The sequence below is a fragment of the Agrobacterium sp. ST15.16.055 genome (assembly GCF_027956555.1).
GTDB lineage: Bacteria > Pseudomonadota > Alphaproteobacteria > Rhizobiales > Rhizobiaceae > Agrobacterium > Agrobacterium salinitolerans.
On record NZ_JAQKGN010000003.1, the window covers coordinates 285,370 to 342,690 of the forward strand.

Here is a 57,321-nt window from a genome sequence, read left to right on the forward strand (position 1 = left end):
GCGCGCCCTGTTGGCGAACATAGTCCTTGGCCGGTTCAGCGGTCTTGAAACGCTGGTAAGCGCCGGTCGGAATATCGTAGCGCGCGCAGAGATCCTTGGTGAAGCCCTTGGATCCCTCCAGCTGGGCGGCGGCTTTCGAGGGGCCGAAAGTGGCGATGCCGGCGGCGCGCAGATCATCCGCAAGACCCGCCACCAGCGGTGCTTCCGGGCCGACGACGACGAAGTCGATTGCCTTTTCTTTCGCAAAGGCGATGACGGCCGCGTGGTCTTCCACGTTCAGCGTTACCAGCGTTGCGTGGTCGGCAATGCCGGGATTACCGGGGGCGGCATAAAGCGCATCGAGCAGGGGAGATTGGGCGATTTTCCACGCCAGCGCATGTTCGCGTCCGCCGGAACCGATCAACAGAACTTTCATGGTCAACACCCCTGCAAATTCGCCAGTAACCTTGTGGCACGGGCGTTAAGGGCAGGGGGGCGAAAGGTCAAGGAGAAAGCGCCGTCAATGCCTGTCTTTCCCTTGAACTCAGCCTTTCCTGTGGAATCGTTGCCGCCTCTTGTTGTCACGCCACAATCAGACATTATGTTCGCCGCTCCAGATGTGACATCAGAGAACCTCATGACCGCAGATAATGCCCGCCTCGCCACGCTCATCGCCTCCGAAATCAACGCCCGCCCCGATCAGGTGAAGGCGGCGGTAGCCTTGCTGGACGAGGGCGCGACCGTTCCCTTCATCGCCCGTTACCGCAAGGAAGTGACCGGAGGCCTCGATGACACCCAACTGCGTACACTCGCGGAACGCCTAGTCTATCTGCGCGAATTGAATGCACGCCGCGGCTCCATCGTGGAGTCCATCACCGGTCAGGGCAAGATGACCGATGAGCTGATGGTAAAGATCATGCAGGCGGGCACCAAGGCGGAGCTGGAAGACCTCTACCTGCCCTATAAGCCGAAGCGCCGCACCCGTGCCGAAATCGCCCGCGAACGTGGCCTCGGTCCACTCGCCGAAGCCATCTGGGAAAACCGTGCGGCCGATCCGGCGAAGCTGGCGGAAGCCTATGTGCAGGGCGAGGTGGCCGATGTGAAGGCCGCACTTGAGGGCGCGCGCGATATCGTTGCCGAAACCATGACGGAAAACGCCGATCTTCTCGGCCGCCTGCGTGATTACATGCGCCAGAACGCCACCTTCCGCGCCAAGGTCGTGGATGGCAAGCAGGCGGCGGGCGAGAAGTTCTCCGATTATTTCGACCATTCCGAACGCTGGGCAACGGTGCCGGGCCACCGGGCGCTCGCCATGCTGCGCGGCTGGAACGAGGAAATTCTCACACTGACGATCGATGTCGATGCGGATGATCCCTCGCCGGTGAAGCCGTCGCAGCGCACCATTGCTGCCGCTTTCGATATCCGCAATGCCGGACCTGCCGATCAATGGCTGATGGACGTGGCGGGCTGGACCTGGCGCGTGAAGCTTTCCATGTCGCTGTCGCTCGATCTGATGCGCGAATTGCGCGAGAGGGCGGAAGAAGAGGCGATCAATGTCTTCGCCCGTAACCTGAAAGATCTGCTGTTGGCCGCTCCCGCCGGCTCCCGCGCCACCATGGGCCTCGATCCCGGCATCCGCACCGGCGTCAAGGTGGCCGTGGTCGATGGCACCGGCAAGCTGCTGGATACCAGCACGGTTTATCCCTTCCCGCCCAAGAACGACGTGCGCGGCACGCAGGCCGAACTCGCCTCGCTGATCCGCAAACACAATGTCGAACTCATCGCCATCGGCAACGGCACGGGCAGCCGTGAAACCGAAAAGCTGGTTGCTGACCTTCTGGCACAGCTGCCGGCTTCCGCGTCCGGTGCAAAGCCCACCAAGGTCATCGTCTCGGAAGCCGGCGCGTCTGTCTATTCCGCTTCGGAACGGGCGGCCGCCGAATTCCCCAATCTCGATGTGTCCTTGCGCGGTGCGGTTTCCATCGCCCGGCGTCTTCAGGATCCGCTGGCGGAACTGGTGAAGATCGAGCCGAAATCCATCGGCGTCGGTCAGTACCAGCACGATGTCGATCAGGGCCGCCTCAGCCGTTCGCTCGATGCCGTCGTGGAAGATGCCGTGAATGCCGTCGGCGTCGATCTCAACACGGCCTCGTCGCCGCTTCTGGCGCGGGTATCGGGCCTTGGCAGCTCGATTGCCGATGCCATCGTTGCCCATCGCGATCAGACCGGTCCTTTCGCCAGCCGTAAGGATTTGCTGAAAGTGCCGCGCCTTGGCCAGCGCACTTTCGAACAATGCGCCGGCTTCCTGCGCATCCCGAACGGCAAGGAGCCGCTGGATGCGTCTTCGGTGCACCCGGAAGCCTATGGCGTGGCCAAGAAGATCGTCGCTGCCTGCGGCCGTGATCTGCGTTCGCTGATGGGGGATAGCGCCGCGCTGAAAGCGCTTGACCCCAAGCGCTTCATCGACGAGCAGTTCGGCCTGCCGACCGTCAAAGACATCATCGCCGAACTGGAAAAACCCGGCCGCGACCCGCGCCCGAGCTTCAAGACTGCGACCTTTGCCGATGGCGTGGACGAGATCACCGACCTGAAGCCCGGCATGCTTCTGGAAGGCACCGTCACCAATGTCGCCGCCTTCGGTGCTTTCGTGGATATCGGCGTGCATCAGGATGGCCTGGTGCATGTCTCGCAGCTCGCCGACCGTTTCGTGAAAGACCCGCATGAGGTCGTCAAGGCGGGCGATGTCGTTAAGGTCCGAGTCGTCGACGTGGATGTGAAGCGCAAGCGCATCGGGCTGACCATGCGGAAGGATGGCGGCGAGGCCGCGCCGCCGCCGATGCGTGAAAAGAACAATGCGGGCGCCATGCGCCATGCCACAGCAAAACCGAAAGAGCGCAACGAAGGGTCGCAATCCGGTGGCGCTCTCGCCGCTGCCCTTGCCGAAGCCATGAAGCGACGCTGACCTCCGGTTGAAATGTTTTTTGACCAAAAAGCCCCGCCGGTGTGTCCGGTGGGGCTTTTTGCTTGATGAAATCGTTCAATTTTTTTGAAATAAGACTATCTTGCAACTTGTGCTGAAAGGAATACGGTCAGCGAAATTGATAAGTGAGACTTAGCAATTGGGGGTGCCATGGCGTCGTCTCTGCATGTTCTTCTCGAAAAGATAATCAAGAACGGTGATCTCACCGTGAATAGTCCGGGCGGCAGCCGCACATTTGGCGACGGCACGGGAAAAAAAGTGGTTCTGAATTTCACTGACGAAGCCGCCATGCAGGAGATTGCCGCCGATCCGGCGCTCAAGCTCGCTGAAATGTATATGGAAGGCCGGGCGAAGGTCGCGGAAGGCGACATTTACGATTTTCTGGCGCTGGTCAAAGGCAATACGCTGAGCGAGGCGCTCTCCTTCGGCATGATCTGGCGTGGTATGGCGCGCATCATCGCCGCCCGCATCAAGATGCATCTGCCGGTCAACCACAACAAGAGCAACGTCGCCCATCATTACGATCTGAGCGCCAAGCTGTTCGATCTCTTCCTCGACGAGGACTGGCAATATTCCTGCGCCTATTTCAATCCGCCCGGCATCAGTCTCTATGAAGCGCAGGTCGCGAAAAAACGGCACATAGCCGCCAAGCTGATGACCGAGCCGGGCCAGAGCGTGTTGGAAATCGGCTCCGGCTGGGGCGGCATGGCGATGTATATTGCCGAAAGCGCCAGTGCGGATGTAACCGGCATTACGCTCAGCGAAGAACAGCTGCGCGTTTCCCGCGACCGCGCCGCCAAACGCGGCCTTGAGGCAAATGTCCGTTTCGAATTGCAGGACTACCGCTACCTGCCGGCTTCGAAAAAATACGATCGCATCGTCTCCGTCGGCATGTTCGAACATGTCGGGCCGACCCATTACCGCGATTATTTCGACAAGGTGGCGGAGGTGCTTGATGACAAGGGTGTGATGGTGCTGCATTCCATCGGCCAGCCCAGCCCGGCGCTGGCGACCAACCCCTTTATCGAAAAATATATTTTCCCCGGTGGTTACATTCCCTCGCTCGCCGAGGTTCTGCCGGCGATCCAGAAGTCCGGGCTCCTGGTAAAAGATATTGAAATACTGCCCATGCATTACGCCCATACGCTTCGGCATTGGCGGGAACGTTTCGTGGCGCGAAAGGCAGAGGCGGTCGCGCTTTATGACGAACGGTTCTTCCGCATGTGGGAGTTTTATCTGGCGGGCTCGGAAATGGCCTTCACCCACGAAAACTTCCATATTTTCCAGATCCAGCTTGCCAAGGACCGCGATGCCGTGCCGCATAATCGCGATTACATCGCGCAGAACGAGGCAAGGCTGCTGGAATTCGAGAAGACGCGCACGCCGCTGGAGAAGGTGACATTCTGACCACGGCCGAGTGACGAACGTTTCCGCACACGCGGCGTCATCCTCGGGCTTGTCCCGAGGATCTATCCACGTTGCCTAAAGTCCTTCGGTTGCAGATGCTCGGGACAGGCCCGAGCATGACGGCGGTGGTGTTTGAGGCCGTGTCGCCACCCTCCGCAGGAGTCGAATTTCAACCCGCGCTGGTTAATGGAATGGAAAGACAATCCCTCTAATTCTACGGACACCTGTCTGTATTGCGTTTCTGGGGTTGTTTCATGTTCAAGCCGTCAGCGGCCATTGCCGCCTGTGTCGTGTCGCTTTTTGCCGTGGGTAACGCCCATGCCGATGGCTGGTTTTCCGGTGACTGGTATCTGAAACTCGGCGGAGCCGGTTTCACCGCGCCGAAATATCAGGGCGATAACAAGAATGAATTCGGCTTTTCGCCGATCATTTCGCTCGGCCGTCAGGGCCAGGGCGCGCGTTTCACCTCGCGCAACGACAGCGCCTCGATTTCGCTTCTGGATAATGGCCCGATCAGCATGGGTCTTGCTGGAAAGCTGGTGTCCCCGCGCGACGAGGGCGACTCGTCCGATCTTAAGGGCATGACCCGCATCAAGCGCGGCGGCGAGCTTGGCGGTTTCGCCGAGGCCTATCCGACCGACTGGCTGCGCGTTCGCGGCGAAGTCCGTCAGGGTATTCGCAGCCATAGCGGCGTTGTCGGAGACGTTGCCGTCGATGCCTTCACCGACATCGCCCCCGGCATCCAGATTTCCGCCGGTCCGCGTGCGACATGGGTGAGCAGCAAATATAATGAGCGTTATTACGGCGTAAGCGCAGCCCAGACGGCTGCCGGCGCGCCATCGCCCTACAGCCCCGGGGGCGGCCTGCATTCGGCCGGCGTTGGCGCAGCCATCACCTGGAAGGTCACCGAAAACGCCGAAGTCGGTTCGTTTGCGGAATATCGCCGCCTGACCGGTGACGCCGCCGACAGTTCGCTGGTGCGCGAACGCGGTTCGAAGAACCAGTTCATCGTCGGTGTTCAGGCCAGCTACAAATTCAATTTCTCGCTGCCCTGAGGGGCGGACGATAAGGTCTTGCAAAGCCCCGTTGCCAAGCCGCAGCGGGGCTTTTTCGCATGCGGGGCCGATGCTGAAATCCATTCCGATTTTTTTGCCAATGCTGTAGAACCATCCCATGGTTCACCACAGCGATTTGTCAGACCGCGTTTCCGACGCGCCATCCAACAACTGGGTCTATCGGATTTTGCCGAGGGCTCTCTGGCCCTATGCGCAATTGGCCCGGTGGGATCGTCCCATTGGCTGGCAATTGCTGATGTGGCCGTGTTTCTGGTCCGCAGCCCTTGCGGCCAATGCAGCATTGGCGACGGGCGGCTTTTCCTGGGAAACGCTGATCTGGCACTTGGTGCTGTTTTTCATTGGATCGGTGGCGATGCGCGGCGCGGGCTGCACCTATAATGATCTTGCCGACCACAAGATCGACATGGCCGTGGCCCGGACCCGGTCGCGGCCGCTGCCATCGGGCAGGGTGAGCCGCGGGCAGGCCAAGCTCTTCATCGTACTGCAGACGCTCGCCGGCCTTGTCGTACTTTTGCAGTTCAACGGCTTCGCGATCGTCACCGGCATAGCTTCGCTGGTCTTCGTGGTAATCTATCCTTTCGCCAAGCGCTTCACCCACTGGCCGCAGTTCTTCCTCGGGCTGGCCTTTTCCTGGGGCGCGCTCATGGGTTGGGCCGGGCAGTTCGCTTCACTCGCCTGGCCGCCTGTCCTGCTTTATGTCGGCGCGATCGCCTGGACGATCGGTTATGATACAATCTACGCCCATCAGGACAAGGAAGACGATACCGCCGTGGGCATCGGCTCGACCGCTCTGCTGTTTGGAGAAAACACACATCGCTGGCTGGTTTTCCTTTATGGCACAGCCCTTGTCATGATTTTCCTGTCGTTCTGGATGGCGGGCGTTAACATCATTGCCTATAGCGGCCTCGCCGCTGCGGCCATCATGCTGTTCCGGCAGGTCTGGGTGCTCGATATCGACGACGTCGACCAATGCCTGGTGCTGTTCAAATCCAACAACCGCGTCGGTGTGATGATTTTCGCGGGTCTCATCCTGCCGCTTCTGCTTGCCTGAAATCACCGGAATAGAAGACGCCAAAAAGCCCGGCCGCATTGTGCGCGCCGGGCTTTTGATTTGTTTTTGCTGACTTTTATCAGCTGCGGGCGATGATTTCCTTGCCCTCGATCTTCATGCTCATGCCCAGCGAACCGGTGGAGCGGCGAACGAGGAAGCGCGGACGGCGATCCGCGAAATAGGAATGGCGGCGCCGCGGACGGGTATTCTGGGTGCGCACCTTGCCGAGATGTTCTTCCAACGGACGGGCAACGCCATCGGCTTCCACCATCAGCATCGGAATGCGGTAGGCCTCGGACCAGCTGCGCCAGTCGGCGGCGATGTCGCAGAGATCGTGGGCGACGAGAAGCGGAACACAGAGATCCGGATCGTCATGGTGCAGTTCCAGCGTCACGGTGACCTGTCCATCGCCATGGTCGATGGCGCGGGCGGCGACACCCTTGAAGGCGCGGGCTGGCAAAGCGAAGGACAAAGGCAGGCCGGAAGAGGAGAGAACCTTTCTCAGAACGGCGCCCCGTTCATCGAGAGTGACGGCAACATCGGTCGCGCCATTGCCTTTTCCATAGGTGACCTGTTGCGGAAAACGTGCCGGGTCTAACCTGAGAGTGGCGACGGCCCAGTCGGGCTTCAGAACGGTCTTGGTCATGTTTAATCTACCCTTGTTTTACCTGAGAGCCGGTTTCCGGTCTTCTCATCGGGACTTTTCATCCTCTGATGTCAGGAGATTATCCGCTGCCTGTTCGAGACTGCTTAAAAATCGCGGTTAAGAAAACTTTGCATTCCCAGATGGTTAGCAAAACCCACTGTGGCATGGTTTCGCGTAGGTAAAGGAGATCGAGACAATGCGATTTTTATGCCCGCCGAAAATGTGCTCTTTCAAGCTACGGGCAAGGCGCGTCACGCATAGTCGCGCCAAGGCTTGCCGTGCGCCCGGATGGGACGTGCGAGGGGTGGATTTAAAACCGGAGCTTTTGGTGCCCTAAGGGATGCACTGCGCTCCAGGGGGCATTCGGATGGTATCGACTTTTCTCAGCTACGACCTCATCAACCGCGATATGAAGACGAGCATTTCGCGCGTGTCGCAGCAGGGACTCGTGGAGCGGCAGACGAAATATTACAAGGAAAACATCGGCAATGTGAAAAGCGTCGATGAGTTCCTCGATAATTACCAGCTCTATTCCTATGCCATGGACGCCTTTGGTCTCGGCGAGATGACCTATGCCAAGGCGTTCATGAAAAAGGTGCTCGATAGTGACCTGAATGATCAGAACAGCTTCGCGAACAAGCTGACCGACGAGCGTTATCGGGAATTTGCCGCCGCCTTCAATTTCAGCTCTTCGACGAAGACCGTGCAGACGGACGCGCAGCTCGACAAGATGATCGGGCTTTATGATACGTCGATCACCAATCTGAACGACAGCCTTGCGGAAGAGACGCGTTATTACAAGGCAATCATCGGCACGGTCACCAATGCCGATCAGCTGCTTCGCAACGACCGCACCCGCGCCTATATCTTCCAGGTCTTCGGCATTGATGAGAAGACCTATTCCTATGCCCACATCAAGGGCTTGATGACGAGTGACGTTTCCGATCCGGACAGCTACATCAACCAGAAATTCGGCGCGGCCTATAATGACGCGGTCGAAAAGCTGGCGATGAAGGGCAATATCGAACTGCACGGGCAGGTCACCGCGCGTATCACGGCAATCGATACCGAACTTGCCGGGACCGGCCTGACGGCTGATGAGCGCTCCAAACTCGAGGCGGAGAAGGTGACGCGTCAGGACCAGCTGACCCAGCTGGAGGCCGTTCTGCCGCCGCAGGATCAGTGGGAGGCAAAGCTCGCGGCAATCAAGGCGGAACAGACGACGCTGTCGAACACCGTCAACCAATATAACAAGATGGCGCAACTGGCCAATGCCTTCGAATTCGGGAATGACGGTACGGTCGTCGCCGGCGGGGCAATGACAGCCGAAAATCTGAAAGCCGTCACGGACTCTTATATCGGCAGCGCGCCGCGCGTGACGCCGACCGTCGCGACGCTGAATCGGGATTATTTCGAATCCAAGATTGGGTCCATCACGACGGTAGAGGAACTGGTGTCGGATGCGCGGCTTCTCAATTACATCAGAACGGCCTTCGACCTGAACGACCTGACCATCGTGCCAGCGACGATCAAGAACATCCTCACCAGCGATCTCAGCGATCCGAACAATTACATCGCGACCCTGGGCAGGAACGACAAACGTTACCTCGCCCTGAAAAACGCATTCAATTTTCTCCCCGATGGGACGCTCGCGGCCGGCTCGACGCCGCAGACAACAACACAGACCGCGACGACCACCGGCGGTTACATGACACATTACAACGATGCGGACGAGGCAGCTGACGCAAAGGCGCTCACGCTGTTCAAGAGCAGTATTGGCAATGTTAGAAGCGTCAATGATTTTCTTGGAACCAATGCCGTCTATACCTATGCGCTGAAAGCCGTCGGTCTCGATCCTGCCAAGGTGAACATCTCCGACATTAAGAAGGTGCTGACCAGCGACCTTCAGGACAAGAAGAGCTACGTTTATACGCTGAAGGACGACCGATATGTAAAGCTTGCCGAACTCTTCAACTTCGCCAAGGACGGTTCGGTCGGCACACCCATTCTGGCGCAGTCCGAAATCGAGCTGCAGACCATGTCAGCCGACTACATCAAGAAGAAATCGGCTTTCGGCACCGACAAGGACAAGGAAGCGGCAACGACCGAGGCAAAATATTTCTCGGGCGAGATGCAGAAGATCAAGACGCTGAGTGAATTCCTTGCCAATGATCGCCTGACCAAATTCGCGATGGAATCGCTCGGTATCGACCCCAAAAGCGTGACCAAGGAACAGCTGCAGAAAATCTTCACGTCCGACCTCGATGACAAGAACAGTTACGTCAACAAGGAGATGGACCCGGTCTTCCGCCGCCTCGTCACCGCGTTCAATTTCGACAAGGAGGGCAAACTCCTTCATGAAGACCGCAGCCTGATCCAGACACGGCGTGGACTTTATGAAACGCTCGACAATTATCTGACCCAGACGCTGGAAACGCAGGCGGGTGAAGAAAACGCCGGTGTGCGACTGGCGCTCTATTTCAAGCGCATGGCGGCGGGGACGACGTCCTATTATTCGATCCTTGCCGATACTGCGATCCAGAACTTCATCAAGACCACCTTCGGCATTCCCGATGAACTCGGCAATGCGGGCGTCGATACCCAGGTGGCGATGATGAAGAAATATTTCGACATCAAGGATTTTCAGGATCCGGATAAGGTCAAGAAGCTGATCGCCCGCTTCACCATCATGTACGACAACCAGCAGAACGTCGCCGATCCCATCATGACGCTGTTCAACGGCAGCGGCTCGGCGGGTATCAGCGGCGACACGCTGCTGGCGGTCGCAACGTTGCGAGCACGGTAGGTGAGAAAGGCCGGGTTTGCCCGGCCTTCAAGAGAGTCACCATCCCGGCAGCATATGCCCGGCGCGCAGGCGCGGCATCTTGGGGAACGTCTTCACGTCGCTATCCATCTCGTCAACCACGGCCATCGGTGAGATGTTGTCGAGGCAGGCTGTGATGTGGTCTGTAATGGCATTCACCAGTGACGGTGAGAGGCCCGGCCTTTTCATCAGGCCGATCTGCACTGGCGGCAGGGGCGGGAAACCGTCGGCGGCGGTCAGAACCTTCATGCCGGTGCGCAGCGCCGATTCAGGCAGGACAGAGACGGCCATGCCGGCCAGCACGGCGGCGGCGACGACGGTCGAGGACCAGCTGGTGAACAGCACCTGATAGTCCCGCCCATCGGCATCGAGCGCCGAACAGGCAAGCTGACGCCAGTGGCAGTCGCGCCGCCCGACGGCGAGCGGCACGGGTGCATCGTCCTTCAGCGGGTGGTTGGCGGAGGCGACCCAGCAGAGCGGTTCGGTGCGCACCACATCGGAGGAGCGGGCGCGCGGATTATGGGTAACAAGCGCGATATCGAGATCGCCGCGGTTCATTTTTTCGGCAAGGCTGGCTGAGGGTTCGCAGACAATATAAAGCTCGACATTCGGGTGGGTCTTTGCGAAACGCCCGATGATTTCAGGCATATAGCGGTCGGCGTAATCATCAGGGGTGCCGATGCGCAGCGTGCCTTCCAGCCGGTTGTCGTCGAAGGCCGCAATCGCCTCATTGTTGAGGCGGATGATACGCCGGGCGTAATTCATCAGTTTTTCACCCTCCGCCGTCAGACGGTTGCCACGCCCGTCCTTGGCGAAAAGCTGCTTGCCGATGCGCTCTTCCAGCCGCCGCATCTGCATGGAGACGGCGGATTGCGTCTTGAAAACGCGGTCAGCGGCTTTGGTAAAGCTGCCCGTATCGACGATGGCGATGAAGGTATGCAGCTGGTCTATGTCGAGAGGTGCGGACATGGATAGTCATCCATCAGAATGATTGATGTCTCACATTAGAAACATTCGTTGGACTGATCAATAGTCTTGCGACATTTTGACACCAAGCAAATCAGGATCAACCCGGGCCGACGGGATGTCGGGCCCTAACCCAAGGCAGCTTCTCGCGCGTGGTGCGTCGGGGGCGGTGCCGCCTCGTGCCGTTACGAAAGGATAAGTATCATGCGCACGGCAGAACGGAGAATGGAACTGGAACTTGTAACCGCACGGCCGGGGGACGTCTGGCGTCGCGCCGCTGTGCTGGGTGTTTCCGGCGTTAAAACCTTCGTGCAGCGCATCTACAATCGTATCGTGGCCAATGGTCTCACGGAACTTGATGACCGTCTTCTTGCCGATATCGGTCTGGCGCGGTCGGATGTCAGCGATGCTCTCAATACCGGCCTGTTGGAAGATCCGACGGCACATCTCACCCGGGCCGCGCGCAAACGTGCGGTCACGCGCTTCAAGACGCTTTGAAATTCCGCCTCCGGCAGACCTCCAGCTGCCGGACGTGGCTTCCAGCCGCAAGGTTTTCCCCGCAGGGTGATTTGCCAATAGCCCTGCCTTTGCCCGGTGTCAGGCCCCCTCGGCCGCGCCGGGCTTTTTTAATTGGGGTGCAGCTTCAGCACCAATACCTCAATATTGATATTCTTCGAAGACGGGTAGCACCGAGCCGCCCCAGCGGCCGTGATAAAGCGCAAGCAGGTCTTCCGCGAGCGTGGTCTTCTTGGCCAGCACCTCGTCCAGCGACGAGAGGAACACGGTCTCGTCCTGACCTTCGCCATTCAGCCGCTTGCGGTTTTTGAGGCCGGTGCGGGAAATGTCGAGAACCTCGCGGGCAATGCCGAGAAGCGGCTTGCCGGCAATCTCGGCATTGAGCCCCTTGGCCGGCACAGCGTTGCGAAGCGCGATCACCTCATCGAAGCTCCAGCCGGCGGTCAGCGCATCGGCAGCGGTCAACGCCTCGTCATCGTAAAGAAGACCGACCCAGAAAGCGGGAAGGGCGCAGATGCGCCGCCACGGGCCGCCATCCGCACCGCGCATTTCGAGGAAACGCTTCAGGCGGACATCGGGGAAAAGCGTGGAGAGGTGGTTCGTCCAGTCGCCCATGGTCGGCTCCCATGCGGCGATTTCGCCCTTCAGAGCCCCGTTCATGAACTGACGGAAGGTGACATGGGTGCAATCGTGATATTTGCCGTCGCGCACGATGAAATACATCGGCACATCAAGCGCCCATTCGACATAATCCTTGAAGCCGAAATCATCGTTGAAGGTGAAGGGCAGCACGCCCGCGCGGCGATTGTCGGTGTCACGCCAGATATCGCCGCGCCAGGAAAGAAGACCGTTCGGCTTGCCCTCGGTAAAGGGCGACGAGGCAAAAAGCGCGGTTGCCAGCGATTGCAGCTTCATGGAAACGCGCATCTTCCGGCGCATGTCCGCTTCGGAGGAGAAGTCGAGATTAACCTGAATGGTGCAGGTGCGGTACATCATGTCGAGACCCTTGGTCCCGACCTTCGGCATATAGCGCGTCATGATCGCGTAGCGCGATTTCGGCATGCGCGGCGTCTCGTCATAGCTCCACAGCGGGCTGCCGCCGATGCCGAGGAAACGGATGCCCATGGGCTCGGCTACTTCGCGCAGCATCGCCAGATGCTGGTTGGATTCCTTGCACGTCTGGTGCAGGTTTTCGAGCGGCGCGCCCGATAGTTCGAACTGGCCGCCCGGCTCGATGGAGATGGCGCCCATGCCGTGCTGCTCGCCAAGGCCGATGATGTTCCCGCCGTCCATGATCGGCTCCCAGCCGAGCTTTTCCTGCATGCCCTTCAAGAGCGCGGAAATGCTGGCCTCGCCAAAATAGGGGACGGGACTGTTATCCTCTCGGAAAAACGCGAATTTTTCGTGCTCGGTGCCGATGCGGAAGTCGGCTTCAGCTTTGCAACCGCCCGCCAGATAGTCTGTAAGCTCCGTGACGGAGGAGAGGGGGGTCTGGTCGGTCGTGTCGCGTGCCATGGCTTACCTTGTTATGACGTCTCTGTTGCGGCGAGGCATATGATTGGCAGATAGGGCCGGATCGTATCCGCTGGCAAATGAATTTCTTTTAAAGATGCATGAAGCGCAACGGGGCCGTTCAATTCCAGTCGCCGATCGCCGCCTGAATGACCGCGAGCGCGGCGACGGCGGCCGTATCGGCCCTCAGGATGCGCGGCCCGAGCGGAATGGGGGTAATGAAGGCAAGGCCGCGCAGAAGCTCCCTTTCTTCCTCGGAAAATCCGCCTTCCGGACCGACCAGCAGGGCAAGTTTGCGCTCCGTCACGGCTTGCAGGATCGGCAGCGGATTTTGCCCCGCATCGCCTTCGTCGCAATAGACGATGCGCCGGTCGTGGGGCCAGGTCTCGAGCATGTCCTTCAGTTTCACCGGCTCGGCTACCTCGGGCAGGGACAGTATGCCGCACTGCTCGGCGGCTTCGATAGCGTTGGCGCGCAGTTTTTCGGTATTGTGGATCTTGCCCTGAACATGCTGCGTCATCACCGGCTGCAACAGCCCGGCGCCCATCTCCACCGCCTTCTGCACCAGATAATCCATGCGCCCGGTTTTCAGCGGCGCGAAAAGATAATGCAGGTCCGGGGCGTTCGGCTGGGGCCGTGTCTGCTCGATGGGGACGAGAACGATCTTCTTGCGGCTCGGAAACGCGAGTTTCGCTTTCCATTCGCCGTCGCGACCGTTGAACAAAAGGATTTCCGCACCGTCGGTCATGCGCAGCACATTGGCGAGATAGTTGAATTGTTCGGCTGTTGCCTCCTGTGCGACGCCTTCGGCGAGGCTGGCTTCGATATAAAGGCGTTGCATCCGGAAATTTGCGCGCATGGGGTTCTGTTTCAGGTTCAGAGAAAGAGAGAGGACATGAGCCAGTAGAGCAGCGCCGCAAGCGTTGCACTGGAAGGAACGGTGACCAGCCAGGCGGCGATGATCGTCATGAAGTGGGAGCGGCGGACGAGATAACGGCGGCGTATCTCGGAAGGATTGTCGACATATCTTTCGGATCGGCGGGGCCTACCGTCACCAGCCTGAACAAGCTCCTGTCGCCGCCGCGACGATTGCGTGTACCATTCCCGGAAGAAACCAACGCCGAACACCGCGCCGATTGCCGTGTGGGTGGTGCTGACCGGCAGACCGAAGCGCGAGGCAATGAGCACGGTGAGCGCCGTGGCCACGGAAACGCAGAAGGCGCGCATCGGATTGAGCTTGGTGATCTGCTCGCCGACGAGGCGGATGAGGCGCGGGCCATAAAGAAGAATGCCGCAGGAAAGCCCGAAGGCGCCGACCAGCATTACCCATAGCGGCGCACGGGCGGATGTCTGCACCGCCTCGTCATGCAGGGCCCGCACGATGGCCACGACCGGACCGATGGCGTTCGAAACGTCATTCGCCCCATGAGCGAAGGACATCAGGCCGGCGGCGAGAACCAGCGGCCACTGGAACAGCGTCCGAAGCGACTGGTTGCGGTTTTCCAATCCCTCCGATTGTTTTCGGATGATCGGCACGCAGAGCCGCCAGACCACGAGCCCGGTCACAAGCCCCATGAGGCTGGCATGGCCAAGCGACACATGCATCAGCTGCCGCAATCCTACCCAGATGAGGTAGGCCATGAAGACGCCCGCCATCAAACCGATGAGAACCGGTACCCACAGCCGGGCGGCGGCGAGCTTGTCCTCGCGGTAAATGATGAATTCCTTGATGAAAGCAAGGATGGCGACGGCGATGATGGCGCTGATGAAGGGTGCCAGCACCCATGCGAAGGCGATGCTGCCGAGCGAAAGCCAGTCGACCGCCTTCGCTCCATAGGCCGCCATTCCAGCCCCCGCAACCCCGCCCACCACCGTATGGGTGGTGGAAATCGGCGCCCTTGTCCATGTCGAGACATTGACGAGAAGGCCGGCGGCGAGAAGCGCCGACAGCATGGCCCATGAAAAGGCGGTCCTGTCGGGAATGGTGCCGATGTTGATGATGCCGCTGGAAATGGTCTCGACGACGTTGCCGCCGGTTATCAGCGCCCCGGCAATCTCGCAGATGGCGGCGATGATGAGGGCGGCAGCAAGCGGCATGGCCTTGGCGCCCACCGCCGGGCCGACATTGTTCGTAACGTCGTTCGCACCGATGTTGATCGCCATATAGGCGCCGATGGCGACGGCGGCGATAATTATGACCGAACCCGCGGTGCCGGTGACGAAGACGCCGGCGAAGATGGCCGCCAGAACAACGAACATGAACCCTGCGCCAAGGCCGGCGAGCTGCTGCGTGACGTGCAGCGTCGCTTCCTCGACACGGGTAATCTTGTCGAGATCCTTATCGAGCGTTTGTTTCATGTTCAATGGCGGCTTGATTGCCATTCACACCTCGTTTGCCAGCATTCCCTTTCGTCCGGCAGCGTCGCAGGTTGAAGGCAATTTTACAGAAAGACTGTTACATCTCGCACATCTTTCCAAAAAGGAAAGACGATAAAGGCCAGGTTGGAAAAACAAACTGCTCATTGCCATGTCAAGGGCGGTCGCACTATTTCGAATGCGCCATCCGCTTGTCGAAAGCGAGCATCAGTGCTTTCAGTTCCGGCTCGTTGACACGTTTTCCCGCCTCCTGGGGGCTGACCCATTCCAGCCGCCTCGATTCCTTCTCGGGAAAGCTTTCCTGCATCTCCGAGACTTCGAGCAGATGCACCTGAACCCTGCACGGCACATTGACGCCGCTGTTCAGCTTTTTCTCGTATTCGTAATAACCGAAAGGCGCCTTTTCCACCGTGCCTTTGACGCCGGCTTCCTCATAGGCTTCCTGCTCGGCCACGGCATGGGCCTTCTTGTTGGCCATAGGCCAGCCCTTGGGAATGACCCAGCGTCCCGTATCCCGGCTGGTCAGCAGCAACACTTCCGGTCCCGGATTCTTCTTGGACAATCGATAGCACAGCGCCGCATATTGCTGTCGCGGCGGTCTGCGCAACATCAAGCCAACATCTGTCGCCAATCGATTCAAAATCTTCAATCCGAATAGGTCCTTCTTTGCCCGCTAATGATAATTGCTAATATAGATACTCCGTAAATTCCGCCAATCCCTCATCACCCATAACCCACTACTGTCTTCATGCTGATGAAGCCTGCAGGCCCGGAAAAAATACGGAAGATGTGCGAACAGGGCTTCGACCGGGCAGCTTCCCGGGCAAACAGCCGATTGCGGCAATCGCGGTTTTGTCTGCTTTCAGATCCTGAAACGCAAAACCGCTATGAATAATTGCCGATATTGCGCCTGTCGGGATTTAATCCCCAATGTCGGAGACCTTCGATCACGCCATCGGCTTCCGTCGCACGCGCCTGGAAGAAGCGATTGCCGCGGCCCGCCAGTGAGACAAGCTCCGGCAATGCATTGCCCACGATCACGCCGCGAATATCATTCAGTTCGAACATCGCCCGATCATTGCCAGTATCGCCCGCGACCGCTGATTCGTCGAGGTCGATGCGCAATTGTCCACATAACCATGCAAGCGCCGCACCCTTGTCAGCGGCCTTTGGCAATATGTCGAGATCGCGGTCGCTGGAATAGACGATGCGGGCATCGATATCGGCCGCCACAAGCGCTGCTTCGATCTCGCCAAGCGCCGCATCATCAGCGCCATGCAGGAACCAGCTGGATTTCAGGCCGTGCTGATAGCGCTCCTCCTGCATCGTCACGCCAGGCACTCCGGCCATCACGTCGATGATCCTCTGCGGATCGAAACCGGTGCCGAGAGAGGTTTTATAGGCGCTTTCGAGCTCACCACGCTCTTTCGCGTGCAGCATGGTGCCGACGCCGCCGATGATATAGTCGGGCTGCGGCAGTGGCACCTCTTCGAGCAGCGCAAGCTGGTCGTCGATCAGCCTGCCGCTGTTGAAAACCAGAAGGGGACGTTGACCGTCCGGCAACGAATACCAGAAATCGCGGAACCGGCGCGTGGCGTCGTTATCGCCGACGACGGTTCCGTCGAGATCTGTGGAAAAAAGGCGAAGCGGTCTCAATCGCCATCATTCCATGGTTCGGCCCAATCGGCTTCTTCCAGAACCGGCATCATGGTCCTGCCTTCCACAAGGGCGAGAAGCTGCTGGGCGATGCCGGTCCATGTGAACAGGCTGCGCGCCTTATGCGCCCCCATGCGGGAGAGCCGCCCGTAAAGCCGCTCATGTTTGAACGGCTTCATCATGGTGATGCCAAGGTCTTCCTTGTCGAAAGGATCGGCAAACAGCGCATGGCGGCCATAGCTGATGGCCCGGAACAATCCGCCATGGGTGGTGACGACGGTGGGCGTACCGCTCGCCATCGCCTCGATCGCCGTCATGCCAAAGGGTTCATAGCGGCTTGAGAGCACGAAGAGATCGGCGGCGCGATAAATGTCCGGCAGGTCCTCATCCGTGACGTAGCCGGAAAAGGCCACCTTGTCTTCGAGACCGAGCGCTCTCACCCGCTCCTTCAACTGGTTGAGGATCGTGGTTTCCTGCTCGTCCATATTCTCTCCGCCTACCGCCAGATGCAGCCGGGCTTCCGGTTCTCGCTCGGCAAGAACGGAGAAACCGTCGATCAGCAGGTCGTAACCCTTGTTGGTGGCGAGGCGTCCAAGCGCCAGCACCGTCTTGCCCTCGAAACCGAAGCGCTGGCGGATCATCTGCCGCGTCGCATCGGAAACCGGGAAGAAACGGTTGTCATCATAACCCGGCGGGATCATGTGGATATGTTTGCGCTTCAGGCCATAATCCTCGATCAGAACATCGAGCTGCACCGGCGTCGTGGCGATTACCATGTCGCAGCTGCGATAGATGATCAGCTCGTGCTGGATACGTTCCCTGAAGTTGAATTCCAGTTCGAACGTATCGGCCTTTTCCGGATAATCGGTCTCCATCTGGCGCTTTTTCCAGATGCCGAGCGAATGCGGCGTGTGCAGATGCGGGATTTTCAGCGCTTCGGAGAGCCGCTGCCCCGCCACGCCAGCATCCCAGTAATGGCTGTTGATGAAAGAATAATTCAGGTCGTTCTTCTTGATGAAACGCAACGCATTTTCGCACCACTCCATCAGGTGGCGGTGCAGATATTCCTTGGGAATGAAATCGCGGCCGCCGCAGGGAATGCGCACCACGCGGACGCGCTCGTCAACCTCATCAAATTCCGGCTGGTCTTCAAAACGGCGGGTGTAAAGATCGACAGTATAACCGAGCTGTCCGAGTTTGCGTGCAAGCTCAAGCACATAAACAACCTGCCCCCCGGTGTCCGCCGCGCCGAGTGGCGGGTGCGCGGCGACATAGCCATGCGTCGATATGAGAGCTATCCGCGGATAGCGTTCAGTTTCGCTCGTGGTCGTCATGGGTCCCATCTTGGTAAATTTTTCCAATTAACCCGATAAAAAGACCGAAGGGCACAAAAGGTTCCATCAAAAACTGAAAAAAGATGCCGTATTTTGCCGGATAGTGTTTTCAACCGCTGCGCTGCTGCTGCCTCAGACGCGAAATTCGGTCCCATTCCCGCGCCTGGTGGGCCTTGGATGTCGTCTCCACGATGAAGTCGATATGGGTCTCCGCCGCCGCCCTTGCCGCTGCCGGGTCGCCGGCGGCGATCGCATCGTGAATTGCGATATGCTGTCTCAGCACCTCATCATGGGCGCTGGACACGGTGAAGATGAGATGGCGATTATAAAAGATGTCGTCGCTCAGAAGTCGGTAGCAGGACCGCAACGTGTGCATCAGCACGATATTATGCGCCGCCTCGCCGATGGCGTTGTGAAACTCTACATCGCCCGCAAGCTCCTCTTCGAAACGGCCCGCCTCATGCGCTTCCCGCATTCTGTCTACGATGGCGGCAAGGTTGCGCCTGTCCGGTTCCGTCGCCCGCTGTGCGGCAAGTTCGGCGGTCATGCCTTCGATATAGCGGCGATATTCGAGGAAATCCCGCGTCGCCCGGCTGTGGCGGGTGATCAGCGCGCTCAAGGGATCGGAAAAGACCGGGCCGACAATATCGGCGACATAGGTGCCGCCGCCATGCCGGCTGGTAAGGAGGCCACGGGTCTCAAGCTCCTTCAGCGCTTCCCGCAGGATGGGCCGCGAGACATCGAGGCGTTGCGCCAGTTCGCGCTCGCCGGGCAGCCTGTCGCCGTCCCGCAATATGCCATCGAGGATCAGTTCCTCGAAACGCAAGATCACCTCCTGCGATGTGCGGCTGTGCTCGATGCGCGCAAAAAGCGTTTCGTCCATCGCAGAAGTCTCCGGCGAAATCCCGCCCCGTATTTCGATGGGGCAAATTATCAGCGAAGCAGCGCACTGGTCAAATATTCTATCCAGTTCCGCGCCTCATCCGCGCCATGCCTGCGGCAACACGGCATCTGCCTTTTCGAATTGGCTTTTGTTAAAGCAGCAGCAGGACAGGGCGACGAGGGCGGATTTTTCCGCCAGGTGGATCAAAACAATGACAGCGGCGTCGATTGCGGTGTTTTCATCGTGATCGATGTTTTAGAGTTTTTTCGCTTTTCTTCGAATCGCGAAAACACTCTAACTCTTTATTTTTGCGCATTTCCGGACGGAAAACCGGGGTCCACTTTTCCTGGAAATGCTCCAATGAAACCAGCGCAACAGGCGGGGACGATATTGCCATGGCCAAAGGTAGATTTGCTTTCGCAAGCGCGCCGGAAAGATCGCTGGCGCTCGGGGAGGTTCATGCGCGGCCGACGGTGCTTCTCGCACCCTCGCGCATCATCGTCCAGCTCGCCTTCATGATGGATGGCGGTTCCGCCGTGCATCACTCGGTCATCGCGGAAATGTCGCGCAGCCGCGGTGTTGCGCCGCCGGAGCGCGATGCCCGTCACCATGCCATGCCCTGGGGGCAGGGCACCTTGCGCTGGGAGCGGCATACCGAATTTTCGACCTGGTTCTGGGATGGCCCCGCGCCGGAAAAATTCGGCGGCGAGATTGCCGGCGATCCCTTCGGTGACGGCTTTTCGCCGCCCGGCTCGCTGATCTCGGGCGTGCGGCTTGAAATCCGCCCGGAAAATGGCGTGGCGTCTCAGGCGGAGACAATCTTCGAGCCGACCAGCCTCTGTCACAGTGACGTGCGTGACGGTCAGGCGGCGATCCTCACCGATTTCCGGCAGGATCGCGACGGGCTGACGCAGATATTGGTGATCGACCGGGGCCTCAGCGATTACAGCCGCGGTGCGCTGGTGCAGCGGCTGTTGGATATCGAGACCTATCGCACCCTTGCCATGCTCGGCCTGCCGATGGCGCAGACGCTGTCGCCGGAAATCCGCCGCATCGAGGACGGTTTGACGGGTATCACCCAGCGCATGAAAAACGGTGCGCGCGACGAGGCCGATGCGCTCTTGGCGGAAATGACCCGGCTTGCCGCGGAGCTGGAGGCCAATGCCGCGCTCAGCCTCTATCGCTTTGGCGCCAGCCGCGCCTATGACGGCATCGTGCGCGAACGCATCCGGGCGCTCGCCGAAACCCCGGTACAGGGCCATGAGACCATGGGTAGCTTTCTGGAACGGCGCATGGCGCCGGCCATGCGCACCTGCCAGTCGGTGGAGGAGCGGCAGGCCAACCTGTCGCGCAAGCTCTATCGCGCCACGGCGTTGGTTCGAAGCTGGATCGATGTGGAACTGGAACGGCAGAATACGGTGTTGCTGAACACCATGAACAAACGCGCCGCCATGCAGCTTCGCCTGCAGCAGACCGTGGAAGGCCTCTCGGTCGCGGCCATCTCCTATTATGTCGTCGGCCTCATCGGTTATCTCACCAAGGCGATCAGCCATGATGTGCTGCCGCTCGACCCCGCCGTGGTCACCGGCATCTCCGTTCCTTTCGCGGTCTTCGGCGTCTGGTGGGTGGTGCGCCGCATCCGCCGCTCCCATGCCGAGGGCGGGCACTGAGCCATCCCCACCCTTCATTCCTGTGACGAGCACAGGGATGAGAAAGGCGGCGGTTCCCTCAGCTCTGCTCCCAATAGGGTGAAGGCCCATAGAGCCCGGCCAGATAATCGATGAACAGCCGCACTTTCGCAGGCAGGAATTGCCGGCTCGGATAAACCGCCGAGAGCGTGACGTTTCGCGATCCCTCATAACCCGGCAGAACCTGCACCAGCTTGCCGCTGCGCAATTCATGGCCGATATCCCAGGTGGAGCGCAGCGCAATGCCGAGCCCTGATATCACCGCCTCGCGGATCACCTCGCTGGAATTGGTGATAAGCATCCCCTCCGGGCGAATGCTCATCGCGCCGCTCGGTCCCTCCAGCCGCCAGACATCGTTATTATGGGCAGGCAGGCAGCGGTGCTTCTTCAAGTCCTCGATTGTTGTCGGCATACCGTGGGCAGCCACATAGTCCGCTGACGCGCAAAGCATGCGACGCACCGGCGCCAGCCTGCGAGCTACGAGGCTGGAGGAATTGAGATCGGCGATACGGATCGCCAGATCGTAACCACCCTCGATGATGTCGATGAATTCGTCGCTCAGCACCAGATTGACCGAAAGATCCGGATGCCGCTCCATGAAACCCTTCAGATGCGGCGCGATATGCATGCGCCCGAAGGAGGTCGGCGCGGAAACCTTCAGCGTACCGTTGACCGTATTGGCGCGGCCGGACACGAAATCCTCGGCCTCCTCCAGCCCTTCCAGCACGGCAAGCACCCGCTCGTAAAAGCCCTGTCCCGCTTCGGTCAAAGAGATTTGCCGCGTGGTGCGCTGGAAAAGCCGTGCGCCCAGCTTTTCTTCCAGCCGCTTGATGCGCTTGGAAATGACGGCGGGCGAATAACCGAGCTCCCTTGCGGCCAACGACATGCTGCCGGAAGCGGCAACGCTTGCGAAGACTTCCAGATCGCCCAGATTCGTCATAGTTGCCCTCGATTGTTTCCAGAATGGAAAAAATCCATAACATTTGATTGCGTCGTTTCAAAGTGGTAAAGAAAGAATACCAGTTGGTAAGATGGCATGGAGGAGGGGCGGTGACGCAGCCGATCAAGTTTCTGGAGCCGCGCGCGAAAGTCGTCGCGGGGCGTGACCGCATCATAGCGGACCTCAAGGATATTCTGCCGGCGGATTGTCTCGTGCACGAACCGCGCGAACTCGTGCCTTTCGAAACCGACGCCTTCGTCTCCTATCGCCGCCTGCCGCTGGCCGTGGCGTTACCGAAAACGACGGAGGAGGTGGCGGCGGTGATGACATATTGTCACCGTTACGGCATACCGGTTGTGCCGCGCGGGGCTGGCACCTCGCTCTCCGGCGGGGCGATCCCGCAAGAGGATGCGGTGGTGGTCGGCCTTTCCAAGATGGCCTCGATCCTCGAACTGGATTTTTATAACCGTACAGCGCGGGTGCAGGCGGGCGTCACCAATCTTTCCATTTCCGATGCGGCAGGTGCAGAAGGTTTCTTTTACGCGCCGGACCCCAGCTCGCAGCTTGCCTGCACCATCGGCGGCAATATCGGCATGAATTCCGGCGGCGCGCATTGCCTGAAATACGGCGTCACCACCAATAATCTGCTTGGCGTGAAAATGGTGCTTGTCGATGGCACAGTGCTGGAACTGGGCGGCAAGCACCTCGATGCGGCCGGCTACGATCTGCTCGCCCTCGTCTGCGGCTCGGAAGGTCAGCTCGGTATCGTCACGGAAGCGACAGTGCGGCTGATCGCCAGGCCGGAAGGCGCGCGACCGGTGCTGTTCGGCTTCGAGACGTCCGAGGAGGCCGGTTCCTGCGTGGCCGATATCATCGGGGCGGGCATCATCCCGGTCGCCATCGAATTCATGGACAAGCCGGCCATCGAAATTTGCGAGGCCTTCGCCAAAGCGGGCTATCCGCTGGATGTCGGCGCGCTGCTGATCGTCGAGGTCGAAGGCTCCGAGGCGGAAATGGATGCCATGCTGGCTGACATCGTGGCGATTGCCCGAAAACATGGCGTGAAGACGGTGAAGGAATGCCAGTCGGCGATGGAAGCGGCGGCAATCTGGAAAGGCCGCAAATCCGCCTTCGGCGCGACCGGCCGCATCGCGGATTATATCTGCATGGATGGAACGGTGCCGCTTTCGCAACTTTCTTATGTATTGAAAAAGACAAGCGAAATCACCGACCGGCTCGGCCTGCGCGTCGCCAATGTCTTCCATGCCGGCGATGGCAACATGCACCCGCTCATCCTGTTCAACGCCAACGATCCGGAGGACGCAGCCCGTGCGGAAGAGGCAGGCAATGAAATATTGAAGCTCTGCGTCGATGCCGGCGGTTGTCTCACCGGCGAACATGGTGTGGGCATCGAAAAACGGGACTTGATGCGCCACCAGTACGGCGAGGCCGATCTTGCCCAGCAGATGGCGGTGCGCGCGGCTTTCGATGAGGACTGGCTGATGAACCCTTCCAAGGTGTTTCCGCTGGAGGCGAGGGGATGATGGGTGTGGGATTTTTGACGTTGGAGAGTGTGGCTTACCCCCCTCTGCCCTGCCGGGCATCTCCCCCTCAAGGGGGGAGATCGGCAAGCGGAGAACACACCGCCCATGGAACGAGCGAGTGCGGCATATCGATCTCCCCCCTTGAGGGGGAGATGCCCGGCAGGGCAGAGGGGGGTGCCCCTCGCGCAAACGTCGCTGTCCCATGCCCGGAGCCCGCCGCCCCATGCTGACCCCCTATGCAGAAACCCAGGTCGCCGACATCATCCGCGACCACGCCGCGCGAAAATCCGCACTGAAAATCATCGGCGGCAACACCCGCTCCGGTTTCGGCAATGCTGTCACGGCAGATGAAGCACTCTCTTCCCGCGCGATGAACGGCATCGTTTCCTATCTGCCCGCCGAAATGGTCATGACCGTCAGGGCCGGCACCCCGCTCGCCACCGTCGAGGCGGCTCTCACTGAAAACCGCCAGATGATGGCCTTCGAGCCGATGGATCACCGCCCGATCATGGGCACCGAAGGTGAGCCGACCATTGGTGGCGTCTTCGCCGCCAATGTTTCCGGCCCGCGCCGTTATGTGGCCGGTGCGGCCCGCGACAGCCTGCTGGGTATCCGTTTCGTCAATGGCAGCGGTGAGGTCATCAAGGCCGGCGGCCGGGTGATGAAGAATGTAACCGGGCTTGATCTTTCGAAATTCCTGGCCGGGTCTTTCGGCACGCTCGGTTTCCTCACCGAAGTCACATTCCGCGTGCTGCCGAAACCACCGGTGGAAAAAACCGTCGTCGTTTCCGGTCTCGACGATGAAGCGGCGACGCGCATCATGGCGGCGGCGATGGCGATGAGCGTCGAGGTTTCCGGCGCGGCGCATCTGCCGGAAAGCGTTCGTTCCCGTTTCATCGATGGCGGATTGCCGGACGGCCCGGCGACCATTCTGCGTCTGGAAGGCCTTGCGGCTTCGGTGGAGGCGCGCACGGCCAAACTCCTTTCCGTCATGGACCGGGTCGGGCCGTGGGCGCTGCTGGAGGCCGAGGAGAGCAGGCTTTTGTGGCGTCAGGTGCGCGATGTCGCGCCCTATGCCGGGCAGGCGGCGAAGCCCTTGTGGAAAGTATCGGTCGCGCCTTCGGTGGGGCATCAGCTTGTTGCGGCGCTGCGCATGGAGGCGGGCATAGACGCCTTTTACGACTGGCAGGGCGGCCTTGTCTGGATGCAGATGGAGGCGGACCCCGAGGCGGATTTGCTGCGGGGCGCGATCCGGGCGCTTGGCGGCGGCCACGCGACTTTGGTGAGGGCAAGTGATGCGGCGCGCGCCACGGTCGCTGCCTTCGAACCGCGCCCGGCGGCGGAAGCGCTGCTTTCTGCGCGTATCAGGGAGAAGCTCGATCCGGCGGGCATCTTCAATCCCGGCAAGATGGCCGTAACGATGGAAGGGGCCGTCTGAACCATGCAAACATCATTCACATCAGAACAACTGGCCGATCCGCATGTGGCGGAATCCGAAAAAATCCTGCGCAAATGTGTGCATTGCGGCTTCTGCACCGCCACCTGTCCCACCTATGTCACGCTCGGCAACGAGCTGGACAGTCCGCGCGGCCGCATCTACCTCATCAAGGACATGCTGGAAAACAGTCGCCCGGCCGACCGCGAGGTCGTCACCCATATCGACCGCTGTCTTTCCTGCCTTGCCTGCACCACCACCTGTCCCTCCGGCGTGGATTACATGCATCTGGTCGATCATGCTCGCGCCCATATCGAACAGACATACAAGCGCCCCTTCAGGGATCGGCTGATCCGTAATCTTCTGGTTGCCGTCCTGCCCCATCCAGCCCGTTTCCGGCTGGCCCTGCATCTGGCCCGGCTGGCGCGGCCTTTCTCCGGTCTGCTTGCCAAGGTTCCGGCGCTGAAGCCGCTGCAATCCATGCTCGCTCTCGCCCCCGTCGCCGTGCCTGCGGCCTCCGCATCGACCCGTCCGGGAGAGCGGCCGGCCGAAGGCGAGAAACGTGGACGCGTGGCAATCCTCACCGGCTGCGCCCAGCCGGTGCTCGATCCCGGCATCAACGAGGCGACGTTGCGCCTGCTGGCGCGGCTCGGCATTGAGGTCGTGGTGCCGAAGGGGGAGGGCTGCTGCGGTTCTCTCGTGCATCATATGGGGCGCGAGGAAGAGGCGCTCACCTCCGCAAGGCGCAACGTTGACGTCTGGACGCGCGAGATGGAACGCGGCGGTCTCGACGCCATCATCATCACCGCTTCCGGCTGCGGCACCACCATCAAGGATTACGGCCATATGCTGCGGCTCGATCCGGCCTATGCCGAAAAAGCCGCACGGGTCTCGGCTTTGGCGAAGGACATCACCGAATATCTCGCCACCCTCGATCTGCCGCAAAAGCAGAATCAGGGTCTGACGGTGGCCTATCATTCCGCCTGCTCCATGCAGCACGGCCAGAAAATAACGCTCGCCCCAAAACAATTGCTGAAGGCGGCGGGTTTCACCGTGCGCGATCCGGCGGAAGGGCATCTCTGCTGCGGCTCGGCCGGAACCTACAACATTCTGCAGCCGGAGATTTCCGCCACGCTGAAGGCGCGCAAGGTGAAGAACATCGAGGCCACACGGGCGGATGTCATCGCGACAGGCAATATCGGCTGCATCACGCAGATCGGAACCGGCACGGATATGCCGATCCTGCACACGGTGGAGCTGCTGGACTGGGCCTATGGCGGGCCGAAACCGGCGAGGCTTTCGGTTTAGAACGCCGTGTGCCGATAAGGCAGTGATCCAGCGCGCCATGACGTGTGCCGCAAAGATTGGGTCGTGAGGGTTTTCTTTGTTCTCTCCTCATCCCTGTGCTTGTCACAGGGATCCAGCCAGCCCAAGTCTTTGGGCTTGAAGGACTCTCCCCGCCGCGCAGACGCGCGTCGGCTGGATTCCTGTGACAAGCACATGAATGACGGAAGAGAGCTAGAACTTATACGCCACGCCGAAATTCACCGCATTGGTGATGATATCGGTCTTCAACGAGCCGCCATTGTCGATATCGACGTCGACGAAGGAATAGGTGCCCTTATATTCCACGAAGGTCGACCAGTTGTCGGTGATGCGGTAGCTGAGGCCGGCCTGCGCCTGCAGGGTTGCGCCGCCGAACTGGTATTCGAAGGTCCTGCCTGAGGGACGGTAGACTTCCACATGCGGCACGTTGATGCCGACGCCGGCACCCACATAAGGGGTGATCGGCAGGGATTCCAGCGGGAAGCGATAGAGCGCATTCAGCGTCAAAAGGTTCAGGCCGTCGGTGAATTCGAAATGCGACCAGCCGGAACGGGCAAGCGTCTCGTCGTCGGCATAGACCTTGTCATGGGTGAAATCGAGCGAGATGCCGAAATTCCTGAGCTGGCCCTCATCGAACCAGTAGGTGCCGCGCACGCCCCAATAGGGTGGATTGGAAAACGACTTGCCTTCCCACCCGGCCCGGAAATCAGGCCCGTCGGAAACCGTCACATCGCTGTGCGGCGCGCTTTGCCAGCCGCCATAACCGGAAATTTCAAATTCGCCCGCGATTGCGGCAGAGAAGGAAACGCCGCTGAAGAGCAGGGCGCAAACAAATGAAGTATGGCGCGGCATGAAGTGAATCCAGATTGATATCAGTAATTCACCAAACCGTTTTTTGATAACATTTGAATGACAGAAACGAAAAACGGGCGGTCAGTTGACCACCCGTTTCAAGGCCGTTCCGTCATCTTTGTGAGAGAGGTCCGGCGCCTGGCGTCCCCCGCCAAGTCTCCTTCAATCAATCTAGCGCCGATTGTACCGCTGCGGGACGTCAATTCAAGCGCGATGCGCCGCCACGCCGAATATAAGCCTACGTATTAGCGGTGCCGTTGCCATCATATCACTATGACCTTGGTGCCCACATTCACGCGTTCATAGAGATCGGTGACATCCTCGTTGCGCATGCGGATGCAGCCGGAGGAATTGTTGCTGCCGATTGTCCAGGGTTGGTTGGTGCCGTGGATGCGGTAAAGCGTCGAGCCGAGATACATGGCGCGCGCGCCCATCGGGTTCGCCGGGCCGCCTTCCATGAAGGCCGGCAGGTAATGTCCCTTCCTCGCCTCGCGGGTGATCATTTCCTTCGGCGGGGTCCAGCTCGGCCATTCCGCCTTGCGGGTCACCTTGTGGGTGCCTGCCCATTCGAAACCGGGCTTGCCGACACCGACGCCGTACCGCCGGGCCTTGCCATCGGCGAGAACGAGATAAAGGAAACGGTTCGGCGTATCGATGACGATGGTCCCGGGTTTTTCACTGGTCGTATAGGTGACGATCTGCGGCAGGAATTGCGGTGCGATCTGGGTGCGCACCGGCGCGTTGGGGCGTACTGCGGCATTCTGCACCCTTGCCGGGCGCTGCGATGTGACGCCGGAGCTGGGGCGCTGCGGCATGGCGGCCTGACGCCGCTGGAAGAACGGCTGGCGTGCGGCAGGGGCGCGCGGATAAACCACGGGGCGAACATTGCCGCGACCGCCGAGCTGGGTGACCCAGGGGGCGGAAAGATCGGGGCTGACGACAATGGGCGGACGCTCGCGATAACGCTCATTGGCCATGGCGGCCGGAACGGCAAAGGTGGAAACGAGGCTCAGCGCCAGAAAAACGGACTTCATCGTCATCGGGTGGACTCTCTCTGCGGGATGTCGCAACTATGGATTTGCGGGCCTGTTCGCCCGCTTTGACGGACAAGTTCGCACCTCGACGCCAGCGAATCGTAAATGGCGGCTCATTAAAAAGCGCTTGATTAGGGAAAGCTGTATTTAAGGTTAGCACCCGGTTTTGAAACGTGGTGAATGAGTGGTAAGTGCGCGGTCTGAACCGGTCGCGGGCTGGAGTGAGAAGGGTGATTGCGGAATGAATGAAGCGGGAATTGAAACGGGCGCGGATGGCCTGGTGCGGTGTTTCTGGCAGCAGGGACTTGCGGATTACAGCCGTTACCACGACGAGGAATGGGGTTATCCCGTCACCGACGATCGCCGCCTTTTCGAGAAGATTTGCCTGGAAGGTTTCCAGTCCGGCCTTTCCTGGCTGACCGTTCTGCGCAAGCGCGAGGCTTTCCGTCTCGCTTTCGCCAATTTCGAATTCGAAAAGGTGGCGGAATTCGGTGACGCCGATATCGAGCGCTGCCTTGCCGACAAGGGCATCATCCGCCATCGCGGCAAGATCGTTTCGACCATCAACAATGCCCGCCGCGCCATGGCGCTGCGCGATGAATTCGGTTCGCTCGCCCGTTATTTCTGGGGTTTCGAACCCGCTGCCGCAGAAAGGCCGCAAAGGCTGGACTATGCGACGTTAAGGGCCAATCCCACCAGCGCCGCCTCCATCCGCCTTTCCAAGGATTTGAAGAAACGGGGCTGGACCTTTGTCGGCCCGACGACCGTCTATGCATTCATGCAGGCCATGGGTATGGTCAACGACCATATCGAAGGCTGTCATTGCCGCCAGCCGATAGAGGTCATGCGGCGGGAGTTTGTACGTCCATGAAGGTAACCTCCCTTCTTCTGGCGCTCACCATGGCCGTGGCTGCCTTGCCGCATCCATCCTTGGCGGAAAGCCGCAATGTCGATGGCATCTGGCTCGATGACGGTGAAAGGCTGAGGGAAGTAGCCCTGCCGCCGGAAGGACCGCTGACGCTGGACGGCTGGACGCGGCGTGGGCGTGGCGATGTGTATCGCCTGAAGGTGAAGGCGGGGCAGACGGTGAAGATCGAACTTGCCGCGTCAAGCGAATTTGTGCTGATGGCGATATTCGATTTTTCGACGCCGGATGAGGACGCGATCTTCTTCAGCGATTCCCAAGGGAAAACGGCGACCCTGACGCCCAAGGCGGATACGGAATGGCTGATCCGCCCGACGCTGATCCTGGGATCGCCGCGCCGCGGGCTCGGCGCGCACTACAAATTGACGGTCAGCACCGCTAAATAAAGCTCTCCAGCAAGCCCTGTTTGATCAGGCTGCCTGCGTCAGAATGATCAGGCCGAAACTCAGAACGCCCAGCAGCACGAGCGACAGGCTGGCGGCAATGATGACCTTGCCACCGGCATGGCGAAGGCTGCGAATATCGACGGATAGTCCCAGAGCCGCCATCGACATGATCGTGAGAATGTTGGAGAGCGAGGCGACGGGGGAAAGCAGGACCTCGGGGATGAGGCCGAAGGAGCGTGCCATGATCATCAGCACGAAGCCGATGATGAACCACGGAACCATCTGCTGCAGCTTCAGGCGTCCCTTGCCGGACTGGCCGTGAATGACGGAGAGAGTGGCGATGACAGGCCCTAGCATCAGCACGCGGATGAGCTTGACGATGGTGCCCGTCTGCACGGCCACGGCTCCAAGCGGTGCGGTGGCGGCCAGAACCTGCGGCACGGCATAGACCGTAAGCCCGGCGAAGATGCCGTATTGGGTGGCGTCGAGTCCGAGGAGCTGCGGCAGGAACGGCATCAAAAGCACGGCAGCGACACCGAGAACGGCAGTAAAAGCAATCGAGGCGGCGACATCTTCAGGCTTGGCGCCGATGGCGGGCGCAGCAGCTGCAATGGCGGAATTGCCGCAGATGGAATTGCCGCAGGCGATAAGGGTTGCGAGTTTGGGCGGTAGACCCAGCATTCGTCCGGCTGCGTAGCTCACAGCCAACGACAGCGCCACGATCAGCGCGATGCCGCCGATCAGCAAGCCGCCAGCGCCTTTGAGAATGGAAAGGCTCAAGGATGCGCCGAGAAGCGCCACGGCGATTTCAAGCAGCGTCTTGGCACTGAACTTTATCCCCGCCGAAGCGACTGAAGGCAGCGACACCAGCGAACGCAAAAGCGTGCCGATCAGGATGGCAAGCACCAGATCGCCAAGCCAGGCGTGGCCGGCAATCCGTACCTGAAAACGCTCCGCCAGAATGGCCGCGCAGCTGACCGCCGCGCAGATGAGAATGCCCGGCAGAAGCGGGCTGAGCCAGCGGAGAGAAAACTGAAAGGGGTGAGCGAGGGTGCGATGGTGTGCCATGGGCAGACAATGCCGCAGTCGCCTGTTTTATTCTATCAAATAATATGGCATATATCGTTCGATAAAATCGAATGAAACGCCATGACCTTCGAACAGCTCCGCATCTTCATCGCCGTCGCCGAACGCGAACATCTGACCCGCGCCGCCGAAGCCATCGGCCTCACGGCGTCCGCCGTCAGTTCCGCCATCAAGAACCTCGAGGCCTTTTATAATGTCGAGCTGTTCCATCGCGTCGGCCGCAACATCGAGTTGACCGAAAGCGGCCGGGCGTTTCTGGGCGAAGCAAAGGCGACGCTGGCGCGTGTACGCAATGCCGAATTGATCCTCTCTGAGATGGGCGGGCTGACGCGCGGCGAAATCACCGTCTGCGCCAGCCAGACGATTGCAAGCTACTGGCTGCCGCCAATTCTGATGCAGTTCAAGAAACTCTATCCCGGCGTGACCGTGCGGCTTGATATCGGTAATACCAAGACGGTGACGCAGGCGGTGCTGGAGGGCTTGGCGGAGGTGGGGTTCATCGAAGGCAAGATCGATGAGCCGGCACTGATGGTGCAGCCCGTCGTGTCTGACAAGCTGCTGGTCGTCACCGGTTCGGCCCACCCTTTCGCTGATGGCCGTTATCTCACAGCACTTGATATGCTTTACGGCACCTCGTGGGTTCTACGCGAACAGGGCTCCGGTACCCGTTCCGCCTTTGAGGCGGCGGTGCGGCAGATGGGTGTGGATCCGGGTGAGCTCTCCGTCATGCTGGAATTGCCATCCAACGAGGCCGTGGTGATGGCTGCCCGCTCCGGCGGCGCGGCCACCGCCGTCTCCGCTTCCGTCGCGTCGCTTTTCCTGCGGCAGGGCCTGCTAGTTCGTGCCGGTATCGATCTGCCGGCACGCAATTTTGCCCTGCTGCGCCACAAGGAGCGCCATACCAGCCGCGCTGCGATGGAGCTGGAGCGTCTCAGCCGGGCGGCGTCGGAGGATTATAAGGCGGGACTTGCGGGGTTGTAGGCCGCAGGCGCAAGGCGCGTGATGATCACGTCATTTCCCGCGCAATGACATGATGCACGATGCGATAATCCCTGCTTTCCTCCCCGAAGGGGGCTAGTGGCCAGTCCCATGCGGCAGCAGGCGCGGCAATCTCGATGCCATGCAGCAGGTCTTCATGCTGCTGCATGCTTCCATCCTTGCCGATGACATCGAAGGCTGTATCCGTCACAAGGCAAACCTTGCAGGGCAGGCCGGCCAGTGCATCGACATGCGTATGGATGAGCTTTGGCAAGAGATCATCCGGCGCAGCAGCGATTTTCTCCCGTTCCAGCCGATGCTGCGCGCCCGTGCCGATCTGCGACAGGAGGTTGGCCGAGACGACGAAATCGAGATAGGGCACCCGCCGCAGGAAATCGAGCGGTTCCGCCGTCCGGCCCGCCAGGAGATCATCGAAGCCGGAGAGATCGCGATTGGCGATGCGGACATTCTTTTTGGCGTTCAGCCGCAGCTTCGCCTGGACGCTGGCAAGATGCACCAGATCGACCAGAACGACGGTATCGAACATCGCTACCAGCGCATCATGGGGTACATCCCGCAACAGGCCGGAACCCAGAACGACTGCCGTCCGTCGCTGCTTCAGCTTTCTCGCCGCTTGCAGCACGAATTGCCGGCTGTTGTTCTCATGCTCCGCCCAGGCTTTCGCGCAGCGATTGGCGCGCGCCCAGAGGTTGACGGAATAGCGGACATGCGGCCGGAATTCTTTCGGCGTGACCGCACGGGTGGCGGCATATTGCAGGGCTTCGAGGATCATGAATGCCTAACGGTAAATTTCACGGCGATGGCCGATTTCGACCACCAGAACGACCAGCTTGTGGTCCTGTATATCGCAGATGATGCGGTAATCGCCCACCCGGTAACGCCAGAAATTTCCGAGCTCAGAACCTTGCAGCGCTGCGCCGGTTCTGCGCGGATTGTCGTCCTGGGCAACGCGGTCCGTCAGAAATGAAACGATGCGATTGGCATCGCTCTTCGTCAGCTTGCCCAGTTGCTTGACGGCATTTCGCTGGAATTCAATTCTCCAGATCAAGATCACGCATCACTTCTTCCAGAGTATAGGTGCGCTCCTTATTGGAGATGCGTTGCCGAGTCGCCTCTTCTGCAAGATAAAGGTCTTCCATATCCTCGATATGTTTCTCGATCGCCTCGCGGATATAGTAAGCCGATGTGCGGCCCGTGCGCTCAGACAGCGCCTTCAGCCGCTCATAGGTCTCATCAGGCAGGCGGATGGCCGTCTGTTTGCTCATGGGGGCAGGTCCTTTACGATCCGAAGTGGGATACACGTATCCCATATATCATCACTTGCCTTGCGGGGCCAGCAGAACCGCAGCCTTTGCGGCTTGCCGCACCGGGCTTCATCCTCTAAAGCATGTCTCCCAAAAGTGCGCAGCGATTTTGGGATAAAGACATGCGCAAAAACAGAAATTAAAGCGCGGCGCGCTTTAACACCGGCATAATTTCAGGAAAATATCGGATCGGCATCATGAGCGAAAAAGCAAAAAAGCCTCAGAAACTGAAAGCCCGCCTGCCGCGCGGCTTCGTGGATCGTTCTGCTGCCGATATCCATGCCACCAATGAGATGATCGAGAAAATCCGCAAGGTCTACGAGCTTTACGGTTTCGATCCGATCGAGACCCCTCTGTTCGAATATACCGATGCGCTCGGAAAATTCCTGCCCGATAGCGACCGTCCGAACGAAGGCGTGTTTTCGCTACAGGATGACGACGACCAATGGATGAGCCTGCGCTACGACCTGACCGCACCGCTCGCCCGTCATGTCGCTGAGAATTTCAACGAAATCCAGCTGCCTTACCGCACCTATCGCGCCGGTTATGTCTTCCGCAATGAAAAGCCAGGCCCCGGCCGCTTCCGGCAGTTCATGCAGTTCGATGCCGATACGGTGGGCGCCTCCGGCGTGCAGGCCGATGCCGAAATGTGCATGATGATGGCCGATACGATGGAAGCGCTCGGCATCAGCCGCGGCGACTATGTCATCCGCGTCAACAACCGCAAGGTGCTCGACGGCGTCATGGAAGCGATCGGCCTCGGGGGTGAGGACAATGCCGGTCGTCGTCTCAACGTGCTGCGCGCCATCGACAAACTCGACAAGTTCGGCCCGGAGGGCGTGAAGCTGCTGCTCGGTCCCGGCCGCAAGGATGAGTCGGGTGATTTCACCAAGGGTGCGGGCCTCGGTGACGAGCAGATCGAAAAGGTTCTGTTTTTCGTCGGTATCACGAATTATGCCGATAGTGCCGATGATCTTGCAGAACTGGTTGCGGGTACGGCGAAGGGCGAGGAAGGCGTTGATGAACTCAACACCATCGGCGCCCTGGTCTCCAGTGCCGGTTATGATGCGACACGCATCAAGATCGACCCCTCCGTCGTTCGAGGCCTCGAATATTATACGGGTTCGGTCTTTGAGGCTGAGCTGACTTTCGACGTTACCAATGAAAAGGGCGAAAAGGTCGTGTTCGGCTCGGTCGGCGGTGGCGGTCGTTACGATGGTCTCGTTTCGCGTTTCATGGGCCAGCCGGTTCCGGCTACTGGCATCTCCATCGGCGTTTCACGCCTGATGACGGCGCTGAAGAACCTCGGCAAGCTCGGACAGGTCAAGCCGCTCGCCCCGGTGCTCGTCACGGTCATGGATGGCGATGTGGAGAGCATGGGCCGTTACCAGCGCTTTACCCAGGCGCTGCGCGCCGAGGGCATCCGCGCCGAAATGTATCAGGGCAACTGGAAGAAATTCGGCAACCAGCTGAAATATGCCGACCGTCTCGGCTCCCCCATCGCCATCATTCAGGGCGGTGACGAGCGCGCCGAGGGCGTGGTGCAGATCAAGGATCTGATCGAAGGCAAGCGCCTTTCCGGCGAGATCGAGGACAATGCCAGCTGGCGCGAGGCGCGGGTGGCGCAGGTCAGCGTGCCGGAAGCCGAGCTGGTGGCGAAGGTTCGCGAGATTCTGGAGCATCAGGCAGAGGACGTTCGCCGCGCCGCCGAAGGGCGCTGAAGCCATGGCGATCCTTGCGCTCGACCATGTTCAACTGGCAATGCCGGCGGGCTGCGAAGAAGAAGCGCGGCGGTTTTACGGCCGCCTGCTTGGTTTTGCGGAGCAGGCAAAGCCCGCCAATCTGGCCGCACGCGGCGGGTGCTGGTTCACCTGCGGCCCGATAAAACTGCATCTCGGCGTCGAGCAGGATTTCCGCCCGGCGAAGAAAGCCCATCCGGCCCTTCTGGTCGATGATCTGGCAAGCTTGCGAAAAACACTTGAAACAGCAGGCTGCCATGTGGTTGAGGATGAGCCGCTGGAAGGGTATCACCGGTTTTATGTCCATGATCCCTTCGGAAACCGCATCGAAATGATGCAGCCGCTCGAACCGTGACGAAAAGTACCGTTCCATGCCCCTGATCGACATGCCGGAATTTTCCGGAGAGCTACTGGAAGAATTCGCCGCGCGCCGCACAAGCCGCGTGAACACGCCTGTGATCCAGCCCGCCGAACCGTTTCTGGATATGGCCGGCGAGGATTTGCGCCGCCGTATCTTCATGACGGAAAGCGAGACGGGGACAAGCCTCTGCCTGCGCCCCGAATTCACCATCCCAGTCTGCCTGCGCCATATCGAGACGGCGACCGGTACGCCGAAGCGTTATTCCTATGTGGGTGAGGTCTTCCGCCAGCGCCGTGAAGGTGCAAGCGAGTTTTATCAGGCCGGCATCGAAGATCTCGGCGATACCGATATTGCCGCTGCCGATGCCCGCGCTGTCATCGACGCCACCGGCATTTTGAAGCGGCTGCTGCCCGGCCGTTCGCTTGCGGTGACGCTGGGTGACCAGCAGGTATTCGAGGCGGTGGTTGCAGCGCTTGGCCTGCCGCTCGGCTGGCAGAAGCGGCTGGTGCAGGCCTTCGGCGATATGGCGCAGCTGGACGCGCTGCTGGAAAGCCTTATGCATCCGAAGCCAATGACCGGCCTCGACGCGCGGGTCGCCGGCCTTCTGGCGACGGGCGACGAGGCGGTGCTGGTCGATTATCTCGACACGGTGATGCAGGAAACCGGCTATTCCACCAATGCCAGCCGCTCACCGCTCGAAATTGCCCGCCGTCTGCGGGAGAAGCTCGCGCTTGCGGCGACGCGCCTGCCGGATGAGAGTTTCGAGTTGCTGAAACAGTTCCTGGCCTTGCAGGCGCCTTTGCCTCGGGCCTCGCAGGTTCTTGGCGATTTTGCCGCCAAGGCCAAACTGAAGCTGGACGGCGCGCTTTCCGCTTTCGATAAACGCGTTGCGGCCCTTGCCAATGCCGGTGTCGATCTTGAAACCGTCACCTATGGCGCTGCCTTTGGCCGCCCGCTCGATTATTATACCGGCCTTGTTTTCGAGGTGGTGGAGGCGGGCAGCGACAGCGTGCTGGCGGGCGGCGGCCGTTACGACCGGCTGCTCACGCTTCTCGGCGCACAGGAAAAAATACCGGCAGTGGGCTTCTCGCTCTGGCTGGATCGCATCGAGACGATGCGCGGGAGCGACAAGCCATGATCACCATCGCATTGCCCTCCAAGGGCCGGATGAAGGAAGACGCGTCCGCCGTTCTGGAACGCGCCGGGTTGAAGGTTGCGTCGGTCGGTAACGACCGCTCCTATCGCGGCCGCATCGAAGGACGTGACGATATCGAGATCGCCTATCTCTCAGCCTCCGAGATCGCCCGCGAGATCGGCGCTGGCACGGTGGATTTCGGCGTGACGGGTGAGGACCTTGTACGCGAGGGGCTGACCAATGCCGACGCGCAGGTGGAATTCTGCGCCCGTCTCGGTTTCGGTCATGCGGATGTCGTTGTCGCCGTGCCTGAGATCTGGCTCGATGTGGACAGCATGGCCGATCTTGGCGATGTGGCGTCCGAATTCCGCGCCCGTCATGGCCGAAGGCTCGCCATTGCCACCAAATATTGGCGGCTGACGCAGCAGTTCTTTTCGCGCCAGCACGGCATTCAGCTGTATCGTATCGTTGAAAGCCTCGGCGCGACCGAGGGTGCGCCGGCGGCGGGGCAGGCGGATATCATCGTCGATATTACTTCAACCGGCTCGACGCTGAAGGCCAACCACCTGAAAATCCTCTCGGACGGCATCATCGTCCGTTCAGAAGCCTGCTTCGTGCGTGCCCGCAAGCCCGACCATGAAGGCGATGCGGCGGTTCAGGAAATCGTCTCGCGCATCAGGGCTGCGGTCTGATGACGTAAAAAAAGCCGCCGGAGCGATCCGGCGGCTTTTTTTTTGGTAATCGGTTTCGCTTATGCGTGGGCGACAGCCGCGCCGCGCTTGGCGTCGACGGAATAGGCGCCAGCGCCGAAGGCGGCAAGCAGGATGTAAGCGCCGGCAAGGGTGATGTTCTTGACCATCATGATGCCGTTCAGCGTGTTGATCCAGCCAAGAGCCGGCTCAGGCCAGCCAGGAACGGCAACGGTGCCGCTGTGGAAAACCAGACCGGTGAAGATGCAGAAAACGGCAAGCGCCCAGGCAGCGATCTTGGTCTGGAAACCAGCGAGAATGGCAAGGCCGGCGACGAGTTCGAACAGGCCTGCAATATAGGCAAGCGCGGTTGCGGCGGGCAGGCCGGCGCCGGTGATCATGCCGGCCGTGCCGGCCGGATCGACGAGCTTGCTGAAGCCCGAGGTGATGAAGATGAAGGAAAGCAGAAGACGGGCGATGAGAACGAGAACGTTCTGGCTGGTGGACATGGATATCTCCGGTAAATAATCGGCGTGTCGCCGGTTGAACTGCAATGTCTGAAGATATCAATGACCGAAAATCATCCGCCCATAAAGATGAACAATAGAAGACAAATCGTCTTCATTTTGTGAACGGTCTCGGGTGTCTAACCGGATTATGTTCAGGCGGCGAAGCGAATATCCTCAAAGCGCGGAAACAGGAAAAGTCCGGTTATGCGCCCTTGCTGGCCTTTTTCGAAGCCGGAAGATTCACCCATGCAGATGACCGGCTGCCGCATCGCCGGCAAGATGGAAAGGCCGGTTGAAAAACAGAAACGTGAGGGCGCGGTGGAAACCTGCTCGAAAAGTTCCAGCACGCGGGCGTGGTCTGCGCGGTCGTAACAGCGGACAAGGCTGAGCAATCCGCACTCGCCCGGCGGCAGGCCGTGCATAAATGACGCATGTTCGCCGAGCCGGATGACGCCGCTCGAAAGATCGCTGCTCCACTCCTCCGACATGAAGAAATGCGACAGGGTCCGGGGATCGGGCGTGGTTGTTACCGCCGCAGGCAGAGCATCGTTGCGTCTTGATATCTCAAACAAATCGCGCCCCCCGCATGAACACGTGCCAGCACCGCCGCTTCAAGCGCCACTGCTAGGTTGAACCCTTACCGCCCCCCGCAGTCGAGCATATTTGCCATACATCGAAACCCCTTCAATGCGTGGCCGCCTCGGCGCGGAACCCTTACGGGGGCTGACTTATAGTTTATTTTCCACTACCTACAACAACCACTCAGTGAGAAAATCAAAAATATTATGTATTTCTTCTTCAAAATCGTGAGGCATGCGAAAAAGTACAACTAAACAGCGCACTTATAAGGCGGTCCGAGTTGAGGTCGGCCCCGTATGGGGTGGCGATTCGCTGGTGAATGTGCCCCATTATTGCATAGGGCTGCAAAAAATAGCCGGATAAAATCACGCCTGTTCCAAAACGGGACAATACACGAACTTCTCCTCCTGCGGCCTTAAGAATTGTGCAACCTGTTGATTCCATGTGGCATCTCTCGCGAGAGCGTCGACGTCCTCCTTGGGAGAGGCCCAAGAACCTGCAAACGACTGATTTTATTGGATGTGATTAGATCCTTGGGGACGGCCCAAGGATGAGGCCGTTAAGCTGCGCCGCCTTCCGTCAATCACGTAGGTATCGGCAAAGAAAAAGGGCGATCCGAAGACCGCCCTTTCTTAATTCCGGTGACAGGACTGATTAGAAGTCCATGCCGCCCATACCGCCGCCCGGCATTGCCGGCATCGGAGCGTCCTTCTTCGGAAGCTCGGCGATCATGGCTTCGGTAGTGATCAGCAGCGAAGCAACCGAGGCTGCGTTCTGCAGAGCCGTGCGGACAACCTTGACCGGGTCAACGATGCCGAGCTGGATCAGGTCGCCATATTCGCCGGTCTGGGCGTTGTAGCCGTAGTTGTCTTCGTTCTTCTCGAGGATCTTGCCAACAACGATCGAAGCTTCGTCACCCGCGTTGTCTGCGATCTGGCGAACCAGAGCCTGCAGGGCGCGGCGGATGATGTTGACGCCAGCTTCCTGATCGTCGTTTTCACCCTTGACGGTGATCTTCGTGGAGGAACGCAGCAGGGCAACGCCGCCGCCCGGTACGATGCCTTCCTGAACGGCAGCGCGCGTCGCGTTGAGAGCGTCGTCGATGCGGTCCTTCTTTTCCTTCACTTCGACTTCCGTCGAGCCGCCGACGCGGATAACGGCAACGCCGCCAGCGAGCTTGGCAAGACGTTCCTGCAGCTTTTCGCGGTCGTAGTCGGAGGTGGTTTCTTCGATCTGCGCCTTGATCTGGGCAACACGGCCTTCGATGTCGGACTTCTGGCCGGCGCCGTCAACGATGGTGGTGTTTTCCTTGGAGATCGAAACCTTCTTCGACTTGCCGAGCATGTCGAGAGTAACGTTTTCGAGCTTGATGCCGAGGTCTTCGGAGATGACGGTACCACCGGTCAGGATGGCGATGTCTTCCAGCATGGCCTTGCGGCGGTCGCCGAAGCCAGGAGCCTTGACAGCAGCGATCTTGAGGCCGCCACGCAGCTTGTTGACGACGAGCGTTGCAAGAGCTTCGCCTTCGACGTCTTCAGCGATGATGACGAGCGGCTTGCCGGTCTGAACGACGGCTTCGAGAACCGGCAGCATGGCCTGAAGGTTCGAGAGCTTCTTTTCGTGCAGGAGGATGTATGCGTCTTCGAGGTCCGCAATCATCTTTTCCGGGTTGGTCACGAAGTAGGGCGACAGGTAGCCGCGGTCGAACTGCATGCCTTCGACGACTTCGAGTTCGGTTTCAGCGGTCTTGGCTTCTTCAACGGTGATGACGCCTTCGTTGCCGACCTTCTGCATTGCTTCAGCAATGTCGAGGCCGATCTGACGCTCGCCGTTTGCAGAGATCGTGCCGACCTGTGCAACTTCTTCGGACGTGTTGATCTTCTTGGCCTTGGCCTGAAGGTCCTTGACGACTTCAGCGACGGCCAGATCGATACCGCGCTTCAGGTCCATCGGGTTCATGCCGGCAGCAACTGCCTTGGAACCTTCGCGAACGATGGCCTGGGCCAGAACGGTCGCGGTGGTGGTGCCGTCACCGGCAATGTCGTTGGTCTTGGAGGCAACTTCGCGAACGAGTTGCGCGCCCATGTTCTCGAACTTGTCTTCCAGTTCGATTTCCTTGGCGACGGAAACGCCGTCCTTGGTGATGCGCGGAGCGCCGAAGGACTTGTCGATAACGACGTTACGACCCTTCGGGCCGAGGGTGACCTTCACTGCATCAGCAAGAATGTCGACGCCCTTGAGCATCTTTTCGCGTGCTGTGCGGCCGAATTTTACTTCTTTGGCTGCCATGTTCAAAACTCCTGGTTTCGAATGGCCGGAACGGGTCCGGCTTGAAATTTAAGGAAGGATGGGTTGGCCGAAATCAGCCGATGATGCCCATGATGTCGGCTTCCTTCATGATCAGAAGGTCTTCGCCGTTGAGCTTGACTTCGGTGCCCGACCACTTGCCGAACAGAACCCGGTCGCCAGCCTTGACGTCGAGAGCGACGACCTTGCCGGACTCATCGCGTGCGCCGGAACCGACGGCGACGATTTCGCCTTCCTGCGGCTTTTCCTTGGCGGTATCGGGAATGATGATGCCGCCCTTGGTCTTTTCTTCGGACTCAACGCGACGAACGACGACGCGATCGTGAAGCGGGCGGAAGTTGGTGCTTGTCATTGTCTAATCCCTCGATCAAATGACTGCGCGAGTTTTTGCACTCGCCTGATGGGTGTTAGCACTCTCGTTTATCGAGTGCCAGCGGAACCGAGATAAGGAGGGCTTCTGCCGGAGTCAAGAACGCCCTGTCTGAAAAATTTCATGGCTTATGGTTATCAGCGTTCCATGACAGAAATTTCCCATGTGCGGGCAGGCGCTACGACGACATTCTTTTCGCGGGTTGCGGCCGCATCGTATCTAGGGGGTATTTGTGTTCATGCTGCGTCAGGCGGGTCAAAGACCGCCCTGGCGGCGCTTTTTTCCTTGCCATTGGCGTCCCGCTTTGCGATGTGACGCTCACCCTTTTCTAGCATCCGGAAAGCATCTCATGGCCCATCGCATTCTCACTCTCGGCGAAATCACTGATGGGTTCGACGTTATTCTTTCGGATGTCTGGGGCGTGCTGCACAATGGCGTCAGCGCCTTTCCGGATGCGGCAGTTGCGCTGCACGAAGCGCGCAAGGCCGGCAAGACGGTGGTGCTCATCACCAATTCGCCGCGCCCCGCTCCCGGCGTCATCGCCCAGCTTCGCGTTCTCGGCGTGCCGGATGAGGCTTATGATCGGATCATCACCTCTGGCGACGTGACCCGCGGACTGATTGCGGAAGGCCCGAAAAAGGTCTTCCTGCTTGGCCCCGAGCGCGACATGCCGCTGCTGGAAGGCCTTGATGTTGACGTCGTTGGCGAGGCACAAGCGCAGTCCGTGGTCTGCACCGGCTTTTTCGACGACGAGACGGAAACGCCGGAAGATTATACCGAAATGCTCAAGGGCTTCATCGCCCGCAATGCACCGATGATCTGCGCCAACCCCGATCTTGTGGTGGAGCGCGGCGAGCGCATCATTCCCTGCGCCGGCGCCATGGCGGCCTATTACGAACAGCTCGGCGGCGAAGTCCGCATTGCCGGCAAACCGCATGCGCCGATCTATGAGGCCTGCCTTGCGGCGGCCAAGGAAGTGCGCGGCGCCTTCGCCAAGGACCGCGTGCTCGCCATCGGCGACGGCATGCCGACGGATGTGAAGGGCGCGATTGCGAGCGGCCTAAACCTTCTTTATATCAGCGGCGGCATTCACGCCGCCGAATATACGCTGAACGGCCAGACGGACGAGGCGCTTCTCAACGCCTATCTCAAGGGGCAGGGTGCTGCTCCCGGCTGGTGGATGCCCCGTCTTGCTTGAAGCCGTCTCGGCTAAGGAATAGCTGGCGCAGGAATGGATCGATTGCCATGACCGTCTTTCACCGCAATGAAAAAAAGGAGCCGCTGCCGGAAGCCCTTCGCGGCGGCGTCATCGCCATCGGCAATTTCGACGGCGTGCATCGCGGCCACCGGGCTGTGCTGGATCGTGCCCTGGAACTGGCGGAAGCCCGCGGCGTGCCCGCGCTGGTTTTGACCTTCGAGCCGCATCCCCGTTCCGTCTTCCGTCCCGATACGCCGGTCTTCCGCCTCACGCCCGCGCCGCTGAAGGCGCGCATTCTCGAGGCCATCGGTTTCCGCTCCGTCATCGAATATCCCTTCGACCGGGAATTTTCGCAGCGCTCGGCGGAGGAATTCGTCCAGTCTATTCTGGTCGACTGGCTTCACGCCAGCGCTGTTGTCACCGGATTCGATTTCCATTTCGGCAAGGGCCGCGAAGGCGGCCCGGCATTTCTGATGGCGGCCGGCAAACGCCACGGTTTCGACGTGACGCTGGTGGATGCCTTCCGCGACGAAGGTGCGGATGTCGTCTCCTCCAGCCGCATCCGCTCGCTTCTGTGCGAAGGCGATGTGGTGGGCGCCGCCGGCCTGCTCGGCTATCGCTTCACGGTGGAAAGCGAAGTCATCGGTGGCCAGAAGCTCGGTCGCACGCTGGGTTATCCGACCGCCAACATGGCGCTGGCGCCGGAAACGGAGCTGAAGGCCGGCATTTATGCCGTGCGGTTCCGCCGCCCGGACGGTTCGATCCGCGATGGCGTGGCGAGCTTCGGTTACCGCCCGACCGTCACCGAAGACGGTGCGGCGCTGCTCGAAACATTCGTCTTCGATTTTTCCGGCGATCTTTATGGCGAGGTCTGTTCGGTCTCCTTCTTCGGGCACCTGCGCGATGAATTGAAATTCGACGGTCTTGATCCGCTCGTCGCCCAGATCAGGCGCGATGAAGAAGAGGCGAGGGCGATGTTATCGGGCGTGCGCCCGCTCAGCGAACTGGACGCCAGGATCGCGTTCTGACCGGGTAAGGCCGGTCAGCCCCTGTTCCGGTCGATATTGCCGTCGCTTTTCTCTTCCTTTTTGCCGGAAAACCGCATAAACAACCGGCCATGTCCCAATACCGGTTGATGTTTAAAACTCAGATTGGCCGAATTATTGGCCCGGCCTTCCGCCCGCTCTGACGAGCCGGAAGGTCCGGGATTTTGGCGCTTGTCATGACTTTGGTCATGGCGCTTTCCGTATTTGCCCTCTTTGAAATTGAGACGGCGCGACCGACACGGCGCGCAACAACGGTATGATTATGAGCGACACCGCAGAAAAACTGGATTACTCCTCCACCCTCTATCTGCCGCAGACGGATTTTCCGATGCGCGCCGGCCTGCCGCAGAAGGAACCGGAAACGGTCAAGCGCTGGCAGGAAATGGGCCTCTACAAAAAGCTGCGCGCCTCCGCCGCCGGCCGCGAAAAATTCGTGCTGCATGACGGCCCGCCCTATGCCAACGGCAACATCCACATCGGCCACGCGCTGAACAAGATCCTGAAGGATGTCATCACCCGCTCGTTCCAGATGCGCGGTTACGACGCCAATTACGTGCCCGGCTGGGATTGCCACGGCCTGCCGATCGAATGGAAGATCGAGGAAGCCTATCGCGCCAAGGGCAAGAACAAGGACGAGGTTCCGGTCAACGAATTCCGCAAGGAATGCCGTGACTTCGCGGCCGGCTGGATCAAGGTTCAGTCGGAAGAGTTCAAGCGTCTCGGCATCGAGGGCGACTTCGAAAACCCCTATACGACGATGAACTTCCACGCCGAAGCCCGCATCGCCGGCGAGTTGCTGAAGATCGCCAAGAGTGGTCAGCTTTATCGCGGTTCCAAGCCGATCATGTGGTCGGTGGTCGAGCGCACGGCGCTGGCGGAAGCGGAAGTCGAATACCACGATGTCGAGAGCGACATGATCTGGGTGAAGTTCCCGGTCAAGGATGCGGCTCCCGGACTTTCCGGCGTCTCCGTCGTCATCTGGACAACGACGCCGTGGACCATCCCCGGCAACCGCGCCATCGCGTTCTCTTCGCGGGTCGAATATGGCCTGTTCGAAGTCGAAAGCGCGCAGAACGATTTCGGCCCGCAGCCGGGTGAAAAGCTGATCTTCGCCAGGAAGCTTGCCGATGAGGCCGCGGCCAAGGCGAAGCTGACCTTTAAGTTCGTTCGCGATGTGACAAGCGAAGAATTGGCCGCCATCACCTGTGCCCATCCTTTGGCGTCGCTTGGCTACACCTTTCCGGTTCCGCTTCTCGATGGCGATCACGTCACGGACGATGCCGGTACGGGCTTCGTGCACACCGCACCAAGCCATGGCCGCGAGGACTTTGATGCCTGGACGAACAGCGTCCGCACCCTTGAAGCACGCGGGATCGATACCAAAATCCCGTTCCCGGTCGATGACGCCGGTTTCTACACCGAAGACGCCCCCGGTTTCGGCCCGTCGGCCGAAGGCGGTGCTGCCCGTGTCATGGACGATAACGGCAAGAAGGGCGATGCCAATGAGCGCGTCATCAAGGCGCTGATCGCTGCCAATAACCTGTTTGCGCGCGGCCGCCTGAAGCACAGCTATCCGCACAGCTGGCGCTCCAAGAAGCCTGTCATCTTCCGCAACACGCCGCAATGGTTCGTCTATATGGACAAGGAACTCGGCGACGGCACGACGCTGCGCTCTCGTTCGCTTGACGCCATCGACCAGACGCGTTTCGTGCCGGCCTCCGGCCAGAACCGCCTGCGCGCCATGATCGAAGGCCGGCCTGACTGGGTTCTGTCGCGCCAGCGCAGCTGGGGCGTGCCGATTGCCGTTTTCGCCGATGAGAAGGGTGAAGTTCTGGTCGACGAAGCCGTCAACGCCCGCATTCTCGAGGCCTTCGAGGCCGAAGGCGCTGATGCCTGGTTTGCCGAAGGCGCCAAGGAACGTTTCCTCGGCAATGACCACGACCATGCCAGATGGCAGCAGGTCATGGACATCCTCGACGTCTGGTTCGACAGCGGCTGCACCCACACCTTCACGCTGGAAGACCGCCCGGACATGAAATGGCCGGCGGATGTCTATCTTGAAGGCTCCGACCAGCATCGCGGCTGGTTCCATTCGTCGCTGCTGGAAAGCTGCGCCACGCGTGGCCGTGCGCCCTATAACGCGGTTGTGACCCATGGTTTCACCATGGACGAGCAGGGGCGCAAGCAGTCGAAATCGCTCGGCAACGTCGTTGCCCCGCAGGAAGTCATGAGCCAGTCGGGCGCCGATATCCTGCGCCTGTGGGTCATGACAACAGACTACTGGGAAGACCAGCGCCTCGGCAAGGCCATCATCCAGACAAATGTCGATGCCTATCGCAAGCTGCGCAACACCATCCGCTGGATGCTCGGTACCCTTGCCCATTATGAGGGCGAGGAGATCGCCTATGACGATCTGCCGGAACTGGAAAAGCTGGTGCTGCATCGCCTGTCCGAACTGGATGGCGTCGTTCGCGAAGGTTACGACGGTTTCGAATTCAAGAAGATCACCCGCGCGCTGATCGACTTTGCCAATGTCGAGCTTTCCGCCTTCTATTTCGATATCCGCAAGGACACGCTGTATTGCGACGCGCCGTCGTCGCTGAAGCGCCGCGCGGCCCTGTCCGTCATCGCCAAGCTGTTCGATTGCCTGGTATCGTGGCTCGCGCCAATGCTGCCCTTCACGACGGAAGAAGCGTGGCTTTCGCGTTATCCGGATGCGGAATCGGTGCATCTCGTCCAGTTCCCGGAAATTCCGGCGGAATGGAAAAACGATGCGCTTGAAGCGAAGTGGGAGAAGATCCGCAAGGTCCGCACGGTCGTCACTGGCGCGCTTGAAGTGGAACGCCGTGAAAAGCGTATCGGCTCTTCACTGGAAGCTGCCCCTGTCGTCCACATTGCCGACGCCGATCTTCTGGCGGCGCTGCAGGGGCAGGATTTTGCCGAAATCTGCATCACTTCGGCCATCTCGGTGGTGGGCGATGAAGGCCCGGCCGATGGCTTCCGTTTGCCGGAAGTGGCGAAGGTCGTGGTCGAACAGAAGCTGGCGGAAGGTGCAAAATGCGCCCGCTCCTGGCGCATCACCACCGATGTCGGGTCCGATCCGGAGTATCCCGACGTCTCGGCCCGCGATGCGGCGGCCCTGCGTGAGCTAGCCGCACTCTCGTAACGAAAATGACCGGATGAATTGCGCTTTGCCTCTTCATCCGGTACACCTGCCTGAAAATGGCCGGATTTGCACGGCAATGCGGGCTGCCGCCTGCCGAAAGACGATGTCTGGCGAAGTGGGACGGACGGCTGGAAGGGTTTCAATGAAGATGATGAAGGCTTTTGGGCAGGGTAGTGCGCAGGGTTTGGGCATGTTTCGCACGGTTGTTGGCGTCACGACGATAGGCGTGCTGCTGGGCGCCTGCACCAGCCCGACCTACGGTACGGGCAAGACGGCGGCCGAACAGCTGGTCGACGACCTCGGCAACGCGACCTCGATCACCGGTGACCAGAGCAAGCGCAACCTGAAATACGGCCCCCGCCCGGGCCTCGTCGTTCCCGCCCAGGCCCGCGCCGAACAGCTGACCACGCCGCAGCAGAACATGGCGAACCGCGAAAACAATCCGCAATGGGTCGAATCGCCGGAAGAAACCCGTGAACGTCTGCGCGATGAGGCGGACGCCAACAAAAACAACCCGCATTACCGCTCGCCGCTGCTCGCCGGCAACGGCACCGCCGGCCAGATGACCGAAAGTCAGAAATGGGAAGCCTTCCGCAAGGCCAAGGCTGACGCCCAGGGCGGCTCCGTGGTGAATGCCCAGCGCAAGTTCCTGACCGATCCGCCAGCCGAGTATCGCAGCCTTCCGCAGGATCAGCTGACCGATCTCGGTGAGCCGGAGCAGAAGAAGGCAAAACGCCGCAAGAAAGAAGCGGCCGTAGCGAACACCGGCAAGAGCTGGTGGAACCCCTTTCAGTAAAATATGACTGATGGCTGGCGGGAAGTTTGTTTCTCCCGCTCGCCGCTCAATCCTCGAGGCGTTTCTCTCTGAAAAATTGCCGCAGAATCTCCGCGCTTTCACTTTCCGCCAGACCCGAATAGACATCCGGCGCATGGTGGCATGTCGGCTGGCTGAAGAAACGCACGCCGCTCTCCACTGCGCCGCCCTTGGGGTCCTGCGCGCCGTAATAAAGCCGGCGGATACGGGCGAATGAAATCGCCGCCGCGCACATGGTGCAAGGCTCCAGTGTCACGTAGAGATCGGCGCCGGGCAGGCGTTCCTGCTCCAGCGCCTCGCAGGCCATGCGGATCACGGCGATTTCGGCGTGCGCCGTCACATCGTTCAATTCACGGGTGCGATTGCCGGAACGGGCGATGACGCGGCCGTCCAGAACCAGTACAGCGCCGATCGGAACCTCCTGCCGCTCAGCCGCGGCACGGGCTTCGACAAGCGCCAACTCCATGAAATGCGTCCTTTCGGCCATTGCGATTCAATTTCCTCTTAACCCTTGTGCTTGGACCTGATAGGACAGCCCAAACAACAGGCAAACAGCAAATGACTTTTAAAGACAAGCCGAAGCGTGACGGCGGCAAGACAATTAGCCGCGACAGGAAGCCGAAAGGCCCCGGTAAGCCCGCCGCAGAGCGCGAAAAGAAACCGACCGAGGCAAAGGCCGCCCCGGCACCGGAAACCGTTGGCGGCTCCAAGCCCGAGCGCATTTCCAAGATCATGGCGCGCGCAGGCGTCGCCTCGCGTCGCGATGTCGAGCGCATGATCATGGAAGGCCGCGTATCGCTGAACGGCGTCAAGCTGGATACGCCGGTGGTGAACGCCACGCTGTCCGACAAGATCGAAGTCGACGGCATGCCTATTCGCGGCGCCGAGCGCACGCGCCTGTGGCTTTACCACAAGCCCGCCGGTCTGGTGACGACCAATTCCGACCCGGAAGGCCGCCCGACCGTTTTCGACAATCTGCCGGGTGAACTGCCGCGCGTGCTCTCCATCGGCCGTCTCGATATCAATACCGAAGGCCTGCTGTTGCTCACCAACGATGGCGGTCTTTCCCGCGTGCTGGAACTGCCGACCACCGGCTGGCTGCGGCGCTACCGCGTGCGCGCCCATGGCGAGGTCGATCAGGCAGCGCTCGACAAGCTGAAGGAAGGCATTGCCGTCGACGGCGTGCTCTACGGCGCAATCGACGCCACGCTCGACCGCACCCAGGGCCACAATGTCTGGATCAGCATGGGCCTGCGTGAAGGCAAGAACCGCGAGATCAAGAACGTGCTCGGCGCGCTCGGTCTCGAGGTCAACCGCCTGATCCGCGTTTCCTACGGTCCGTTCCAGCTCGGCGATCTGCCCGAAGGCAAGGTGCTGGAAGTGCGCGGCCGCATGCTGCGCGACCAGCTGGGCCCGCGTCTCATCGAACAGGCCGGCGCCAATTTCGACGCGCCGATCTACAATGCGCCCGTTGAGGATGAAGAAGACGACACGCCGAAGCGGCCCGTGAAATCCGAATGGGCAAAGAGCGATGCGCCGGAAGGCAAGCCGCGTTTCGAAAAAAGCGGCAAGTCCGAGGATCGTCGTGAAAAGGCGCTTGGACGGCTGGATACCAAGCGCGGCGACAAGCCGGCTGGCAAGTTCGGTTCCAAGCCCGCCGGGAAATTTGCCGCCAAGGGCCGCAGCGAGGATGAGGGCGACGACCGTCGCCCCCGCCAGCCCGCCGGCACCAGCCGCACGGCCAATGTCTGGATGGCGCCCGGTGCAAGGCCCACCCGTGACGGCAAGGAGCGCAAGTCTTCCGCCCGCGCGGAAGCCGAAAACCTCTTCAAGAAGCCTTCTGCCCAGGACGAGGCGCGCCGCAACGTCGTGCGGCATGCGGATGCCGAGGGCGAGTGGATCCGCTCGGATTCTCCCCGCGAAGAAGAAGGTGGTCGCGGACGCGGCGACCGTCCGCGCGGTGAAAAGAGCTTCGGTGACCGCCCGGCACGCGGTGGCAAACCTTTCGGCGACCGGCCATTCCGCGACAGGCCGCGTGAAGAGGGTGATCGCCCGCGCGGCGACCGTCCGCGCGGCGAAAAGAGCTTCGGTGACCGCCCGGCACGCGGCGGCAAACCTTTCGGCGACCGGCCGTTTCGTGACAAACCGCGTGAAGAGGGTGATCGTCCGCGCAGCGACCGCCCACGCGGCGAAAAGAGTTTCGGTGATCGCACCGCCCGCGGTGAAAAACCCTTCGGTGATCGTCCGTTCCGCGACAGGCCCCGTGAAGAGGGTGATCGCCCACGCGGCGAGCGCCCGGCGGGCGACAAGCCGCGTGGCGGCAAACCCGGTTTCGGCAAACCATCTTTCGGAAAATCGGGCGAACGTTCAGGTTTCTCAGGCAAGAGCAAAGGCCCCGGCGGTCCCGGCGGCGGCAAGCCGGGCGGCAAAGGCCCGGGTGGCAAACCTTCTGGAGGCAGGGGAATGACACGTAATGCGGATCGTAGGCGGTGAGTTCCGCGGCCGGACATTGGCCGCGCCGAAATCGAATTCCATTCGTCCGACCATCGACAGGACGCGGGAAAGCCTCTTCAATATTCTGAGTCACGCCTATCCGGAAAGTCTGGACGGCACGCGCGTTCTGGACGTTTTCGCCGGAACCGGCGCCGTCGGTCTGGAGGCGCTTTCGCGCGGCTGTCGTGTGGCGCTCTTCGTCGAAAACGGCGTGGAGGGCAGGGGGCTGCTCTGGGAAAATATCGATGCGCTGGGTCTGCATGGCCGCGCCCGCATCCTGCGGCGTGATGCCACCAAGCTCGGCGGCGTCAACAATATAGAGCCCTTCGATCTTCTCTTCGCCGACCCGCCCTATGGCCATGGCCATGGCGAGAAGGCTTTCGCGGCAGCGCACAGCGGCGGCTGGCTGACACCTGGCGCGCTTGCCATTCTCGAAGAGCGCGGCGATGTGGCGGTGAAGGTCGATCCGGTATTCAAACCGCTGGAAAGCCGCATCTTCGGCGATACGAAAATGCATTTCTACCGCTACGAGCCCTGAAGCATTTCCAGGAAAAGTGGAGCCCGGTTCTCCGTCCGGAAATGCGACAGAAAAAGATTTGGAGTGTTTCCGCGCTTGGAAGAAAAGCGAAAACACTCCGACAGGAACACCTTACCGTCATGCCACGGTCTTGTCTTGTTTGCGCAATAGGCAGAATCTTTGCCGTGGAAAGAATTTGGGTATTCGCATGGAGCAGGGTGTAAACGAGAGCATAACGATCGTCCGCGCCGGGGAAGAGGTTCTCGAAGGTGACGGCGCGGGTGGCCATGAGCCGACTTTCGGACTGGCGCTCGGCGGCGGCGGCGCACGCGGCATCTGCCACATCAACGTCATCGAGGCATTGGACGAACTCGGCATCCGGCCCGTTGCGATTTCCGGTTCGTCCATAGGCTCCATCATCGGAGCGGGCATGGCGGCCGGCATGACCGGCCGGGAAATCCGCGAATACACGCTTGAACTCATGGGACGAAAAGGATCGGTCGCCAACCGGCTCTGGAGCCTCGGCCCGGCATCGATGCGCCATGCGGTGGACGGTTTTCGCCTCGGGCAGTTCAACCTCGAACTCATCCTGCACGCCTTGATGCCGCAGGCCCTGCCGAAGGATTTTTCCGAGCTTGCCATTCCGCTCAAAGTGATAACGACGGATTATTACGCCCAGACAGAAGTGTTGGTGGAAAGCGGCGAGATCATTCAGGCGCTGGCGGCATCCGCCGCCATTCCGGCACTGTTCATGCCGGTGCGCATCGATGGCCGCATCATGATCGACGGCGGCATCTTCAATCCCGTGCCCTATGAACATCTGCTGGATCGGGCCGATATCGTCATCGGCGTCGATGTCGTCGGTGGCCCGGAAGGTGACGGCACCACCATGCCGAACCGGCTGGATAGTCTGTTCGGCGCCAGCCAGCTGATGATGCAGGCGGCGATTGCCCTGAAACTGAGGTTACGCCCGCCACACATTTTCCTTCGCCCCCCGGTCCACCGTTTCGGCGTGCTCGACTTCCTGAAGTCGGAAGAAGTGCTGAACGCCTCGTCCGGTATTAAAGACGAGCTGAAACGCCATATCGAGATGCAGGTGGGGCTGTTTCACCGCGGGCAGGGCGTGGAGGCTTGAGCGTTAAATCCTGAATAGGGAGCGAGCGGGCGCCACTCGTTTCTTCTCCCCGCCGGGGAGAAGGTCGCGGCAGCGGGATGAGGGGGCGAGGGTAGAGAGTTACGGCAACGTTGCCCCCTCATCCGACCCTTCGGGCCACCTTCTCCCCGGCGGGGAGAAGAAACAAGTGGCGCTCTCCCAGTCACTAAGTTGAACTCAATTCACAGCGAAACTTCCGTCTCGCTGCCTTCCGCATCCTCTTCCCACTTTTCAGCCTTGGTCTTCGGCTTCATCAGCGGTTCGGGCTTCACTTCGCGTACCGGCTTGTTATGCAGCATCTGCCGGCCGGCGGCGATGCCTTCCACGGCCTGTAACTGCAACCGCTCTTCGTCGCGTTCGCGAATGTCGTCGGCAATCGCCAACGCCCTTTCGCCATCCATATCCAGCCCTTCCAGAATGCGCCTGCCGAACAGCAGGCCGGATTCCAGCGTCTCGCGGATTTCGTATTCCACGCCCTTCTTTCTGAGGCCCAGCGAATGGATGCGGTCATAGGACCGAGCATAGATGCGCACGCTTGGAAATTCCGACTGGATCATGTCGATGATGCGGTCGGTCACCTCCTTTTTGTGAGTGCAGACCGCAACCAGATCTGCCCGCTCGATGCCGGCGGCGATCAGCACGTCCTTGCGGGTGCCATCGCCGAAAAAGATGCGGAAGCCGAAACGGGCGGCCTGCCGCACGCGGTCGGCCGAACTGTCGATGACGGTCACGTCGCGCCCGCCAGCGAGCAGGATTTGCGAGGCGATCTGGCCGAAACGGGAAAAACCGATCATCAGCACATCCGCGCCCGCGCCGTCGAAATCCTCCTCAAGCTTGTCCTCTTCCGCATCCTCCGCGGTCAGACGCCGTGAAATCACCGCCAGAAGCGGCGTCAGCGCCATGGAAAGCGTGACGACGGCAACGAGGATCGAGGCCGTCGCCTGCGGAAACAGCCCGGAGGCGGCAGCCGTGGTGAAGAGCACGAAGCCGAATTCGCCGCCCTGCGCCAGAAGCAGGGCGATGCGGCTCGACGCATAGCGCGAAGACCCGGCGATGCGGCAGAGGCCATAGATCAGCCCCGCCTTCACCGCCATCATCGCCGGCACTGTGATCAGGATGAGCAGGATGTTTTCATAGACGATATGGATATGCAGCGACATGCCGACAGCCATGAAGAACAGCGCCAGAAGCAGTCCGCGAAACGGCTCGATATCGGCCTCCAGCTCGTGCCGGTAGGAGGATTCCGACAGCATCAGCCCCGCCAGCAGCGCGCCCATGCCCATCGACAGGCCCACCGCTTCCATGACGGCGGCGGCGCCGATAACGACGAAGAGGGCGGCGGCGATCATCACCTCGCGTGCACCCGTACGGGCGATGATCTGGAACATCGGCGTCAGAAGATAGCGCCCGGCAAGGATCATGCCCGCCACCGCAACGACGGAGGCTATGAGATCGGATACCATGGAATCCGTCGGCACATCCGGCCGGTTGGAAAGAATGGTGACGAGAGCAAGAAGCGGCACGATGGCGAGATCCTGAAACAGCAGGATCGAGAAGGACCGGTTGCCGTGCCGCGTATTCATGTCGCCGTCATCGGCAAGAATTTGCAGCGCAAAGGCGGTGGAAGAAAGCGCTAGACCGAAACCCGCGACGAGACTGCCGCGCCAGTCGATCAGCCCCGCCCACCAGGCAATCGCCGCCAGCACGCTGCCGGTCACCAGCACCTGCGCCATCCCCAGCCCTAAAATATCGCGCCGCATCTGCCAGATGCGCGATGGCTTCAGTTCCAGCCCGATGATGAAGAGCAGGAAAACCACGCCCAGTTCCGAGACATTGAAGATGTCCTTCGCATCGGTGACCAGATGCAGGAACGGCCCGATGACGATGCCCGCCACCAGATAGCCCAGCACGGTGCCAAGCCCGAGCTTGCGGAAAACCGAGGCCGCGATGACCGCGCCGGCCAGAAGCAGCAATGGTTCGGAAAAGAGAGCGTCGTGCTCGGTCATGGCTGCGGACTTTCGAATAGGGTGGCGACAATACCGTCCGAATGGAGAAAGCGGCGTTTCGCCCTTGATGCGGGGTTGCTGGCACAATAAATGGAACAGGAATGAAAGGCCAACTCATGTCCTCAGAAATAGATTCTTCCAAACTTCTCGATCGCGCCAGTCAGCTTGTCGATCTTGCCCGCGCCGCCGGTGCGGATGAGGCGGATGCCGTTGTCGTCCGCTCCCGCTCGCAGTCGGTCGGCGTGCGGCTCGGCAAGGTGGAAAGCACCGAGTCCTCCGAAAGCGACGATTTTTCCCTGCGCGTCTTCGTTGGCCGCCGGGTGGCGAGCGTTTCGGCCAATCCCGGCTTTGACCTGAAGACGCTGGCGGAACGGGCCGTCGCCATGGCGAAGGTCTCGCCCGAAGATCCCTTTGCCTGCCTGGCGGATAAGGAGCGGCTTGCGACGTCCTACGACGATCTCGAGCTTTTCGATGCGACCGAAGTCTCGGCCGATCAGCTGCGTGAGGCAGCCCTTGCGTCGGAAGAGGCGGCGCTGGCCGTCAAAGGCGTCAGCAATTCCTCCGGCGCCGGCGCATCGAGCGGTATGGGCGGCCTCGTCCTCGCTACCTCACACGGTTTTTCCGGCAGCTACATGGGTAGCCGTTTCAGCCGCTCCGTCAGCGTCATCGCCGGCGAAGGCACCAAGATGGAGCGCGACTACGATTTCGACAGCCGTCTTTATTATGCCGATCTCGATGCCGCCGAAGAAATCGGCCGCCGCGCCGGGGAAAAAGTCGTGCGGCGTGTCGGTCCACGTCAAGTCGATACCGGCAGCAACATCACCGTGGTCTTCGATCCGCGCATCGCTCGCGGTTTCGTCGGTGCGATTGCCGGCGCCATCAACGGCGCGTCGGTTGCCCGCAAGACCAGCTTCCTGCGCGATAAAATGGGCCAGCAGGTTCTGAAAAAGGGTCTTTATCTCACCGACGATCCGCAGATCGTGCGTGGCCCGTCCTCGCGTCCCTTTGATGGCGAGGGTGTTCGCGGCGAGAAGATGACAATGATCGAGGACGGTGTTTTGAAGCACTGGTTCCTCTCCACCTCCGCGGCGCGGGAACTCGGTCTTGAAACCAACGGTCGCGGTGTGCGCGGCGGCACGGCGGTTTCGCCAGCTTCTACCAATCTCGCGCTGGAGCCGGGCGATCTCTCGCCGGAGGACCTGCTGAGACAGGTCGGAACCGGCTTTTACGTCACCGAGCTGATCGGCCACGGCGCCAATATGATCACGGGTGAATATAGCTGCGGCGCGAGCGGTTTCTGGATCGAGAATGGCGAAAAGACCTTCGCGGTTTCCGAGGTCACCATCGCGTCCAACCTGAAGGACATGTTCATGCGGGTGACGCCGGCCAATGATATCGACCGCAAATACGGCGTCGCAGCCCCGACGCTCGCCATCGAAGGTATGACGATCGCTGGCAAGTGAGGCGGCCTGCGGGTTGTTTTCGCGGGCACTTTATGTGCAAGTGCGAAGAGAAAAACGGGCGCGCCGTGTGAGGCGCGCGGAAAAGACGGCAAAATGAACGATATGGCTGAGGCCCGCTGGGCCTCCGATCTGAGGCTGGTGCTTGAAGCCGCGCGCAAGGCGGGCGAGACGGCGCTGGGTTTCTTCCGCAAGGACCCCGAGGTCTGGTGGAAAAATGGTGGGCTTTCGCCGGTCAGCGCGGCGGATTATGCCGCCAACGACATTCTCGAAACCATTCTCCGCTCCGCCCGGCCTGACTATGGCTGGCTTTCCGAAGAAACGGACGACGACACGGACAGGCTGTCGCGCTCCACCGTTTTTGTCGTCGATCCCATTGACGGAACCCGCGCCTTCATCGGCGGCCGCGACACCTGGTGCGTCAGCGTTGCAGTGGTCCATGAGGGTCGGCCGGTCGTCGGCGTGCTCGTCGCGCCGGCGCTGGCGGAGGAGTTCACCGCGGTGGAAGGCGGCGTGGCGTTGAAGAACGGAGCCGCCATCTCGGCAACCCGTGACAATAGCGGAACCTTCCATCTTGCCGCAGCGGCGGAAGCGATCGCGCATCTGCCGGAAGCCTTGCGCAACACCGTGGAGCGCATTCCGCACGTCCCCTCGCTTGCCTACCGGCTGGCCATGGTGGCGGATGGCCGCATTGACGGAACGCTGGTCAAGGCCAACTCGCACGAGTGGGATCTCGCCGCCGCCGACCTCATTCTGGAGAAAGCGGGCGGCCGGCTGGTCGGGCTCGATGGCAAACCTCTGATGTATAATCGCCGGCAGGTAAACCACCCCGCATTGTGCGCCGCAGCAAATTATGCGCTGCCGGAACTTTTGAAAGCGTTTTCACATCTGTCTGACGGTTGACGTTTGCCGGGAAATCCCGCAGATGAAGGCCTCTCTCAGCGTTTAAGAAAGAGATAAAGACATGACGGAAACTGGCAAACCGAAACAGCTGCTGCACCTCGTCTTCGGCGGCGAACTTGAAAACCTTCAGGATGTTCAGTTCCGGGATTTGAACGCACTCGATATCGTTGGCATCTATCCGGATTACGCTTCTGCGCTGACCGCATGGAAGTCCAAGGCGCAGATGACGGTCGACAATGCCCATATGCGTTATTTTATCGTGCATATGCATCGTCTTCTCAATCCTGACGACAAAATTTGAGTCCTTTTCCCCTTGCGTTGTAATACTATTGGGTGAGGGCGGTTTTTCCCGTGATTCCTGCTTGAGACAGCAGGGCACGGTATTGCGACACGAGAAAATGTGATCGCGCTTTCGTTTCCGATGACAAAAAATGACGCAATTTGAGAAGAAGTAGGCGGCGATAACAACCAGAACAGGGGCAGGGCATTGCGCGGAATGATCAAGGGCAGAATGTCATGAGCAGCCGTCTCGCACGTTTCGCTCTTTCCGGTTACCGCATTGCCGGTATCGCCGCTTACCCGTTCGCCAAGCCCTATCTTTCCTATCGGGCCGCGAAAGGCAAGGAAGACAAGCGCCGCCGGCTCGAACGTTTCGGTTATGCGAGCGCCGAGCGCCCGCGCGGGCCGCTCGTCTGGTTCCATGCCGCAAGTGTCGGTGAAACCCTTGCCCTCATCCCGCTGATCCGCGAAATCCGCAAGCGCGATATCTACGTGCTTCTGACCACCGGCACCGTCACGTCGGCTGAACTCACCCGCACCCGGCTCGGTGACGACGTGATCCACCAATATGTGCCGCTCGATATCAAGATCGCGGTCAACCGTTTCCTCACCTATTGGGCGCCGGATGCCGCCATAACAGCGGAATCGGAAATCTGGCCGGTGACGATGATGGAACTGGAGCGCCGGCACATCCCGCAGATCAGGGTCAATGCGCGCCTCTCCGACCGTTCCTTTGACCGCTGGAAAGCCCGCCACGACATTGCGGAATCGCTGTTCTCAAAGCTGGCGCTGGTGGTTGCGCAGTCCGATCTCGATGCTGAACGTTTCCGCGATCTCGGCTCCTGGCCGGTGGTGATTTCGGGTAACCTCAAGGGTGATACCGATCCGCCGCCCTGTGACGAGGCGCTTTTGGAGCACTATCGCAAGCAGGTCGGCAATCGCAAGACATGGGCCGCCATCTCCACCTTCGACGGCGAGGAGAAGGCTGCCGCCACCGTGCATGCGGCGATCAAGTCGCGCAACGGCCAACTGACCATCATCGTGCCGCGCCATCCCGAGCGCGGCGATGATGTGGAAGCCATGCTGAAGGGCATGAACCTTTCCGTCGCCCGCCGCAGTCGCAATGATGTGATTACCCCGGAAACCGATATTTTCCTCGGCGATTCCATCGGCGAAATGGGGCTCTACCTGCGGCTGACCGAGCTTGCCTTTGTCGGCCGGTCGCTGACGGCCGAAGGCGGGCAAAATCCGCTGGAGCCGGCGATGCTCGGCTGCGCCGTCCTCTCAGGTGCGCATGTGCAGAATTTCCGCGAGGCCTATCAGAAGCTGATCCGCGCCGGCGGCGGTCGTATCATCCGCGATGTGGAGATGTTGGCCAAGGCGGTGCATTATCTGCTGGTCAACGACAATGAGCGTTACAAGATGATCGATGCGGGCAACCGGGTCATTCAGGATATGCGCGGTGCGCTGTCCTCCACCGTCAAGGCGCTGGAACCCTATATCAATCCGCTTACCGTTTCCGCCAAGCTGCAACCGCGGAGCGCCATCGGTTCATGGTAGCGGATATTGAACTTGATGCGGCACAATCGATTGCCGCAGTCCTTTTCGACAAGGACGGAACGCTTCTCGGCTATGACGCCAGCTGGGGTCCGGTCAACCGCGAGCTTGCGGCCATCGCGGCCAATGGCGATCCCGTTCTTGCCGACCGGCTCCTTTCCGCCTGCGGCATGGACCCCGTTACCGGTCATGTGGTGCCGGACAGCCTGCTGGCCGCCGGCAATACGGCGGAAATCGCCGCCGGTCTGGTTGCCGCTGGCTCGCCCTGCGATGTCGGGGAACTGACGGCGCGCCTCGACCGGTTATTTACCGAGG

The 57,321-nt window shown here is 60.3% G+C and carries 52 protein-coding genes (2 of these 52 cut by a window edge); 29 read left to right on the forward strand and 23 right to left on the reverse strand.

Translation table 11 applies throughout. The features are described from left to right. Nucleotides 1-415 carry the 5' end (the start) of a phosphoribosylamine--glycine ligase gene (purD, locus tag PL599_RS07380; RefSeq protein WP_269823313.1) on the reverse strand. Its footprint begins 857 nt before the window's first position, so only the first 415 of its 1,272 coding nucleotides appear in the window; the start codon lies at nt 413-415; its stop codon lies beyond the left edge, outside the window. 201 nt (nt 416-616) lie between these two features. Here purD and PL599_RS07385 point away from each other — a divergent pair, with 201 nt between their 5' ends. The 4 genes from PL599_RS07385 (at nt 617) to ubiA (ending at nt 6,493) form a co-directional block, all read left to right on the forward strand. After that, nucleotides 617-2,941 (forward strand): Tex family protein, encoded by a 2,325-nt coding sequence (locus PL599_RS07385; RefSeq protein ID WP_269823312.1) that lies wholly within the window; start codon nt 617-619, stop codon nt 2,939-2,941. Between the two features lie 168 nt (nt 2,942-3,109). Continuing rightward, on the forward strand, nt 3,110-4,366 hold the full coding sequence (locus PL599_RS07390; protein ID WP_269823311.1) for an SAM-dependent methyltransferase: 1,257 nt from the start codon (nt 3,110-3,112) through the stop codon (nt 4,364-4,366). Nucleotides 4,367-4,620: 254 nt separating this feature from the next. Next, nucleotides 4,621-5,421 carry a MipA/OmpV family protein gene (locus tag PL599_RS07395; RefSeq protein ID WP_173988193.1) on the forward strand — a complete coding sequence of 267 codons (801 nt, stop codon included), beginning with the start codon at nt 4,621-4,623 and terminating at the stop codon, nt 5,419-5,421. Nucleotides 5,422-5,539: 118 nt separating this feature from the next. Then, nucleotides 5,540-6,493 carry a 4-hydroxybenzoate octaprenyltransferase gene (ubiA, locus tag PL599_RS07400; protein ID WP_269823310.1) on the forward strand — a complete coding sequence of 318 codons (954 nt, stop codon included), beginning with the start codon at nt 5,540-5,542 and terminating at the stop codon, nt 6,491-6,493. Between the two features lie 79 nt (nt 6,494-6,572). On the opposite strand, the gene PL599_RS07405 is transcribed toward ubiA, so the two are convergent. Further along, complete coding sequence (locus PL599_RS07405; protein ID WP_046800659.1) at nt 6,573-7,139, reverse strand: DUF6101 family protein; 567 nt, start codon at nt 7,137-7,139, stop codon at nt 6,573-6,575. Nucleotides 7,140-7,506: 367 nt separating this feature from the next. Here PL599_RS07405 and PL599_RS07410 point away from each other — a divergent pair, with 367 nt between their 5' ends. Beyond that, complete coding sequence (locus PL599_RS07410) at nt 7,507-9,945, forward strand: DUF1217 domain-containing protein (RefSeq protein ID WP_269823309.1); 2,439 nt, start codon at nt 7,507-7,509, stop codon at nt 9,943-9,945. A gap of 36 nt (nt 9,946-9,981) precedes the next feature. On the opposite strand, the gene PL599_RS07415 is transcribed toward PL599_RS07410, so the two are convergent. Beyond that, entirely contained in the window at nt 9,982-10,932 is a 951-nt protein-coding gene (locus tag PL599_RS07415) for a LysR substrate-binding domain-containing protein (protein WP_077983334.1), read from the reverse strand. Nucleotides 10,933-11,133: 201 nt separating this feature from the next. On the opposite strand from PL599_RS07415, the gene PL599_RS07420 reads away from it, so the two are divergent. Beyond that, nucleotides 11,134-11,427 (forward strand): DUF1127 domain-containing protein, encoded by a 294-nt coding sequence (locus PL599_RS07420; RefSeq protein WP_142912802.1) that lies wholly within the window; start codon nt 11,134-11,136, stop codon nt 11,425-11,427. A 159-nt stretch (nt 11,428-11,586) separates the two neighbouring features. On the opposite strand, the gene PL599_RS07425 is transcribed toward PL599_RS07420, so the two are convergent. The 7 genes from PL599_RS07425 to PL599_RS07455 all read right to left on the reverse strand — a co-directional run bounded on the left by PL599_RS07425 (nt 11,587) and on the right by PL599_RS07455 (nt 19,206). Beyond that, nucleotides 11,587-12,960: a glutamate--cysteine ligase gene (locus PL599_RS07425; RefSeq protein ID WP_142912803.1), complete on the reverse strand. Its 1,374-nt coding sequence runs from the start codon at nt 12,958-12,960 to the stop codon at nt 11,587-11,589. A gap of 118 nt (nt 12,961-13,078) precedes the next feature. Further along, on the reverse strand, nt 13,079-13,816 hold the full coding sequence (locus PL599_RS07430; RefSeq protein ID WP_269823308.1) for a 16S rRNA (uracil(1498)-N(3))-methyltransferase: 738 nt from the start codon (nt 13,814-13,816) through the stop codon (nt 13,079-13,081). Between the two features lie 17 nt (nt 13,817-13,833). Further along, nucleotides 13,834-15,339, reverse strand: a complete 1,506-nt coding sequence (locus PL599_RS07435; protein WP_077983331.1) for an inorganic phosphate transporter — start codon at nt 15,337-15,339, stop codon at nt 13,834-13,836. Nucleotides 15,340-15,502: 163 nt separating this feature from the next. Then, the gene (locus PL599_RS07440) at nt 15,503-15,943 is read right to left on the reverse strand and encodes an NUDIX hydrolase (RefSeq protein WP_269823307.1); all 441 of its coding nucleotides are present in this window, start codon (nt 15,941-15,943) and stop codon (nt 15,503-15,505) included. Nucleotides 15,944-16,218: 275 nt separating this feature from the next. After that, complete coding sequence (locus PL599_RS07445) at nt 16,219-16,989, reverse strand: HAD family hydrolase (protein ID WP_269823306.1); 771 nt, start codon at nt 16,987-16,989, stop codon at nt 16,219-16,221. Beyond that, the gene (locus PL599_RS07450) at nt 16,986-18,332 is read right to left on the reverse strand and encodes a glycosyltransferase family 4 protein (RefSeq protein WP_162520476.1); all 1,347 of its coding nucleotides are present in this window, start codon (nt 18,330-18,332) and stop codon (nt 16,986-16,988) included. The genes PL599_RS07445 and PL599_RS07450 overlap by 4 nt, the downstream gene beginning before the upstream one ends. Nucleotides 18,333-18,432: 100 nt before the next feature. Beyond that, entirely contained in the window at nt 18,433-19,206 is a 774-nt protein-coding gene (locus tag PL599_RS07455) for a FadR/GntR family transcriptional regulator (protein WP_142912806.1), read from the reverse strand. 395 nt (nt 19,207-19,601) lie between these two features. On the opposite strand from PL599_RS07455, the gene PL599_RS07460 reads away from it, so the two are divergent. Beyond that, on the forward strand, nt 19,602-20,876 hold the full coding sequence (locus PL599_RS07460; RefSeq protein WP_142912807.1) for a DUF3422 family protein: 1,275 nt from the start codon (nt 19,602-19,604) through the stop codon (nt 20,874-20,876). 58 nt (nt 20,877-20,934) lie between these two features. Here the strand turns inward: PL599_RS07460 and PL599_RS07465 are convergent, their stop codons facing one another. Further along, complete coding sequence (locus tag PL599_RS07465; RefSeq protein ID WP_142912808.1) at nt 20,935-21,834, reverse strand: LysR family transcriptional regulator; 900 nt, start codon at nt 21,832-21,834, stop codon at nt 20,935-20,937. Between the two features lie 110 nt (nt 21,835-21,944). Between PL599_RS07465 and PL599_RS07470 the strand changes: the two genes are divergently transcribed. From PL599_RS07470 to glcF, 3 genes are all read left to right on the forward strand, one after another. Continuing rightward, entirely contained in the window at nt 21,945-23,378 is a 1,434-nt protein-coding gene (locus PL599_RS07470; protein WP_269823305.1) for an FAD-linked oxidase C-terminal domain-containing protein, read from the forward strand. A 223-nt stretch (nt 23,379-23,601) separates the two neighbouring features. Then, a complete protein-coding gene (gene glcE, locus PL599_RS07475) occupies nt 23,602-24,816 on the forward strand; it encodes a glycolate oxidase subunit GlcE (RefSeq protein ID WP_269823304.1) in 1,215 nt (404 codons plus the stop codon). A gap of 3 nt (nt 24,817-24,819) precedes the next feature. Then, nucleotides 24,820-26,121 carry a glycolate oxidase subunit GlcF gene (gene glcF, locus PL599_RS07480; RefSeq protein WP_077983319.1) on the forward strand — a complete coding sequence of 434 codons (1,302 nt, stop codon included), beginning with the start codon at nt 24,820-24,822 and terminating at the stop codon, nt 26,119-26,121. Between the two features lie 210 nt (nt 26,122-26,331). Here glcF and PL599_RS07485 read toward each other — a convergent pair whose 3' ends face one another. Both PL599_RS07485 and PL599_RS07490 read right to left on the reverse strand, forming a co-directional pair. Then, nucleotides 26,332-26,991 (reverse strand): outer membrane beta-barrel protein, encoded by a 660-nt coding sequence (locus tag PL599_RS07485; protein WP_149146854.1) that lies wholly within the window; start codon nt 26,989-26,991, stop codon nt 26,332-26,334. Nucleotides 26,992-27,254: 263 nt separating this feature from the next. Beyond that, nucleotides 27,255-28,031 carry a L,D-transpeptidase gene (locus tag PL599_RS07490; RefSeq protein WP_080791296.1) on the reverse strand — a complete coding sequence of 259 codons (777 nt, stop codon included), beginning with the start codon at nt 28,029-28,031 and terminating at the stop codon, nt 27,255-27,257. Between the two features lie 235 nt (nt 28,032-28,266). Between PL599_RS07490 and PL599_RS07495 the strand changes: the two genes are divergently transcribed. Further along, the gene (locus tag PL599_RS07495; protein WP_269823303.1) at nt 28,267-28,896 is read left to right on the forward strand and encodes a DNA-3-methyladenine glycosylase I; all 630 of its coding nucleotides are present in this window, start codon (nt 28,267-28,269) and stop codon (nt 28,894-28,896) included. After that, on the forward strand, nt 28,893-29,336 hold the full coding sequence (locus PL599_RS07500) for a hypothetical protein (protein WP_269823302.1): 444 nt from the start codon (nt 28,893-28,895) through the stop codon (nt 29,334-29,336). Before PL599_RS07495 ends, PL599_RS07500 begins: the two co-directional genes overlap by 4 nt. A 24-nt stretch (nt 29,337-29,360) precedes the next feature. Here PL599_RS07500 and PL599_RS07505 read toward each other — a convergent pair whose 3' ends face one another. Next, the gene (locus tag PL599_RS07505; RefSeq protein WP_269823301.1) at nt 29,361-30,404 is read right to left on the reverse strand and encodes a YeiH family protein; all 1,044 of its coding nucleotides are present in this window, start codon (nt 30,402-30,404) and stop codon (nt 29,361-29,363) included. 81 nt (nt 30,405-30,485) lie between these two features. Here PL599_RS07505 and PL599_RS07510 point away from each other — a divergent pair, with 81 nt between their 5' ends. Beyond that, nucleotides 30,486-31,403, forward strand: coding sequence for a LysR substrate-binding domain-containing protein (locus PL599_RS07510; RefSeq protein ID WP_269823300.1), 918 nt, complete (start codon nt 30,486-30,488; stop codon nt 31,401-31,403). Between the two features lie 25 nt (nt 31,404-31,428). On the opposite strand, the gene PL599_RS07515 is transcribed toward PL599_RS07510, so the two are convergent. Genes PL599_RS07515 through relB form a run of 3 tightly spaced genes read right to left on the reverse strand, consistent with a single transcriptional unit; the run spans nt 31,429 to nt 32,686 of the window. After that, nucleotides 31,429-32,193, reverse strand: a complete 765-nt coding sequence (locus PL599_RS07515) for a hypothetical protein (protein WP_173988215.1) — start codon at nt 32,191-32,193, stop codon at nt 31,429-31,431. Between the two features lie 6 nt (nt 32,194-32,199). Further along, complete coding sequence (locus tag PL599_RS07520) at nt 32,200-32,469, reverse strand: type II toxin-antitoxin system RelE family toxin (protein WP_191217136.1); 270 nt, start codon at nt 32,467-32,469, stop codon at nt 32,200-32,202. Further along, a complete protein-coding gene (relB, locus tag PL599_RS07525; protein ID WP_191217037.1) occupies nt 32,453-32,686 on the reverse strand; it encodes a type II toxin-antitoxin system RelB family antitoxin in 234 nt (77 codons plus the stop codon). Before relB ends, PL599_RS07520 begins: the two co-directional genes overlap by 17 nt. A 236-nt stretch (nt 32,687-32,922) precedes the next feature. Between relB and hisS the strand changes: the two genes are divergently transcribed. The 4 genes from hisS to hisG are packed head-to-tail and all read left to right on the forward strand — an operon-like array spanning nt 32,923 to nt 36,652. After that, the gene (hisS, locus tag PL599_RS07530) at nt 32,923-34,446 is read left to right on the forward strand and encodes a histidine--tRNA ligase (RefSeq protein ID WP_269823299.1); all 1,524 of its coding nucleotides are present in this window, start codon (nt 32,923-32,925) and stop codon (nt 34,444-34,446) included. 4 nt (nt 34,447-34,450) lie between these two features. Next, nucleotides 34,451-34,819, forward strand: a complete 369-nt coding sequence (locus tag PL599_RS07535; RefSeq protein ID WP_269823298.1) for a VOC family protein — start codon at nt 34,451-34,453, stop codon at nt 34,817-34,819. Between the two features lie 16 nt (nt 34,820-34,835). After that, nucleotides 34,836-35,963 carry an ATP phosphoribosyltransferase regulatory subunit gene (locus PL599_RS07540; protein ID WP_142912817.1) on the forward strand — a complete coding sequence of 376 codons (1,128 nt, stop codon included), beginning with the start codon at nt 34,836-34,838 and terminating at the stop codon, nt 35,961-35,963. After that, nucleotides 35,960-36,652: an ATP phosphoribosyltransferase gene (hisG, locus tag PL599_RS07545; protein ID WP_137409830.1), complete on the forward strand. Its 693-nt coding sequence runs from the start codon at nt 35,960-35,962 to the stop codon at nt 36,650-36,652. Before PL599_RS07540 ends, hisG begins: the two co-directional genes overlap by 4 nt. A gap of 59 nt (nt 36,653-36,711) precedes the next feature. Here the strand turns inward: hisG and PL599_RS07550 are convergent, their stop codons facing one another. The 4 genes from PL599_RS07550 to groES all read right to left on the reverse strand — a co-directional run bounded on the left by PL599_RS07550 (nt 36,712) and on the right by groES (nt 40,396). Further along, nucleotides 36,712-37,158 (reverse strand): DoxX family protein, encoded by a 447-nt coding sequence (locus PL599_RS07550; RefSeq protein WP_142912818.1) that lies wholly within the window; start codon nt 37,156-37,158, stop codon nt 36,712-36,714. Nucleotides 37,159-37,310: 152 nt separating this feature from the next. Then, complete coding sequence (locus PL599_RS07555; RefSeq protein WP_077982873.1) at nt 37,311-37,730, reverse strand: hypothetical protein; 420 nt, start codon at nt 37,728-37,730, stop codon at nt 37,311-37,313. A 661-nt stretch (nt 37,731-38,391) separates the two neighbouring features. After that, entirely contained in the window at nt 38,392-40,026 is a 1,635-nt protein-coding gene (gene groL, locus PL599_RS07560; RefSeq protein ID WP_077982872.1) for a chaperonin GroEL, read from the reverse strand. A 73-nt stretch (nt 40,027-40,099) separates the two neighbouring features. Then, a complete protein-coding gene (gene groES, locus PL599_RS07565; protein ID WP_077982871.1) occupies nt 40,100-40,396 on the reverse strand; it encodes a co-chaperone GroES in 297 nt (98 codons plus the stop codon). 367 nt (nt 40,397-40,763) lie between these two features. On the opposite strand from groES, the gene PL599_RS07570 reads away from it, so the two are divergent. The 4 genes from PL599_RS07570 to PL599_RS07585 all read left to right on the forward strand — a co-directional run bounded on the left by PL599_RS07570 (nt 40,764) and on the right by PL599_RS07585 (nt 46,620). Next, a complete protein-coding gene (locus PL599_RS07570; protein ID WP_269823296.1) occupies nt 40,764-41,612 on the forward strand; it encodes a TIGR01459 family HAD-type hydrolase in 849 nt (282 codons plus the stop codon). A 47-nt stretch (nt 41,613-41,659) separates the two neighbouring features. Continuing rightward, nucleotides 41,660-42,640 carry a bifunctional riboflavin kinase/FAD synthetase gene (locus tag PL599_RS07575; protein ID WP_269823295.1) on the forward strand — a complete coding sequence of 327 codons (981 nt, stop codon included), beginning with the start codon at nt 41,660-41,662 and terminating at the stop codon, nt 42,638-42,640. 280 nt (nt 42,641-42,920) lie between these two features. Further along, nucleotides 42,921-45,824 (forward strand): isoleucine--tRNA ligase, encoded by a 2,904-nt coding sequence (ileS, locus tag PL599_RS07580; protein ID WP_269823294.1) that lies wholly within the window; start codon nt 42,921-42,923, stop codon nt 45,822-45,824. Nucleotides 45,825-45,966: 142 nt separating this feature from the next. Next, nucleotides 45,967-46,620, forward strand: a complete 654-nt coding sequence (locus PL599_RS07585; protein WP_077982868.1) for a hypothetical protein — start codon at nt 45,967-45,969, stop codon at nt 46,618-46,620. Between the two features lie 46 nt (nt 46,621-46,666). Here PL599_RS07585 and PL599_RS07590 read toward each other — a convergent pair whose 3' ends face one another. After that, nucleotides 46,667-47,125, reverse strand: coding sequence for a nucleoside deaminase (locus PL599_RS07590; RefSeq protein WP_077982867.1), 459 nt, complete (start codon nt 47,123-47,125; stop codon nt 46,667-46,669). 71 nt (nt 47,126-47,196) lie between these two features. Between PL599_RS07590 and PL599_RS07595 the strand changes: the two genes are divergently transcribed. The 3 genes from PL599_RS07595 (at nt 47,197) to PL599_RS07605 (ending at nt 50,783) form a co-directional block, all read left to right on the forward strand. Beyond that, nucleotides 47,197-49,131: a pseudouridine synthase gene (locus PL599_RS07595; RefSeq protein WP_269823293.1), complete on the forward strand. Its 1,935-nt coding sequence runs from the start codon at nt 47,197-47,199 to the stop codon at nt 49,129-49,131. Beyond that, nucleotides 49,112-49,669, forward strand: a complete 558-nt coding sequence (gene rsmD / locus PL599_RS07600; RefSeq protein ID WP_137409836.1) for a 16S rRNA (guanine(966)-N(2))-methyltransferase RsmD — start codon at nt 49,112-49,114, stop codon at nt 49,667-49,669. The genes PL599_RS07595 and rsmD overlap by 20 nt, the downstream gene beginning before the upstream one ends. Nucleotides 49,670-49,856: 187 nt before the next feature. Beyond that, a complete protein-coding gene (locus PL599_RS07605; protein WP_271358959.1) occupies nt 49,857-50,783 on the forward strand; it encodes a patatin-like phospholipase family protein in 927 nt (308 codons plus the stop codon). Between the two features lie 200 nt (nt 50,784-50,983). On the opposite strand, the gene PL599_RS07610 is transcribed toward PL599_RS07605, so the two are convergent. Beyond that, complete coding sequence (locus PL599_RS07610) at nt 50,984-52,807, reverse strand: monovalent cation:proton antiporter-2 (CPA2) family protein (RefSeq protein ID WP_271358960.1); 1,824 nt, start codon at nt 52,805-52,807, stop codon at nt 50,984-50,986. A gap of 116 nt (nt 52,808-52,923) precedes the next feature. Between PL599_RS07610 and PL599_RS07615 the strand changes: the two genes are divergently transcribed. The 5 genes from PL599_RS07615 to PL599_RS07635 all read left to right on the forward strand — a co-directional run. Then, nucleotides 52,924-54,270 carry a TldD/PmbA family protein gene (locus PL599_RS07615; RefSeq protein WP_137409839.1) on the forward strand — a complete coding sequence of 449 codons (1,347 nt, stop codon included), beginning with the start codon at nt 52,924-52,926 and terminating at the stop codon, nt 54,268-54,270. Nucleotides 54,271-54,363: 93 nt separating this feature from the next. After that, complete coding sequence (locus PL599_RS07620; protein ID WP_269823291.1) at nt 54,364-55,170, forward strand: 3'(2'),5'-bisphosphate nucleotidase CysQ; 807 nt, start codon at nt 54,364-54,366, stop codon at nt 55,168-55,170. A gap of 61 nt (nt 55,171-55,231) precedes the next feature. Next, nucleotides 55,232-55,471 carry a DUF4170 domain-containing protein gene (locus PL599_RS07625; protein ID WP_006313175.1) on the forward strand — a complete coding sequence of 80 codons (240 nt, stop codon included), beginning with the start codon at nt 55,232-55,234 and terminating at the stop codon, nt 55,469-55,471. Between the two features lie 215 nt (nt 55,472-55,686). Further along, nucleotides 55,687-57,009, forward strand: a complete 1,323-nt coding sequence (gene waaA / locus PL599_RS07630; RefSeq protein WP_077982861.1) for a lipid IV(A) 3-deoxy-D-manno-octulosonic acid transferase — start codon at nt 55,687-55,689, stop codon at nt 57,007-57,009. After that, nucleotides 57,003-57,321, forward strand: the 5' end (the start) of a protein-coding gene (locus tag PL599_RS07635; protein ID WP_269823290.1) for an HAD family hydrolase. Its footprint extends 419 nt past the window's final position; the window shows 319 of its 738 coding nt (coding positions 1-319); it begins with the start codon at nt 57,003-57,005; the stop codon falls past the right edge of the window. Before waaA ends, PL599_RS07635 begins: the two co-directional genes overlap by 7 nt.

Coding starts and splice junctions, on each gene's coding strand:
- PL599_RS07425 (WP_142912803.1), bottom strand. CDS start 12,960: ATGGCACGCGACACGACCGACCAGACCCCCCTCTCCTCCGTCACGGAG.
- PL599_RS07590 (WP_077982867.1), bottom strand. CDS start 47,125: ATGGCCGAAAGGACGCATTTCATGGAGTTGGCGCTTGTCGAAGCCCGT.
- PL599_RS07395 (WP_173988193.1), top strand. CDS start 4,621: ATGTTCAAGCCGTCAGCGGCCATTGCCGCCTGTGTCGTGTCGCTTTTT.
- PL599_RS07610 (WP_271358960.1), bottom strand. CDS start 52,807: ATGACCGAGCACGACGCTCTCTTTTCCGAACCATTGCTGCTTCTGGCC.
- PL599_RS07620 (WP_269823291.1), top strand. CDS start 54,364: ATGAACGATATGGCTGAGGCCCGCTGGGCCTCCGATCTGAGGCTGGTG.
- relB (WP_191217037.1), bottom strand. CDS start 32,686: ATGAGCAAACAGACGGCCATCCGCCTGCCTGATGAGACCTATGAGCGG.
- PL599_RS07420 (WP_142912802.1), top strand. CDS start 11,134: ATGCGCACGGCAGAACGGAGAATGGAACTGGAACTTGTAACCGCACGG.
- groES (WP_077982871.1), bottom strand. CDS start 40,396: ATGACAAGCACCAACTTCCGCCCGCTTCACGATCGCGTCGTCGTTCGT.
- PL599_RS07410 (WP_269823309.1), top strand. CDS start 7,507: ATGGTATCGACTTTTCTCAGCTACGACCTCATCAACCGCGATATGAAG.
- PL599_RS07510 (WP_269823300.1), top strand. CDS start 30,486: ATGACCTTCGAACAGCTCCGCATCTTCATCGCCGTCGCCGAACGCGAA.
- PL599_RS07585 (WP_077982868.1), top strand. CDS start 45,967: ATGAAGATGATGAAGGCTTTTGGGCAGGGTAGTGCGCAGGGTTTGGGC.
- glcE (WP_269823304.1), top strand. CDS start 23,602: ATGCTGACCCCCTATGCAGAAACCCAGGTCGCCGACATCATCCGCGAC.
- PL599_RS07385 (WP_269823312.1), top strand. CDS start 617: ATGACCGCAGATAATGCCCGCCTCGCCACGCTCATCGCCTCCGAAATC.
- PL599_RS07500 (WP_269823302.1), top strand. CDS start 28,893: ATGAAGGTAACCTCCCTTCTTCTGGCGCTCACCATGGCCGTGGCTGCC.
- PL599_RS07430 (WP_269823308.1), bottom strand. CDS start 13,816: ATGCGCGCAAATTTCCGGATGCAACGCCTTTATATCGAAGCCAGCCTC.
- PL599_RS07615 (WP_137409839.1), top strand. CDS start 52,924: ATGTCCTCAGAAATAGATTCTTCCAAACTTCTCGATCGCGCCAGTCAG.
- PL599_RS07605 (WP_271358959.1), top strand. CDS start 49,857: ATGGAGCAGGGTGTAAACGAGAGCATAACGATCGTCCGCGCCGGGGAA.
- PL599_RS07460 (WP_142912807.1), top strand. CDS start 19,602: ATGGCCAAAGGTAGATTTGCTTTCGCAAGCGCGCCGGAAAGATCGCTG.
- PL599_RS07450 (WP_162520476.1), bottom strand. CDS start 18,332: ATGGGACCCATGACGACCACGAGCGAAACTGAACGCTATCCGCGGATA.
- hisG (WP_137409830.1), top strand. CDS start 35,960: ATGATCACCATCGCATTGCCCTCCAAGGGCCGGATGAAGGAAGACGCG.
- PL599_RS07505 (WP_269823301.1), bottom strand. CDS start 30,404: ATGGCACACCATCGCACCCTCGCTCACCCCTTTCAGTTTTCTCTCCGC.
- ubiA (WP_269823310.1), top strand. CDS start 5,540: ATGGTTCACCACAGCGATTTGTCAGACCGCGTTTCCGACGCGCCATCC.
- hisS (WP_269823299.1), top strand. CDS start 32,923: ATGAGCGAAAAAGCAAAAAAGCCTCAGAAACTGAAAGCCCGCCTGCCG.
- rsmD (WP_137409836.1), top strand. CDS start 49,112: ATGCGGATCGTAGGCGGTGAGTTCCGCGGCCGGACATTGGCCGCGCCG.
- PL599_RS07440 (WP_269823307.1), bottom strand. CDS start 15,943: ATGTTGCGCAGACCGCCGCGACAGCAATATGCGGCGCTGTGCTATCGA.
- PL599_RS07550 (WP_142912818.1), bottom strand. CDS start 37,158: ATGTCCACCAGCCAGAACGTTCTCGTTCTCATCGCCCGTCTTCTGCTT.
- PL599_RS07490 (WP_080791296.1), bottom strand. CDS start 28,031: ATGACGATGAAGTCCGTTTTTCTGGCGCTGAGCCTCGTTTCCACCTTT.
- PL599_RS07455 (WP_142912806.1), bottom strand. CDS start 19,206: ATGGACGAAACGCTTTTTGCGCGCATCGAGCACAGCCGCACATCGCAG.
- PL599_RS07625 (WP_006313175.1), top strand. CDS start 55,232: ATGACGGAAACTGGCAAACCGAAACAGCTGCTGCACCTCGTCTTCGGC.
- PL599_RS07535 (WP_269823298.1), top strand. CDS start 34,451: ATGGCGATCCTTGCGCTCGACCATGTTCAACTGGCAATGCCGGCGGGC.
- PL599_RS07595 (WP_269823293.1), top strand. CDS start 47,197: ATGACTTTTAAAGACAAGCCGAAGCGTGACGGCGGCAAGACAATTAGC.
- PL599_RS07495 (WP_269823303.1), top strand. CDS start 28,267: ATGAATGAAGCGGGAATTGAAACGGGCGCGGATGGCCTGGTGCGGTGT.
- PL599_RS07515 (WP_173988215.1), bottom strand. CDS start 32,193: ATGATCCTCGAAGCCCTGCAATATGCCGCCACCCGTGCGGTCACGCCG.
- ileS (WP_269823294.1), top strand. CDS start 42,921: ATGAGCGACACCGCAGAAAAACTGGATTACTCCTCCACCCTCTATCTG.
- PL599_RS07575 (WP_269823295.1), top strand. CDS start 41,660: ATGACCGTCTTTCACCGCAATGAAAAAAAGGAGCCGCTGCCGGAAGCC.
- PL599_RS07540 (WP_142912817.1), top strand. CDS start 34,836: ATGCCCCTGATCGACATGCCGGAATTTTCCGGAGAGCTACTGGAAGAA.
- PL599_RS07465 (WP_142912808.1), bottom strand. CDS start 21,834: ATGACGAATCTGGGCGATCTGGAAGTCTTCGCAAGCGTTGCCGCTTCC.
- PL599_RS07485 (WP_149146854.1), bottom strand. CDS start 26,991: ATGCCGCGCCATACTTCATTTGTTTGCGCCCTGCTCTTCAGCGGCGTT.
- PL599_RS07390 (WP_269823311.1), top strand. CDS start 3,110: ATGGCGTCGTCTCTGCATGTTCTTCTCGAAAAGATAATCAAGAACGGT.
- PL599_RS07570 (WP_269823296.1), top strand. CDS start 40,764: ATGGCCCATCGCATTCTCACTCTCGGCGAAATCACTGATGGGTTCGAC.
- PL599_RS07435 (WP_077983331.1), bottom strand. CDS start 15,339: ATGGCAATCAAGCCGCCATTGAACATGAAACAAACGCTCGATAAGGAT.
- glcF (WP_077983319.1), top strand. CDS start 24,820: ATGCAAACATCATTCACATCAGAACAACTGGCCGATCCGCATGTGGCG.
- PL599_RS07405 (WP_046800659.1), bottom strand. CDS start 7,139: ATGACCAAGACCGTTCTGAAGCCCGACTGGGCCGTCGCCACTCTCAGG.
- waaA (WP_077982861.1), top strand. CDS start 55,687: ATGAGCAGCCGTCTCGCACGTTTCGCTCTTTCCGGTTACCGCATTGCC.
- PL599_RS07415 (WP_077983334.1), bottom strand. CDS start 10,932: ATGTCCGCACCTCTCGACATAGACCAGCTGCATACCTTCATCGCCATC.
- groL (WP_077982872.1), bottom strand. CDS start 40,026: ATGGCAGCCAAAGAAGTAAAATTCGGCCGCACAGCACGCGAAAAGATG.